The following is a 57,671-nucleotide window of genomic DNA, read 5'->3' as shown; positions in this document are numbered from 1 at the left end:
TATCCAACATGGATTTCCGTCCTGGCGGCCAATGGCATTATTGCATGAAGTGCATGGATCAGAATCAAGGGGATTTCTATGGTATGGAATCCTGGGGCAAATCGGTCTACCAGGAAATTGACGAGCCCGAGAAAATCGTCTACATCGACTATTTCTCGGATGCGGAAGGCAATATTGCGGAGGGAATGCCCGCAACCACGGTGACGATGACGTTTGAGGAAGTGGATGGAAAGACCAAGCTGGTCAATCGAGGGGTATATGAATCCGCGGAAGCGCTCCAAGCGGTATTGGATATGGGAATGGAAGAAGGCATTACCCAAACCTGGGATCGGTTGGAGGAATACTTGGCATCGAAACAATAAGCCCATTTCAAATGCATGGTTAAAAGGTAAAATGAATGGCCGGAATCCGTATGGATCCCGGTCATTTTTGGATTCCCAATGCATCGAATCCACCGATTTCACGTTATCAGTTAACTTGTAACTTGAAAAATCCGAGCCAAAAGTTCAATATAAAGATAATTGCAAGATGATTAACGATATGGACTGCCCTAGGCGGGAAGCATCGATAACCTTTGCCTACGGTTTTGACCGCGGCAAAGCATAATAGGGAGGAAATCATAATGGAGATTGGGGTTAGCTCGTTCGTGGAGACGTGGCCGGATGTGAAGACCGGCGAAGTGATAAGCCATGCGCAGCGGCTGCGCGAGGTGGTTGAGGAAATCGTCCTGGCCGATCAGGTTGGATTGGATGTTTATGGCGTAGGGGAGCATCACCGCAAGGATTATGCAGCGTCTTCGCCTGCGGTCGTTCTTGCCGCGGCTGCGTCGCAGACGAAGTGGATTCGGCTGACCAGCGCGGTGACGGTGCTGTCTTCCGCGGATCCGGTACGGGTCTTTCAGGATTTTGCCACCTTGGACGCGATTTCGAACGGACGCGCGGAGATTATGGCCGGCAGGGGTTCGTTCATCGAATCGTTCCCGTTATTCGGCTATGATCTGAGTCATTATGACGAGTTGTTCGAGGAGAAGCTGGAGCTGCTGCTCAAAATACGCGAGTCGGAAAAAGTCACTTGGCAGGGCGAGCATCGCCCGGCGATCCATAACTTGGGCGTCTATCCGCGTCCGGTTCAGAACCCGCTGCCGGTGTGGATCGGAAGCGGAGGCAATTCGGAATCGGTCGTGCGGGCAGGTCTGCTCGGCCTCCCGCTGGTACTGGCGATTATCGGCGGCAGTCCCCTGCAGTTCGCGCCGCTGGTCAAGCTGTATAAAGAAGCGGCAGCTCATGCCGGTCATGATGTGTCAAAGCTGCCGATCGGCTCGCATTCCCACGGATTCATTGCGGAAGAAACTGAGCTGGCAGCGGACAAGTTCTTCCCTTCAACCCAAGCCAGCATGAACGTGCTGGGACGGGAGCGCGGCTGGGGGTACTATGACCGGGCAAGATTCGATGCGGCCCGAAGCTTCGAAGGTGCATTGTATGTAGGAGATCCTGAGACGGTGGCCGAGAAGATCATTCACCTGCGCAAGCATGTGGGCATTACCCGCTTTATGCTGCATGTGCCTGTGGGAACGATGCCTCACGACGAAGTCATGAGGGCCATCGAACTGCTGGGGACCGAAGTCGCCCCTTTGGTCCGCAAGGAAATCGACCGCTGGGAAGCGGCTGGTGAGCCTGCGGAGTAAGCAGAATTACTTTTTGACGATATGAAATGAAGACGCATGTAACTTTTTCCGGCACGAATTCGTCTATGACATAAACGGACAGGGCGGTGTACAACTTGCGGGTGGCCAGATATTTTGTGTTGTGGTTCGTCTTTATATTTCTGTTTACCGGTGCTGTCGTAGGCTTGGAGTATACCGAAGGATACAAGATCACGACGACGGAATATTTCGGCCTTCGTAATGCGGGTTTTGTTCTGATGATTATCCCGATTCTCATATCCTCGCTTCTATACCCGGTGATCGTGCTCCCTTTATCGTGGTTAATGGGCATTATTCGATGGGTCAGAGCTTCACTCATCCTGAATGCCCTGCTGTATGCCGTAATGTGGGCTGCGGCCGGAATCGTGCTGTTCTATGAAATCTATGATGATCGATTCATACAGGAATATGAACTTCATGTCAGCACCGCAGTCATGCTGTTTGGGGTTATCGGCTTGATCTACGGCTGGATCGAGCGGAAGGTTCTGCGTAATCATCCGGCCGACTTGGTGTAAGGTTCAAGAAAAGACCATGGGAAGCCATTAGGGCATCCGATGGTCTTTTTATTACAAATAAAATTTACTCGCCGCTCCTGAACTGCATCTCGACAGACTCGCTTGCCGGTGGCAGCTCCATGCCTTGCTCCCAGATCAGAACGCGGTCATCCGGCGTCCCCAAGTAGAGGGCCTTGATCTGAACGCCGTCGCCAAAGCTCTTCTCGTAGGCATTTCGCTCTTCAATATCGTTCGTATAGTACATATTGGACAGTCCCATATTCGCGAATTTTTTAGATTTGATGATGGGACGCTTGGGCGTCACATAGAAGTTTCCTTCCTCATCCGTATCGTAGCTGGCTTGGTTGACATTATAGCCGTCGGTCATCTTCACGTGATAAGCAATGCGCCCATCCTTCAGCTGACTGATATCGGATACCTGCATCACGCGGGTCGGCACGCTTGTAATGTTCCATTCGAACAGTCCCGCATATGCCAGGAACAAGAGGCCGACTGCTAAGCAGCTGATCAATAGACCTTTGGTAAACGAGATCCATTTGGTGCGCGACCACTGGGCCGCAACTTGCCGCAAGGCGGCTCCCTCATCCTTGTTTTGCTCCATCGTTTGGGTGGGCAGCGACATCGGGGAGCTCATATGGCTCAGCACCTCCCGGCAAGCCGGGCAATCCGCCAGATGCTCTTCTACCAAGGTTTTGGTGTCTGCGCTGCATACATCATCATGGTACAAAGGCAGCAAATCCTGAATAATCTCGCACGATATTCGGCTCACGATTGATTCCCCTCCTTGTATAGGCTTTGGATTTTTTGCTTGGCTCGAAAGAAGGTGACTCTTGCCCAGCTCTCGGTTTTTCCAAACAGCCGGCTGATTTCGCCAAAAGACAATTCCCCGAACACTCGCAGCGTAAACACCTCTTTATACGGCTCGTCCATCCGGTGCAGGATTTGATGGATGCGAAAAGCCTCAGCCCTTTCCACGGTTTTCCATGCGATATCCTGACCGCTGCCGTGGTCGATCTGCGGGGCTGGCTCATACCGCTTTTGTTTATCAAGATAGGAGAAGTATGTATGTTTAGCGATTTGGCATAGCCACACGCTCAGCTTGCACGTGCCTTGAAACGAATCGATATGCTTCAGTGCTTTGAAAAACGTCTCCTGCGTGAGTTCTTCCGCAACATGCTCGTCTCTGCTTAGCGACAGCAGAAACCGGTACACGTCTTGAAAGTGTTGATGGTAGATCTGGTGCAAATCCGTCACCTGTTCACCTCCTTGCTTATATGACCGGGTCATGGCCGATTCGTTACAAGAATCCGCGAAAAAAGTTTCGGCCGGGCGATCTACTCATAGCGGATGCCGTTCGAGGCGTGCTCCAGAGCTGGCCGGTTCAGAATGCGGATAGTCTGTCCGTTTCGTTCCAGGACCCCCTTTTGGGCGAAGGTATGCATTACCCTATTCAAATGTCGGTGCGTGGTGCCAAGCAAGCTGGCAATCTCCCCGATATGGTCGGTTCTCAGCTCCATCCCGAAGGAAGGATCCGGTCCAGGCGACATGGTGGACATCAGGTAGCTGGCAAACCGGTTCTCCACGGAAGCCAACAGATTGACGCGGGAAGCGGTCGTGCAGGTCTGGAGTTTGTAGCTCAGGTGATCCAGCAAGGCGGAGGTAAAGCGGGCGTTCGTCATTTCATGCTGCCTGATATAATCAAACGACAGCCCGATGAACAGGCATTCGTTAACGGCTTCAATCTGGGATTGGACAGGAACGTCTCGAACCAATTCAATATCCCCGATGATGGAAAAGGGATGGCCAAAACGCAGAAGCAGCGATTTGCCGGTTTCGATGCTGGAGGTCACCTTGATTTTCCCTTGCACGAGGAACAACAGGGACTGCATGGCAAAACCCTCATGCAGAATGATCTCGCCGGGCTCGTATTGTTGTAAGGTAAAGGGCGCCGGATTGCCCAAATCCAGCATGCTTCCGAAGTGAAATTGCTCCAGCTTGGCTTTCAGCAATGGTGCATCATGAAGTCGTTTCATGGGTTTCTTTTGCGCTCCCTTCTCAACTGGACAAATGTCCTTCTCATTATACGACCAACTGCTATGATAAGAGCAATGAGAAGATACAGGAGGAAATGGGCATAAAATTCGTATGGTAAATGGATTTACTTAGGGTGGGGCATTCCTCATCCTTTTTTTGCTTAGGCCAGAATTAACAAAAAATGTTTAATATTTCGCGATCGCACACAGGAAATATCATGATTCTCGTGTAATTATTTATATTAACTCGCGAGTAGGTTCGACTGATAAATTAATTATTCCATGATCGATAAGGAGGTAATTGTGTTGAAGAAAAAACGGCTGTATTTTGCGGCAGCAATGATGCTCACCTTGAGTTTAGCGATCGCACCCGTCACGCAAGCGGCAGGCATCACGATGCAAGTCAACGGGATAACCAAGTCTTTGGATGTTGCCCCGGTTATGGTTAAAGGCAAAGTGCTGGTGCCCATTAAGCATGTAACCGAAATATTGGGCCTGTCCATTCGGTGGGATGCTTCTGCCAAGATGATCACAGCCGTTCGAGGAGATCTCTCTGCCGAGCTGGTTCTGGGCAGTGATGTGGCTACGGTGAGAAAAGATACTATCGTCACAAAAGTGAAGCTGGACCAGCCGGCCAAACTGCAGGATAACAGGGTGATGGTTCCGCTTCGTTTTTTGGCAGAAGTGTTTGAGGCCAAGGTGCAGTGGAACCAACAAAAACAGCTGGTTAGCATTGCGTATGGCAGTGGCGGGGGAAATCAGGAGCAGGGGCAGCCAGGTCCGGCCGGCCCGCAGGGTCCAAAAGGCGAACCTGGCGAAAAGGGCCCGCAGGGTCCACAGGGGCCTCAGGGGCCCCAAGGTCCGCAAGGTCCGTCCGGGTCTTCAGGATCTTCGGGCTCCCAAGGTCCAACTGGACCAGCAGGGCCATCCGGGCCTAAGGGCGATCCAGGCCCCACGGGATCCCCGGGTCCGAAAGGCGATAAAGGAGATCAAGGCCCGGCAGGTCCGCAGGGTGAAAAGGGGGATCAAGGGGATCCTGGACCTCAGGGAATCCAGGGCGATAAGGGCGACCTCGGCCCGGTAGGGCCACAAGGTCCGCAAGGGATACAAGGAGCTCAGGGACCCCAAGGCCCCGCAGGTCCAGCGGGGCCTGTTGGACCTGCAGGAGGGAGCTCCACAGGAACTTATGCATACGCAGGGAATACGTCGGGAGGCGTTATTCCAGTACTGCTCGGCGGGACCCCGGTTCCGCTGCCGGACAATCCGAAAGTAGCAGGAATCATGGCAGATGGAAGTTCAACATTGTTTACGGTTCATGAAACAGGGATTTACTATATTTCTTATACGATTAATTTAACGTCAGATTTGCTTATGGGCTCAAGGATTACTCGAAACGGTATCTCAATCATGCAGAGTGACGAAGCACCAATTAAATCGAAGTCGCATTTTCACGCCCAGTTTATAGAACAATTGAATGCAGGCGATATGCTTAATCTTCAATTGTATGGCGTATTAGGTGCTGCAACCCTTGCACAAGGCAACGGCGCTTCCCTAACCATCATCAAATTAGCCGATTAGGATTCGGGTCCAGCCAACCAAAGGCTGGGCTCTTTTTATTTGTACGGATAGTGGTGTGCGGAAGGATAATCCGTTACCTTCGAGAATATCATGTGGCATAGGCGTGAGGGAAACGGGAAGGTGTTGATGTAGGGGTGTCGACATACGAGTATTATAAAGAGATTTTCGCGCAGGTTCCGAGGCCGTTCGCCTTGGTGGATCTGGACATGCTGGACGACAATGCCGAAGCGATTGCACAGGCGGCGAGGGGTAAGAAGGTTCGGCTGGCCAGCAAGTCCATCCGCTCCGTGGACGTGCTGAACCGTCTCCTTCGTTCGAACCCGATCTTTCAGGGAATCATGTGTTATACGGCAGCGGAGGCCGTATTTCTGGCGGAACAGGGCTTTGACGATCTGCTGCTGGGATATCCGCAGTGGCAGCCGGAAGCCATTCGCTCCATCGTGAATTTGGTCGGCGAAGGCCGCAGCATTACCTTAATGGTGGACAGCGTGGAGCATGTCGAGCACATCGAACAGTTCGCCAAACAACAGCGGATCGTGATTCCGCTCTGCATTGATATGGATATGTCGGTCCAATATCCGGGTCTGCACTTCGGCGTATGGCGATCGCCCGTCCGTTCATGGGAGGGCATGTATCCTGTCGTAGAACGGATTATCCGCTCCCCGTGGCTTCGCCTGGACGGTATCATGGGGTACGAGGCGCAGGTAGCAGGCGTTGGGGATAACGCAGCCAAGAAGCGTATGAAGAACACCATGGTCCGGTGGCTGAAAAACCGCTCCATCGTTGAAGCGGCCAAGCGGAGGAAAGAAGCCGTGGAGCGGCTTGCCGCCATGGATCTTCGGCTCCGCTTCGTGAATGCAGGGGGAACCGGAAGTTTGGACAGCTCCCGGGAGGAAGCTTGGGTAACCGAAATTACGGCCGGATCAGGCTTCTATGCGCCGGGTCTGTTCGATCATTACGCCTCATTCCGTTATAAGCCGGCAGCGGCTTATGCGGTAGAGGTGGTTCGCATCCCGAAGGCAGGGATCGTGACCTGCATGGGAGGCGGCTACACGGCATCGGGTACGGCGGATAAGGATAAGCTGGCGATGCCTTACTTGCCTTCAGGATTGAAGCTGTTCTCGCTCGAAGGAGCCGGGGAAGTGCAGACGCCGCTGCGTTTGCCAACCCATGTGGAGCTTGGCCTGGGAGACCCGGTGTTCTTTCGCCATGCGAAGGCCGGCGAGCTGTGCGAGCGGTTCAAGGTGCTGTATGCGGTATCGCAAGGCCGCATCGTAGGCGAATATGCAACCTATCGCGGAATGGGGGAGTGTTTTCTATGAAGCAGATCCAGTGGTCGAATTGGTCGGGATCAGTACGAGCCTATCCAAGAACGGTGTTGTATCCTGCCTCTATTACGGAAGTCGAAAAAGTGGTCCGGATGTGCCGGCAGGAGGGCCGGCGGCTGCGAGTGGTTGGGTCAGGGCATTCGTTTACCCCCATTGCCGCATCCGAGGACTGCCTGATCTCCTTGGACAAGATGCAGGGCCTGGTCCATGTCGATGCCGAAGCCCGAACCGCCACCGTGTGGGCAGGGACGAAGCTGAAGCTGCTGGGCGAGCTGTTGTTTCAGCAGGGGCTGGCACAGGAGAACCTGGGGGATATTGATGTACAGTCCATTGCCGGCGTCATTAGTACAGGGACGCATGGTACGGGCCGGGCTTTCGGGAATATATCCACGCAGGTTGTCGGAATGACGGTGGTCACCGGTACAGGCGAGGTGCTGGAGTGCAGCGGAGAGTCGCACCCCGATTGGTTCAAGGCGCTGCAGGTATCCTTAGGTACGCTCGGCATTATCGTGCAAGTGACATTGAGGCTTGAGCCGGCTTACAAAATCGAATATGAAAGCCGGAGAATACCGCTGGGCGAATGCTTGAAGCAGCAGGCGCAATTGGCGGAGGAGAATCGCCACTTCGAGTTTTATTGGTTCCCTTACGCAGAGCCGTGCCAGATCAAGCTGATGAACAAGACGGACCAAGAGGTGAAGGAGCATCGGATCAAGGATTATATCAGCGACGTGTTGGTGGAGAACACCCTCTTCGGGCTGATCTCGGAGCTGTGCCGCAAGCTGCCCAAAGCAAGCCCGTATGTCAGCCGCCTCTCGGCGTCGCAGGTTCCGCTGGGTCGCAAAGTGAATTACAGCCACCGGTTATTCGCGACCCGGCGGCTCGTTCGTTTCAACGAAATGGAGTACAACATTCCCGCAGAGTCGATGAATGCGGTCATTGAAGAAATGCGTGAGGAAATGTCGCGAAGCAAGTACCATGTGCATTTCCCCGTAGAATGCCGTTATGCCAAGGGCGATGATATTTGGTTAAGCCCCGCCTACGGCCGGGACTCCGCCTATATTGCGATCCATATGTACAAAGGCATGCCGCATGAAGATTACTTCAGTACGATGGAGGGCATCTTCCTGCGGTACGGCGGCAGGCCGCATTGGGGGAAAATGCATCATCTTGAGGCTGCTCAATTGAAGGAGCTGTATCCCATGTGGGAAGCATTCCACGCAGTTCGGCAAGAGCTGGACCCGGACGGTATCCTGCTGAGCGATTATATGGGCAGGCTGCTTGATGTATCCGGGCCCGTCCCAGATTCGTTCAGTGATATTGGATAGAAATCACAACAGATTTGATCCCCAATTGAAATAGCCGCAGATCGCTTATCTGCTTGAATCGTCCTTAAGATGGCAGGTACCACTTACCATCGTCCAAGGGGCGATTTTTTTTGTCTACCGCTATTTGTAATAAGCGGCAGAAACGTGAATAGAGCCATTCCTAAACAGGGAGAATAAGCGTCGGCATGCCGTCCGCATGAGTCTGATCTAGGATTTGGAAGGCCGTTCCGGATGGACAAGCAGAAGGATCCTCTTTATAATCAATAAGTAGTTACCCAAGGTAACTATTTTGAACGGAGGTCTCGAATGGACGCCCACAGACACTTTTTTCATAAATACTTTACGCTGTATCGCCCTTTCGTCAATGAGCTTAATCGTAAGCTCGAAGATTACAACCTGTATTATGCCCAGTGGTCCATCATGTACTATCTGGATCTTTATCAGTCGATGACTTTGGTGGAGCTGTCCAGAATGCTGTACGTGGAGAAGCCCACCGTCACCCGAACCGTGAACGCGCTGATCAAGCTGGAATATGTGGAGCAAATCCCGGTGCGCGATAAACGGGAGAAGCGCATTCAGCTATCCAAGGCCGGAGCCGACGTCTTCCTGCAAATTCGCAAGATATTTGACCAATATGAACAGGAGGTTATGGAAGGCGTTTCTGAAGAGGATCAAAATGCGGTCATCCGCGTGATGGAGACGGTCAGGGACAACATTATTAGAAAAGGTGATTAACTTGGAGCAAGCAGACTCGCGAGAACGATTGTGGAGCAAGGACTTTTTGATTGTGTTCGGCGTCAATTTCCTGCTATTTTTATGTTTTTATTTATTAGTGGTGATCATGTCCTCATATGCAAAGAATGAGTTTCACGCATCGACGGGAATGGCTGGCCTGGCTTCCAGCATTTTTGTCGTCGGCGCATTGATTGGACGGTTGGTCGGAGGCAGCATCATCGAGCGGGTCGGCCGCAAAAAACTGCTGTTTACCGGTCTGATCGCCTTCAGCGTTCTCATCGGTTTGTACTTCGTCGTAAACAGCTTGAGCGTGCTGCTCGTTGTTCGTTTCTTGCACGGTATCGCCTTCGCCCTTGCCTCAACGGCAACAGGCACGATTGCGGCCAGCCTGATTCCGAATTCGAGAAGAGGCGAAGGTACAGGTTACTATGGCGTAAGCATTATAATCGCTTCGGCAATTGGCCCTTTTATCGGTTTGATGATTAACGAGCATGCTTCGATGATGGCTAACTTTACGCTGTGCGGGGCGCTAGGGGTGCTTTCGCTGCTGTCGGCTTTCTTTATGAACATACCGAAACTGAAACTGACAGCGGAGCAGAAGAAGGATCTGCAAGGGTTGAAGCTATCCAACTTTATTGAGCCGAAGGCGGTGCCGATTTCGCTGGTCAGCTTTGTCATGGGGTTCGGGTATTCCAGCATTTTGACGTACCTGATGATTTTTGCCGGGCAGATCAGTCTGGCCCAAGTGGCGAGTTATTTCTTTATTGTCTATGCTATTGTGGTCATTCTGTCGAGACCGTTCACGGGTCGCTGGTTTGACCAGAGAGGGGCCAATGTGGTGATGTACCCGGCCATTCTATCGTTTGCGATCGGGATGGTTCTGCTCAGCCAAGCCCATCACGGCCTGACCTTGCTGCTCTCGGCCGTATTCGTCGGTCTGGGCTACGGCACGACGCAGTCCAGCGCTCAGGCCCTGGCTATTAAGCGTTCGCCGGCGCACCGGATCGGGCTTGCAACATCGACCTTTTATATTTTCGTGGACGTGGGCATCGGGTTCGGCCCCTTGATACTTGGCTTCCTGACGCCGCTTGTCGGCTTCCGAGGCATGTACGTCGCGATGGCGGTCCTGCTAGCTGCGGGAATTGCCCTCTATCATATACTGGTCGGGAAAAAAGAAAACGACGGGAACGACGGCCATGCGATCGTGCATTCATCAACGATTTAAACCAGTGAAAGACTGCCTTGTAGGGCAGTCTTTTTTTGTATAGGGGGGACGAAGCTGCAAGTCGGACTAAATAGGATCGAAAAGGAGACTCTATATAGAAAAAACGAAAAGGTGAACGCGTATGAACCAACGATTCTTCATCTGCCTGCTGCTCTCAGGCGGACTCCTTCTATTAAGCTCGGGAAGCAGCACAGCTTATGCAGGGCCGCAAGACAAGTCTAGAGAGCAGCAGCTTGAGAAGGCCATGCTGCAGCAGCTATACCCGGTAATCCGATCGTCCCTTCAGGACATATACAAGGAGTCGTATCCTGCCTTTGGCTGCGAACGGATTCTATCGATTAACGAGCGGACCACGATGAAAGAGGATAACCAACAGGCCAGTCCGGTTGATGCGGTGCACGGGGCAAGCTATTTTGAGATTACGGTGGGCCTATGCAAGGGAAGCGGGGAGAAGATCGAGCTGCGTTTCAAGAACGATACGCCAACGGCGCAGTATTATTTGGATTTGTTCCGTGTGAGGTAGAAGTTATTCAAGACGTGGCGAGCCGAGAAAGAATGATTTTAATCATTTTTTGCGAATCACAAGGCTTCATCCTATAGTAAAATTAGTCATGATTTGTGATGCTGCTCATTACCGGGCGCATGAAGGAGTGAATGACCCATGGCGCATGCAAATGATGTTCTAATGAATCAGCTGTTAGCGAACGCGAACGATCCCAGCTGGCACGTCCCGTTCCAGCAATCCGTGGAGCAACTGACGGAGGACGAAGCGTTCTGGACGCCGGCCAATGGCAGCCACAGCATTGCGGAGATCATACAGCATCTGCTGTATTGGAACGAAACGTGGCAGACGCGGTACCGCGAATCGCAGGTAGATGCCGTTCCTTCTATTGGAGACAACCATAATAGCTTCATGATTCCGGATAACGCGACTTTTGCCGAGTTAAGGGATCGGCTGCTTGAGGTTTTGCTGCAATGGCAGGAGCTGTTGTCGGCGGCCAAGCTTGAGCAGGAAGTGAACGGATTCCCAGTGCCGGCCAAGTGGTGGGAATTGGTGAGTAATGCGGCCACGCACAATGCTTATCATATCGGTCAAATCGTGTATATCCGGAAGCTGCAGAAGAGCTGCAGCCCGTTGGAATGGTAATCCGCGTTTTTTTCACGCCTGCGCACGAAAAAATGCATGGATGGTACCCGAATCATCCCTGGGCCCAACCATGCACCTCGTTTACAACGCTTCTTTAATTACCCGTTTATAGAACATGACCGACAACAAACCGAATATGGAGTACAGCGCCGTATACAGGAGCATTACCATAACCATCGGCAGCCACAGCTCGGTTCCGAAGAAGAACCAGCCGGATTTAACGGCAAAGTAACTGTGGGACAAGCCGACGACCAGCGGTATGCCGAAGTTGAACAGCTGCTTGATCTGAATCCCCGTCAGCAGGTTCCCTTGAGTGAATCCCAGTTTTCGAAGGATCGTGTAATTCGGCTTCTCCTCTTCGCCTTCGTCCATTTGCTTGAAGTACAGGATGCATCCTGAAGTAATCAGGAAGGTGAGCCCCAGGAATCCCACGATGAACATCATCAAGCCCATATTGCTCTTCTGGTTGAAAGCCATTTCCGTCTGAGAGAGGTTCCCTGTTCCCTCGCTAAGGCCGAGGCTCTTAAAGATCTTATTGGCCTGATCCACAGCGTTTGGATCCACAATATCGATGCCGTGGTAAACATTCGTCTTCTTCTGGATCTTCGGATCCAGATCCTGAACCAGCTGATCAAATACGGTCTGGTCCACAATCGCTGTCGGCAGCCCGCCGCTTGCATAATAATAGGATACGTAGGCTTCCTTGTCCAAGCCGATCAGCTTCTGCTTAAAGCTTTGTTTAGGGCTTATGAGTTCAATTTCCCCTGTGGTCTGAATCGCCATGAATTGCTGGATCGCGTCACTGTACCCCGTGAACAGCGTCTCACCGGGGGAAACATCCTTACCCTTCACGCTGGCATCACTGATTACCGGGATGATCATGGAGCTGGAATCCACTTGCCCAGATACCTCCAGGCTGGCCCCGATAATATCGGATAGGTCCGCATTCACCTGGATTACGTCCCGTTCGGTCTTCTTAAATTCGATATCTTCATCTGTAAGTGCCTGGATAAATGCGGACAAATCCTTCTGATCCGCTACCGCAAAATGGTTAGGCACGCTTTGCTCGGCCGATTTCTCGGCGGAATAGTACGAAATATAACTAAGAGACAGCAGTCCGATCGCGAGTGCGGACACGGTCGTGATGATCGTTAACAGCAGTGCGTTCGATTTCATGCGGAACATGATGGAGGACAGGGACAGCACATTATTCAGGGACAAGTAACCGCCCTTGCTCTTCCGGATCGCGTTGAATATAAAGCTGACCGACCCTTTATAGAACAGATAAGTCCCGATGATCACCGCCCCAAGGATCAGGATCATGGCCATGAACAGCTCGTTCATGGTGGTGAAATCTCCGCTGAACAGCTTGGTCGACACATAGTAGCCAAGAAGTATGAGTCCGATGCCGAGCAGGCCGAACAGCATTTCGGCGAAGGACATTTTCTTAATTTGGTTCTCGGTCGTCGATACCGCGCGGAAGAGGGAGAGAATGCTCTGCCTTTTGATGAACGTATAATTCATGATCATGATCAGCACATAGATGACGGCAAACACAATCACGGTCTGGATGAGCGCTTCGGTCGAGAAGGAGAGGGCTGCTTCGGTGTCGACGCCGGTCACCTTGAACAGGATCATCAGGATTAAGCGCGAAGCCGCGAAGCCGGCAAAGATGCCGATGACCATGGAGCCGAAGTACAGAATCAGGTTCTCCGCACTGAGGATCCGGAAGATCTTGCCCTTGGTCAGTCCGATGAGCTGAAACAGTCCGATCTCCTTGCTGCGCCTTTTGATGAAAATCGTGTTGGCATACAGCAGGAAGATCGCCACGATGGCCACGAGCAGCACGGAGGCGGCTCCAAGCGCAGCCGCTCCCTTAAGGGAGCCTTTCGCTTCATCCATCGCCGGATCATACTGCAGCGTGACAAACGCGAAGTACAGACCCACGCTGAAGATCAGCGCAAATACATACAGATAATAGTTCTTGATATTCTTCTTCAAATTCCGGTAGATCAGATAATTAATGTTCATTCTGAACACCGCCTAGCACGCCTTGAGTCTTGATGATGTCGTTGAAGAAGGCCTGCCGGGATTGCTCACCCTTGTTCAGCTGGGTGTAGATCTGTCCGTCCTTAATGAAGACCACCCGGGTGCAGTAGCTGGCCGCCACGGGATCATGGGTAACCATGATGATCGTGGAGTCGATCTTCTGATTTAATTCGCTCAGCTTGTTCAACAGATCGGATGCGGACTTCGAGTCCAGCGCTCCTGTCGGCTCATCCGCAAAAATAATGCTCGGATCGTGGATGAACGCGCGGGCCGCGGAGGTCCGCTGCTTCTGTCCCCCGGAGATTTGGTTCGGATATTTATCCTTGAGCTCATAGATGCCAAGCTCGGTCGCGATTCTTTGGAATTTTTGATCGGCTTCTTTTTTGGATACCTTCTTAATGGAGAGCGGCAGCAGGACGTTTTCTTTGACGGTCAGCGTATCCAGCAGGTTATACTCCTGGAAAATAAACCCGAGATGATGCTTCCGGAACTCGGCCAGCTCCTTCTCCTTGAGGCCCGTAAACTCTTTGCCCTCGATTTTGATGCTGCCGAGGCTCACTTTGTCGATCGAGGAGAGCACGTTCAGCAGGGTGGTTTTCCCTGAGCCCGAAGCGCCCATGATGCTGACGAATTCGCCTTTGTCCACGCGGATGTCGATGCCTTTCAGCACTTCCTGTTTATTGAATTTGTTGCCGTAGCTTTTATGAATTTGGTTTGCTTCAAGAATTGCCAATTTCACTCACTCCTTTGTTATCTGTTCTTATCATAAAGGAGTCGAGAGCCCTTTTCCTTCGATTCGCCGAACAAAGCGCAAAAGCATGTGACATTGTTGTCACATGCCGGTAATGCTTACGAATTCATTCCGTTTCGGAAAGATCAAGGTAAAGGTTGTGCCGATGCCCGGCTTTGATTCCACCTGGATCCGGATCATCAAGGCCTCGGCTACTTTTTTCGTCAGATAGAGCCCCATGCCGGTTGCAGCACTATCCTGATGCGAGGTGGTGGACGTGAAGCCTTTATCGAAAATCCGGGGCATGTCCTTTGGATCAATGCCGCGTCCGGCATCCCGAATGATGAGTCTGACATGGTCGTCCACGAGATCGCTCCCGATGTGAATGTCCGAAGCGGAGCTGTATTTGACCGCATTGGTCAACAGCTGGCGGATGATAAAGCCCAGCCATTTAGCGTCGCTCAGCACTTCCGTTACCTCAAGAGAAACGTCAAACCCAATGCCTTTCTGCATGCACCAGGACTTGAGCGCACGTATTTCCTGAAAGATGATCGGTTCAAGTGCGGATAGCTCGATCAGCAGATCGTTCTGAATAAAGGGGATGCGCTTCTGGTGCAGCTGCTGGTCAAGCAGCAGGTGAATGCGGAGCCATTCATACTGGAGCTGCGCTTTCAACGTTTCGTCTTCCATGCGGTCGATCATCAATTGCATCGTGGTGAGCGGCGTTTTCACTTCATGAATCCAGGATAACAGCTCGTCCTTCTCCCCTTGCATCTCCATCAGGCGAATGGAGGATTCCTTCTTGAAACGCTCGGTCTGCAGGGAGAGCATGTCCATGGCAATCGCCTCAAAAGGGTGCTCCGGCTCGCTGATGGCGGCTAAGTCATAGGTGTCGTCCCATGCCTGGAGACTTTTGTAGAACTTGGTTTCCCGGTTGTATCTGACGAACAGAAACACCAGGAAGAACAGCGTCGACAGAAACACGATATAGAGGATGGGCAGGAACGGGATTTGGGCGTCCACCGCGGCTATAAACAGAAGCATCAGCTGCAAGAACACGAATAACAGAATCCAGCTTAGCCGTTCCCGGATGTAGGCCATGATCATGCATGGACCTCTTCCGTTGCGATATAACCTTGTCCCACCTTGGTTTCGATGTAAGGGTCAAGTCCCAAGGGCTCCAGCTTCTTGCGCAGACGATTGACGTTGACCGTTAACGTATTATCGCTGACAAAATGCTCGTTGTCCCATAAGCTCTTGATCAGATCCTCCCGGCTGACGATCTGGTTCTTGCGCTCCATGAGGATCTTCAGAATGAACATTTCATTCTTTGTCAGTTCAGCCGTGCCCTGAGGACTGCTTATCGTATTTTTGCCGAATTCGACGGTGGCTCCCCGCCATGTTCTCAGCTCGGTCCGCTCGGTGTTGTAATTGTATACCCGGCGCAGGGTGGCCTGGATTTTGGCAATCAGGACATCGAAGTGAAACGGCTTCTGAATGAAATCATCCGCCCCCAGCTGCATGGACATCACCATATCGGTGGGATGATCCCGGGAAGACAGGAATATAATCGGGACGTTGGAGTGGGAACGAATCATTCGGCACCAATGGAACCCGTCAAACTTCGGCAGCTGGATGTCGATAATGACCAGGTCGGGCTGAATCGCTGTGAATTCCTGGAGTACGGCACTGAAATCGCGGACGCCATAAACGTCATATGACCATTGCGAGAGACGCTCCTGCACTTCATGGAACAGGGTCACGTCGTCTTCGATCAGCATAATTTTAAACAAGAGATTCACCACGCTTTAATAGGTTGTTCAAACCGCACTTCATGAATGTGCGCTGTTCCGTCATGATTTTCATTCCCCAGTGTATAGCAAAAAGTCGATATATGCTATCTTGAGGCGTCTTCCCATGTGCATACATGACGAGGCTAAAATACCTATTTACAAACATTTCCTCCCTTCCCATAATAGAAATGAGCCTATGACCTGGGAGGGGACGAATATCAAAATGTATAAGAAGTTCAAATGGTTGACCGTACTCATTGCAGCCGTGTTGGTCGTTATGACAGGATGTCAGGCCGTCGGGGGACTGGATATCAACAAGGCGATGCTGACCAGTCTTGACGTGAAATCCAGCGAATCCAGCGCAAGTATTCGATTCGAGGTGGTGCCTGCGGACAAGGCCCTATCGTCTGAAGATAAAGAAGCGATTGATCTTATTAATTCGTTATCCTTGAATATTGACCATGCCATCGTGGAGGATAGCAATACGGTGTCCATGCAAGGCAGCGTTCATTATTCGGACAAGAAGATTCCGCTTCATCTGTCCATGGATGCCAAGGGAATGGCGATTCAATTGGACGGGGCGAAGCAGCCGTTCTATCTATCGATGGATACAACCGTTCCGGGAATGCCTGACACCAGCCAGTATGAGCAGGCGATTCAAGATGTCGTGAAGAAGGCGGCAGGACTCGTCCTGAAGCATTTCCCGAACCCGTCCAAAGTTTCGGTGAAGCCGGTCCAGGAGAAGGTGAACGGAGAGAGCTTGAACCTAACGCATCTTCAGATGGAGCTTACGGGCGAAGAGATTTTGAACATGATTAAGCCTTTCGCCGAAAGTCTGCTTAAAGACGAAGCCGGCTTGAAGCAGGTGATCGGCGATGCTTATGACGCCATTTATCCGATGATAACCAGCATCGGCGAGGCATACGGCGAAGACGTTGAACTCCTGCCGCAGGAATCCAAGGAAGAGGTCGTCGCGTCGCTCTACGAGATCGTGCATGGCGCGCTGACCGAATTCACGGAGAACTATGATGAACAGAAGGAGCAGTTATTGGAGGAGCTTCCGGGATCCGAAACCGTCTTCGGCAAGGATACGGTCCTCAAACTGGACTATTACTTCGACGAGAAGCTGAATACGCGCAAGAATGCGCTGGAGCTGACCGTCGCGCTTCCGGCATCCGAGGACCTGCCATTGAAGGCCTTCAAGGTGTATTCCAAAGGTGAGGTCTGGAATATCGGCGGCGCAGTGAAAGCCAATAAGGTCGACACGTCCAAAGGCGTGCTGGACGTCCTGAATGAATCCGTGACGCCGGGTCAAGTGCTGCGGAACTTCGAGAAGGATTCCCTTATTTATAACGTGTTGAAGGATGATCTGAAGATTACGCAAAAGTCGATGTTCCTCAGTCCCGCTAGCGATGATTATGGATATGGTGTAATCAAGAAGAACAATCAAAGCTTCGTTCCGCTTCGTTACCTGGCAGATCAGCTGGATGCCGAAGTGAAGTGGAGCAAAGGCTCGAAGAGAATTATAGTTATCAATGATTTGACGGGAGAAGAAATCGTGGTGACCGTAGGCTCCAAAAAAGCCAGCGTCGGCGGTAAAAACGTCACGCTGGCGGAATCCCCATTCGTTCATAGCAACGGATCTACCTACGTTCCGCTCCGGTTTATGGCCGAAGCGCTTGGCGCAACGCTTCATCTCGAGGGTGACGGCTGGATTTCGGTCGAACGCGACTAACGGTTTTTTTATCGATAACGGGTCGGCAATGCCGATGCCTGTTATGAGAGAATGCAAGTTGAAGTATAACGGGGCTGTTTTCTGTCATCCTGGGATGACGGAAAACAGCCTTATTGTTGTTACCTCCTTCATCGCGCTAACTGTACCGGTACAGTTAGCGTTATTTCAAATCGTAATGATGTTCTTCCTGCATTAAGATAAATAGCAACTGCACCAACCTCTCGGTTAGGAAGCAAAAGAGAAGATGAAGGAGAACACATATCATGAATATACCGCATACAAGCCGTGCCTATGCCGCCGCTTTGGGATATACGTCCATCATTGGTTTTTCGTTTATGTTCGTAAAGCTGGCGCTGATCCATGCTAACCCGCTGGATACGCTGGCGCACCGGTTTACCATTTCGTTCTTAGCCGCATCGCTGGGCCTCCTCATTGCCCGCAGAAAGGTCCCGATGGATCTGAAACGGCTGCTGACCATCGTGCCGCTGGCCATATTCTATCCGTTCCTGTTCTTTACGCTGCAAACCTTCGGGTTAGTTTATACCAGTTCGGCCGAGGCGGGAATTATCCACGCTACCGTACCGATCTTTACGCTGCTCTTGGCGTCGCTGTTCTTGAAGGAGCGCTCCAGCTGGGCACAAAAGCTGTTTACCGTGTTGTCGGTGACAGGGATCATCTCCATCTTTGTGTTAAAAGGCGTGTCCTTCGAGCAATCGAGCACGCTCGGAATTGTGCTGATTTTGCTCTCTGCGCTATCCAATGCCATTTACAGCGTGATGGCCCGCAGGATGACGCAGAAGCAGTCGGTACTGGATATCACCTTCATCATGTCGATGATCGGATTCGTGCTGTTTAACCTGATGTCGGTTGCTCAGCATGCAGCGCTAGGGACGCTCGTCCATTATTTTGACCCGTTTATGCACTCATCCTTCGTCTGGGCGGTTCTTTATCTCGGCGTCTTGTCCTCCCTGGGAACATCGCTCCTGTCCAACTATGCCTTGTCCCAGATCGAGGCTTCCCGGATGGGTATCTTTAACAATCTGGCTACCGTTGTCACGATTTTTGGAGGCGTCGCCTTCTTGAATGAAAAGCTGGCTTACTATCATGTCATCGGAGCAGCGCTCGTCATTGTCGGCGTGATCGGGACCAGCCTTGCAGGCAGAGCCAGGAACGCTAAGAAACGGCTGTCCCGGAACGAATCCAAGCCTGCATAAAATATCTCTTCCGATTAAGTGTCAGCGAAGGGTCATCAGGACCTCTATAGCACCACTTTTGTCAGACCCCAAAGAAATGGGCTTGAGATATTAGGCAATACCTAATAAAATTAGGTGTAAGCTAATATTTTGATGAACGGGAGGGTGACCCTTTGCTCGAATGGATGTTACGTAACGTGATGGCAGAGAGAGGGATATGGTCGGGAGCGGCTTTGGCGCGGCTGATGAAAGAGAAGGCGGATTACAGCCTGTCGGCTGCTTCCATTAGCGCATTGCTGACGAACCAGCCCAAGCAGATGAAGGCAGAGACGTTAGATGCCCTTTGCACAACCTTAGAGTGTACTCCAAGTGACTTATGGGTGCATACACCTCCTTCCAAAACTAAGGGGGCTTAAGAGAATGACGGTGAAACCTATTGTGCCATTCGGCGATCCCATCCTGCGCAAAATTGCCCGGCCGGTCGATTCCGTGAATGCCAGAGTATTAAAGATACTGGATGATATGGTCGAGACGCTGTACGACAGCGATGGGCGCGCCGGCCTTGCCGCACCGCAAATCGGCATTTTGCGAAGGCTTATTGTCATGGACTGCGGAGAAGGGCTGATCGAACTGATTAATCCTGAAATCGTGGAGATGGACGGGGAACAAATGGGCCCTGAAGCGTGCCTCTCTTATCCGGGCTACTACGGATACGTGAAGAGAGCCGACAAAGTGACGGTGAAGACATTGAACCGGCAAGGCGAGACGGTAATCCTGAAGGGCGAGGATTATCTGGCCAGATGCATGCAGCATGAGATTGATCACCTGAACGGCATTTTGTTTGTGGATCACGTTCGGGATGGATGGTTGTATCATGAGGAGACGCATCGACGCATCGAGCTGTTACCCGTCATTGGATTATCCAATACAGGCTCATAGCGTCCATGTAGAGATCAAGGCGAAATGAATAGAACGGCCGGATCTGATGTCCGGCTGTTTTTTTATTGGTTATGGCTGCGAATGTTGATGCTTGACGGAAGAGGAAAGCCGTGATATTATTATCTTAAATTAAAGATGTTTTAAATCGAAATAATAAATGAAACAGATTCGACACACACTTTACGATATAAGAGACGGAGGCGTTTAACTATGAACGGATTAAAAGGAATTCACCACGTAACAGCCATTACGAGCAGTGCCGAGAAGAACTACGAGTTCTTCACCTATGTGCTGGGCATGCGGCTCGTTAAGAAGACGGTTAACCAGGACGATATTCAGACCTACCACCTGTTCTTTGCGGATGACAAGGGCAGTGCAGGCACGGATATGACCTTCTTCGACTTCCCGGGTATTCCGAAGGGCAGACACGGTACGGACGAGATCTACAAAACCTCGTTCCGTGTTCCTAACGATGCAGCGCTGGACTATTGGGTCAAGCGATTTGATCGGATGAACGTGAAACATCAAGGCATTCAAGAGTTATTCGGCAAAAAGACACTCGCTTTTGTTGATTTCGACGATCAGCAATATCAACTCATCTCCGACGAGAACAATGAAGGCGTGGCTTCGGGAACGCCTTGGCAGAAGGGGCCGATTCCCTTGGAGCATGCGATTACAGGACTTGGCCCGGTCTTTGTGCGGGTGTCCAATTTCGATCATTTCAAAGAAGTGATGGAGAAAGTGCTTCAGTTTAAGGAAATCGGCAAGGAAGGCTCGCTTCATCTGTTTGAGGTAGGTGAGGGCGGCAATGGCGCGCAGGTCGTTGTCGAGTACAACGCCGTGCTCCCGCGGGCCCAGCAGGGCTTCGGTACCGTTCACCACGCGGCCTTCCGGGTAGAGGACCGTTCGGTGCTGGAGCACTGGATCAAGCGTCTGGACGACTTCCAATTCCATACGTCGGGCTTTGTCGACCGCTATTTCTTCCAGTCCCTGTACGCACGCGTCGCGCCGCAGATTCTGTTCGAGTTTGCCACCGACGGTCCGGGCTTCATGGGGGATGAGCCGTATGAAACGCTGGGCGAAAAATTGTCCCTGCCTCCATTCCTGGAGCCGAAGCGCGAGCAGATCGAGAGCATGGTTCGCCCGATTGATACGGTGCGCAGCACGAAGGAATTCGTCAAGGAATGATGCAATGAATCTCAAGAAGCAATCCGCTTGTTCATGACAAGGGCGGATTGCTTTTTTTTGTACCACCGATATAACGAATCTTACGGTCATCCCCATGTATCCGAACCGAAAGGATGGTCCACGATGTACAGCCAGCTTCCATCGGGCTGTTGTCTCACGATCTCGGAGGTATGTCCTTGCAGCACCAGCGGTTGGCCATCCGGATCGGTCGTTTGCAGGGTGAACCGAGCACGCAGCATAGCGATATTTTCAAACGGGATACAGTATACATTGGTGGAGACCATGGTACCTTTGAGCCGCAGTAGTTCCTCCAACGTATGGCGGAAGGAATGGATTCCGATTTCCAGGCTTCCGTTTCGGTGGACATGAACGCTGTTCGGTTCATACAGTGCCAGCAGCTGATCGATATCCTCACTATTATACGCGTCTGCAAAGGCTGCATTCATATCTTCCGGCTTCCATACGGGTTTTGAAGGATTTGATGGTTTCATTGTATCTCCTCTTTCTGTAAGATGATAATCAATAGCCTATCTGAAAAAGAAAGCCAGGGTAAGTACGCAGAATAATGTGACCTAGTCATCAATTCATGACCAAGGGAGTTGAGGAATAGCAAAATGCCCTATCAGGATGAGAGTTTCGGGTGTCCGGCTGAAGTCGGCCTGCACATGATTAGCGGAAAGTGGAAGCCTCGAATTCTATATGAGCTGTTTCAGGAAACCCGCCGTTTCGGTGAGCTTCACCGGAAAATTCCTGAAGTATCGCGGCACGTGCTGACCTTGCAATTACGGGAGTTGGAGGAGGACGGCATTGTGAAGCGGACCGTGTTTCATGAGATGCCTCCCAAGGTGGAATATTCGATCACGGAGTTTGGCCGACAGTTTGAAGCGGTACTGGAGCAAATGGTCACTTTGGGCCAGCAGTATATCGGATCTCAACAAGATTCTAAGGGGAAATAACGAACTCTTTGATCGGATAAGTACCCGATGCAGCACACATTCAGCGATTAAGTACATCAATTCTGGTTTAAATACAAATACTGTATGGGACTACGATGACTTATCTGCTGAGGTGGAGCTTGTGAAAGGAAGTTTACTGAAGAATATCGTGTTTTCGGTATCAGCTGTCATTATTGCCGTGCTGGCTATACTGGGAGCCGTTAAACCCGGCGCTTTTGGTGAAGTGGCAGGGTATCTGTACAGATTTACGACGAATACGTTCGGCTGGTTCTATTTGCTCTCGATCTTTGCGATTATCATATTTCTGATCTGGGTTGCGGCCAGCAAATACGGCACGATTCGCCTTGGCGGAGATAAGGAGAAGCCCGAGTATCCGTTCTTCACCTGGATCGGCATGCTGTTCTCCGCAGGATTTGGCGTGGGGCTGGTGTTTTGGGGCGTGGCTGAACCCATGAGTCACTTTTTTAAGACGCCCTTCGGAGGCGTCGAAGCACAAGGCGTAGACGCGGCACGCCTGGCTATGGGCTATTCCTTTTTTCACTGGGGGATCAGTCAATGGTCCGTGTTTGCCTTAGTCGGGCTTGTGATTGCGTTTCTACAGTTCCGCAAGCAGAAGGATGGGCTGGTGTCTACCGCGCTTGAGCCTGTTACCGGTTCAAAGCGCAGCGTGAAGAATATGATTGATATCCTGGCGGTCATTGCAACGGTCATGGGTATCGCTACTTCGATCGGACTCGGCGTTCTGCAAATGAGCGGCGGGTTGAATACCATTATGGGAATTAATAATGGCGTTGGATTGCAGTTATTGATGCTGGGGATTATTTTTGTCGCTTACATGATCTCGTCGACAACGGGACTGGACAAGGGGATTAAATACTTAAGCAACCTCAACCTTGCGATGGCGCTAGCCTTTTTATTGTTTGTGTTTATTTGCGGACCCTCCGTATTCATCTTGGAGACATTCACATTAGCGCTTGGCGACTACATTACGAATTTTGTCTCGTACAGTTTAAGGCTCCAACCCTATGCGGAAGGCACATGGGTACGGGAGTGGACGATATTTTACTGGGCGTGGGCGATTGCTTGGTCGCCGTATGTGGGAGCTTTCGTGGCAAGGGTATCCAAGGGAAGGACGGTTCGCGAATTCATTGTGGGCGTGATGGTTGTCCCCCCGGTCATTGCCTGTCTCTGGATCGCCGTGTTCGGCGGGACGGCCATCTGGTTTGACCTGCACGAGAACACCGGGATAGCCGCAGCTGTTAACGCGGATGTCACGTCGGCACTGTTCCAATTGTTCAACCAATTGCCATTCGCTTCCGTCATGAACGTGCTGGCGATTATCCTTATTCTGACGTTCCTGGTAACGTCCGCGGATTCAGCAACGTATATATTAGCCAGCATGACCACTTATGGCAGCTTGAACCCTCCCCAAACGGCAAAAATCGTGTGGGGCACGCTGATGGCAGCCATTGCCGGCGTCCTGCTGTATGCAGGTGGCCTTGAAGCCTTACAGACAGCTTCGCTGATTGCGGCATTGCCGTTCACCGTACTGCTGCTTCTGATGATCGTTGCGGTAGTGAAGCTGCTGAGCCGGGAGCCGATTCCGATTCGCAAGTCGGATTTGAAACGGTTTCGCCGTCTCGAAGAGGCTGCAAACCGTGGGAAGAAGTGAAGGCAAGCGCGAGGTACAGCAAAGTTCAGAAGAATTGGATTCAAGAGGGCACTCATGTGGTGTCCTCTTTATTTTTACAAAATAACTCAGAATTGAAGAAGCCCCCATCACACCCGCGGGCGTGCAATGAGAGCTTTGGTAATCCAGCAGAATAGTATCCGCTGTTCATGTTGACGCCGAGTACAAGCAGGGCGCCCACGAAGGCGGATAACACAATCACGCGCTGCGAAATTGGCAGGCACTTAAGCGGGTCCGTTCTCGGACTCATATGTAATGGTTCCGGGATTGCCGCAGGCCCTAAGAATGAACAGCAGTGCGATAAACGGGAGGGGCAGCTTCTTCGTAGTTGTCGTTATGCTCCGCCGTTTTGAGTATGTCCTCTTTTTCCCCTTTTAATAGATTATAAGTGATGCAGATCGGCTTCGCCGTGCGCGGATCGCGGCCGATCTCTGCGTCGATATGGAATACTTTCTTTAATACCTCGTGCGAAATGACGGCTTCCGGATCGCCGGCCTGAATGATATCTCCATCCTTCATCGCGATAATGTAATCCGCGAATCGGGCGGCTTGGTTCAAATCGTGCAGAACCATGACGATGGTCCGCTCTTGTTCGATATTGAGCCTCTCGAGCAGTTCCAGAATCTCCAGTTGATGCGCCATGTCCAGATACGTGGTCGGCTCGTCGAGGAAGATCATTTCGGTCTCCTGCGCGAGTGCCATCGCAATCCATACCCGCTGGCGCTGTCCGCCGGACAGGGCATCTACCGAACGGTATTTATAATCCTGGGTTCCGGTAACTTCGAGCGCCCAGTCGATGACGTCCATATCCTGTTTGGTCAAGCGGCCAAAACCGCGCTGATGGGGATAGCGCCCGTAGGACACGAGTTCGCCCACCGTCAATCCGCCCGGTCCTTCCGGAGTCTGGGGCAGAATGGCCAGCTTCTTCGCCAGCAGCTTGGTGTTCATCTTGGCGATTTCTTCCCCGTCCAGAATGGCAGCCCCGGATTGATAAGGAATGATGCGGGTAACAGCCTTCAAAAGAGTGGATTTGCCGCAGCCGTTAGGCCCAATGATGGTCGTGATTCTTTTATCGGGAATATCTACGTTAAGACGATTCAATATCAGATTCTCGCCATAACCGACGCTTATTCGATCTGTACTTAGGCGAATCATCATTTCACCTCCAGAGTAGTTAGCTATCAAACGATAATGATTCTCAATTTCATCCATAAATATAATGTGAGGCTGCGCCGTTGTCAATAAATATCTTAATGGAAATTTCAAATAATATTCATGTTTCAGCCGAAAAATACCCATATATAGTTCAGTGGAATATTACAGGCCTATATCTAGGCGAAATTGTGACAAAATGAATTTTTTCTAAATGTTTGATTGTAAAAAGGGCAAAGGCAACGTATACTAATTGATAATGATAATCATTTACGTTACAAGGTGATCACAAACAGCCTTTTAATTTATAGACCGGGAGTGAAACGCATGAGTGGGAATGAGATATTTGATGTAACGGTTATTGGCGGAGGACCAGCGGGATTGTATTCCGCTTTTTATAGTGGACTGCGTGGCATGAAGACCAAGATAATAGAATATCAGCCCATGCTTGGCGGAAAGGTTCACGTATATCCGGAGAAAATGATATGGGACGTCGGCGGATTGACGCCGATTCCAGGCGCGAAGCTGATCGAGCAAATGGTTCAGCAAGGCCTGACGTTCAATCCCGAAGTGCTGTTAAACGAGAAGGTTGAATCGATCGCCCGCAATGAGGAAGGACTGTTCGAATTACATACGGCGAATTCCGGCGTGCATCTGTCCAAAACGGTCATCGTGGCGGTCGGCGGAGGCATCTTGAATCCGCAGAAGCTGGAGATTGAAGGAGCCGAGCGGTTCGAAGTGTCGAACCTGAACTACGTGAAGTCCCTGCAGCATTTCAAGGGCAAAACCGTCATTGTGTCCGGCGGAGGGAATTCAGCCGTAGATTGGGCGAACGAGCTGGAGCCTGTGGCGAAGAAGGTCTACCTGGCCTATCGCAAGGACGAATTGTCAGGCCATGAAGCCCAGGTCGAGCAGCTGATGAACAGTAAGGCGACCTGCCATCTTAATACATCGATCACGAAGCTCATTGCTTCGGATAATCATGAGGTGATTGAGCGCGTAGAATTGACCAATAATGCGACAGGGGAAGTTTCCTATTTAGCCGTAGACGAGGTCATCATTAACCATGGCTATGAACGGGATATGTCGCTGCTGGAGAACAGCAACCTTGATATTCACCGGGTGGATGACTACTATATCGCGGGCAACGCAAGCTGTAATTCTTCCATACCGGGACTGTATGCTGCCGGCGACATCCTGCATTTTGACGGGAAGCTGCACCTGATTGCAGGCGCCTTCCAGGATGCCGCGAACGCGGTGAACAGCGCGAAGCAGTTCATTGAGCCTGATGCCAGGAAGTACGCGATGGTCTCTTCGCATAACGAGGTATTCAAGGAGCGCAATCGCGAATTAGTGAAGCAATTGATCAATTAGAACACGGGCATGCGTATACATGCATGTAACGATAGAAGAGAAGCGAGGGAACCTCCGCTTCTCTTTCTTTGCGTTCCCTATGGTTTTTGAACAATCCCTGAAGTGATCAACGGGCCGTAGTTGATCAACTGCGTCATCATGATGCCCATCTCTCTTGCGGACTTGTTCATCCCGGACTCGATCCAGTGTATGACCAAGCCGATATTGGCGGAGATCATATAAGCGATCAGGTAATCGCTCGGAATGATCTGATTCCCGCCTGTGGGCATTCTGAACGCATGCTTGGCAAACATATGCTCCTTCATGAACTCCCTGAATTGCCGAACGAAGGAAATGTCCCCATTCGGGCCGACAATAGCCTTGAAGAAGTCGGCGTGCCGGACGAGCTCTTCGAATATTTGTTCTGACGCCGGATAAGGCTCTCCCTTTTCCGCATAGTCCCTGGAATCCCTGGGATCGATATGGACCACGATCTTCTCAATCTTCTGAAGCACCTCTTCCTTGATCTTATCCAGCATATCCGGCACATCCCGATAATGCAGATAGAAGGTACCGCGGTTGATATTGGCGCGATTGGCGATATCGGTGACGGTAATTGCGCTGATGTTTTTTTCGCCCATAAGCTCGAACAAGGTTTGCCGCAGCAGCTGATTGGTCCGGACTTGCCTACGATCCGCCTTTTTAGTCAAGGAATTCCCCTCCAAGTACAATGTGAAGACTTAATCAACAGAGGGCTCGTACACTGATTAGTAATGAACACTCCGCTGAAAGCTGATGATTGAACAAATCTCTCTCTTCATTATAATTAACGCTGTGATTATTAATCAACAGTCTGTTCATTAATAACGAGGAGTGATTGATATGGGGTTTTTAAGACAAAAAATGCTGTGGATCGGCGCATTGGTTGTCCTTCTGGTGCTGGCAGTCTTCGGCGTAGCCATGATGGGTTCGATCGTGGGAGCGAAGCCGAAGTCCCTTCCGGTTGCACTGGTGGTCTTGGATCAGTCGGCGGAGTTACCGAACGGCGAACCCCTTGCTGTTGGCGGCATGATAAAGGGGATGCTGCAGGGAAACTCGCAGATGCCCATTCAGTGGGAGATCGTGATTTCGGAAGCGGAGGCAAGGGAAGGGCTCGACAGCCAGAAGTATTACGGTGCCCTCGTGCTGCCTGAGAACTTAAGCGCGGGTATCTTGTCGCTGCAGTCGCCTGCTCCGAAGCCCGCTGTGGTGCAGGTGCTGGTGAACGAGGGGATGAGCACGCAGGCATCCGCCGCGGTGAAGCAGATGCTCGGGCAAGCGATGAAGATGGCGGGAGCGGAGCTATCCAAGCAGGCATTGACCATGATCGGCACGCAGACGGATATGCTGCCGGTCACAACCGCACAGGCCCTGCTGACCCCGTTCGAGGTCCATGAGGAAGTCGTTCATCCTGTGGGTGCTAACCACGCAAGCGGCAATGCGTCGGGGATGCTGATACAGATTCTATGGATCGGCTGCCTGATCCTTAGCGTATTCCTGTTCCAGGCGCTGCAGAAAGCAGTGGCTGAAGGCAGCGGCCGGGGAATCGCGATACTGCTGCAAGGTGCTGCCGGTTTGCTCCTGGCGGGTCTGACCTCCGGTTTTCTGGTATGGATGGCTTCCTCGTGGTATGGCATGGAGCTTGCGAACGGGGGCAGCGTATGGCTGATGCTGTGGCTGGCCGGTTCCGCTTTTTTCCTTCTACAGTCGACCTTGTTGAACTGGATCGGGCTACCGGCCATGGGCATCTTGGTGCTCCTGATGTTCTTCTCGATGCCGCTTCTCAATATGGCGCCGGAGTTTTTGCCCCAGGCAACGCAGGACTGGCTGTATTCCTGGACGCCGCTGCGCTTTGCCGCTTCCGCTCTCCGGGATGTGATGTATTTTGACGGATATGCTCCATCTTCTTCGCATTCCGCGGTAATGTGGTTTATAGCCGGAGGTTTTCTTGTTCTGCTGCTGGCCTCGACATTCAAGAAAGGGAGACGTTCAGACAAGAGAAAATCAATTGCCGCTTCTTAATAGAATAGGTTGGCACCTAAGCAGTGCGGGGTTCATCCCTGCACTGCTTTCTATAGTTTGCTCAAGCCGACCGGTTCATGTGGACGGGATCATGCCAAAGTCGCAGCATCGGGACGTTGCTCCCTTTATTATAGTGAATAAAATACTATCGTTCTTCAGGATGGCAGGCTGTATAATCCTGAATAAGGGAGCGTGAGCGTAAATTGAAGATCAAAGTGATCATTGCGGACGATAACTCATTTATCAGGGAAGGCATGAAGATCATTCTGGCGACGTTTGATGAGTTCGACGTGGTGGCGACCGTCGAAGACGGACAAGAAGCGGTCGCCTTTTGCGAAGCGCACGAAGTGGATGTGGCTCTGATGGATGTCCGGATGCCGAACCTGAATGGCGTTGAGGCCACGAAACAGCTCACGGAGCGTACGAAGACCAAGACGCTGATCTTAACGACCTTCGACGACGATGAACACATTACCGATGCGATCCTGAATGGCGCCAAGGGTTATCTGCTAAAGAATAACGACCCGGAACGGATTCGCGATGCGATCAAAACCGTGTACCACGGCCATCATGTGCTCCAGGACGTCGTACTGGATAAAATCAAATCCGGGCTGTCCCCCGGAAAGCCTGATAAGACAGACAAGGAAGACAAGGCAAACAAGTTCGACCGAAGCCTATTCACCGAAAGGGAACTGGATATTATGGCGCTCATCGCCAAAGGGCTGGCCAACAAGGAAATCTCGAAGAAGCTGTTTATTTCCGAAGGCACGATTGCCAATCACATCACTTCGGTTCTCAGCAAGACAGGTTTGGAGCATCGAACCCAGATTGCGATTTTTTATCTGACGGGAGAAGTGAATAAGTGAGCGAACGCCGAAACTATGCCGAACTGTGGGTCATCGGGTTCAAAAGCATGCTGTTCCTGTATGTGATCAGCCAGTCGTATGCCTCTGATCTTGCGATGACGCCATGGTATATCCTTGTCGTTCTTCTCTACCTGTCCGTGAATGTATCCGTCTATATTTTCAAGAGCCGAAGCATACAGCCGTACCTCATGCTGCTTGCGATTCTTGTTGCCATGGCTTCCTCATTCTACATCCATCCGCTGCTCCTCATACTGCTTCCCGTGAATCTGTACGAGCTGTTGTCGCTTTACATTCGCAGAAGCTGGATGATCCTGATCCCCCTGCTGGTTCCAGCGCTTATCATGCCTCAGGGGTTTGTTATGACCTATGTTTCTACATCCGTTCTATCCTATATTTATCTTACGATGCTCAGAACCTTTGTTAACCGAGCCGCATCCTACCAGGAGCAGAACGAGCAGATGCATCGTGAACTCGATCGGTTGACCCAGCGGCTGAGCGAAAATAATGAGTACATCCGGCAGTTTGAATATATGTTTAAGCTGGAAGAGCGAAACCGGCTGTCCCAGGAGATTCATGACAAGATCGGGCATTCCATGACGGGAGCTTTGATTCAGATGGAAGCGGCCAAGCGCTTGATGACATCGAATCCGGACAAGTCCGCCGAGCTGCTGCAAAATGCCATATCCATCTCTAAAGAAGGCATTGAGAGCATCAGGCTGGTTCTGAAGAACGTGAAGCCCCCAACGGAGCAGCTCGGCATCAACCGAATGCGTTTATTTCTGGAGGAGTTCTCCGCTCAGCACCCGATCAAGACCGTATTAACGCATGAGGGCAATATGGATGTGATTACGCCGCTTCAGTGGAAAATCATTCAGGATAATACCCAGGAAGCGTTAACCAATACGATGAAGTATGCGAATGCAACGGCAGTCTCGTTACATATCGAAGTTCTGGGCACCATGATCAAGGCCAAGGTCAGCGACAACGGCAAGGGCATGCAGAAGGTAATCAAGGGTCTTGGGATTATAGGCATGGAGGAACGGGCCGCGGTCGTGAATGGAACCGTGATCGTGGATGGCTCGAGCGGCTTCTCGGTGACCACTCTAATTCCTTATAGCTAAAGCTGGTAAGCGCATTTGGCGGGTTAGGGATATCGTCAAACAAGACATTTCCCCACAAGGGTGAAGATTTGGATCGTCAATAACATGAATATTCTCATGGGTAAGGATGAACTTGTGCACTATCGCAAGGGCATCCTTTTTTCGTACGATACATACAGATCAAGTCCACCGGTTGATGCGTGGATGGAATATGGAGGCGAAAAACGTATGAACGTGCTGGAGATCAAAGGGCTCACGAAAAAGTTTGGGGATTTCATAGCGGTAGACCAGCTGTCGCTGAACATACGGGAAGGCGAGATTTTCGGCTTCCTGGGCGCGAACGGAGCAGGCAAGAGCACAACCATCAATATCATATCGTCGCTCATGCCCATGACCAAGGGAGAGGTTCATGTCCTGGGCAAGAATCTGACGAAGCATCGAAGGTTCGCGAAGCAGCAGATCGGCATGGTTCCGCAAGAGGTCGCGATTTACGAGGATCTGACCGCATATGAGAATGTTCATTTTTTTGCCGGATTATATGGATTGAGAGGGTCGGAGCTTAGGAGCAGGGCCGAAGAGGCGCTTGCCTTCGTCGGACTTAGCGACAAACATAAGATGTACCCGAAGAGCTTCTCCGGAGGCATGAAGAGACGACTGAATATCGCTTGCGCGATTGCCCACAGACCGAAGCTGATCATCATGGATGAGCCGACCGTCGGCATCGACCCCCAATCGAGGAACTATATCCTGAACTCGGTCAGGAAGCTGAACGAGATGGGCAGCACGATCCTGTACACGAGCCATTATATGGAGGAAGTGGAGGAGCTCTGCACTCGGATTGCCATTATCGACCACGGCAAGATCATAGCGGAGGGCACGAAGGCACAGCTGAAGGCCATTATTACGGACCAGAAGGATATCGGGATCGAAGTGCAAACGGCCGCCCATCTTGAAGCGAACAAGTTGAAGGAGATTGCAGGCGTCAAATCGGTTGAAGTGAAGGAGAATATCGTGCACATCAGCTCCGACGCAGGAGTCAATAACCTGAATAAAATCATTCAGCAATTCATGGCGCAAGGCATTGAGATTCGTTCCGTTCAAGCGTCCGAGCCGAATTTGGAAAGTGTGTTCCTAACGCTGACCGGCAGGAGCCTTCGGGATTAGCAGACTTAGGAAGAGGGAGGTGGAAGTACATGAACGTACTGAGAATCGCGCTGAAGGAGATGAAGATCGTCCGGGAGCCACAGATGCTGGTATTCATGCTGGCAACCCCGGTGCTGCTCATTCTGATCCTGGGGACGGCGCTTTCGAATGCTTTTAACGGGAGTACCACGATTGGAGACATTCGGGTGTTATACCATAACAACGGAGCAGAACCCGCGCTTACGGAGCAATGGCAGGCATTCATGCAGGAGGCGGAGCGCTCATCGGGCATCGTCTTTGATCAAGTCGGGGAAGGCATGGACGGAGGACAGGAAGTGAGAAACAACCGGTACACCGGTTACGTGGAGATGGACGGCCAAGGCATCCGTTATGAGGGAAACAGCCGCAGCAGCCTGGAGAACGGGATTGTGCAAGGGATGCTGTCCGCATTTACCGACCGGTACCGGCTGTCAGCCGAAGCCGCGAAGATCGATCCGGCATATGAGAGCAAGCCGCTTGTTGATGATGGAGGGAGCTATGTGCTGGAGTCTTCCATACAGGGAGCGAGGCAGCCGGGTTCGCTTGATTATTTTTCGATTGCGGTCACCACAATGATCATCCTGTACAGCGCCTTGACGGCAGGCGGACTCATCGATAGTGAGCGAAAGCGAAATACCGCACAGCGCCTACTGGCCTCACCAGTGACGAAAGCCGAGATTTTTGCCGGAAAAATAATAGGCACGCTCGCAATCAATGCCGTATTTGTCATCATCGTTGTGCTGATCAGCAAATATATGTTCAATGCCTATTGGGGAGAGCACCCCATCATGGTATTCCTGGTGTTGTTCACCGAGATCCTGTTTGCGCTCAGCCTCGGGCTCGGCATCAGTTATGTGCTGAAGGGAAATGCAGCCGGAGCTGTCATCATGGTCATTATTCAACTGGCTGCCTTCTTTGGCGGAGGGTATACGCCGGTTTCTAGCACAACGGGATTCATGAGGGAGGCTGCAACGTATTCTCCCTTGCATTGGTCCAATGAAGCGCTGCTGCAGCTCATTTATTCAGGCAGTGGATCGGCGGCCATGCAGGCGATGATGCTGAATATCGGTTTTTCCATCCTGCTGCTGGCCATAGCCATGATTTCGATGCGAAGAAGGGAGGGACTGTAATGCTGAAGGATATGCTTTGGCTCATTCGAAAGACGATATTGACCTCGTTGAAGGATTATAAAAATCTGCTGCTCGTTATTGCGCTTCCCATTGTCGGCATTCTGCTATCCACCTTAATCTACAAGGGCTCCGGAGATGCTTCCGTTACCCTCGGCATCGTGAATCACGATATCGAACAGAAGGTCACGCAAGATACGATCGATTTTGTTGCTCAATTGGAGCATACCGAGGCATCGGTCATTAGGGAATCGGAAGCGGATGACTTGGTTGTGTCGGGTGAGCTGGATGCGGTGCTGATCTTCCCCGAGGGGTTTGCGAAAGGCGTAATTCAGGGGACACCCGAGCCGGTCCGGATCGAATCGATTAAGGGCGCTCAGGTTACGGGGTATGTCAAATCGTATCTGAACGCGTACGTCCAGAATATTTCATCCATGGGGGTTATAGCGGGTGGCGACGCCGCCGCGTTTAACGAATTATACAGCGGTTATCGCGGTTCTACGTTTCAATTGTCCACGACTACCGTTGCGGATCAATCGGCCAATCATGATATGACCAACCGGACGATCGGTTACTTGGTTGTGTTCATGTTATTCTCCGCCGTGAATCTATCGGCATTGACGATCCGGGATCGCGAGAACCGTACGTACTATAGACTCTTATCGTCGCCTATTACGGCCCGCAGTTACGTCTTCTCGAATGCCATCGTGAACATCGTTCTGATGATGATCCAGATTGCGGCCACCTTGTTCGTCATGACCCGGTTCTTTCATATCGAGCCAGGCATTCCATTATGGCAGATGTTTCTGATTCTGTCGCTGTTCGCTCTGGTCGCGGTTAGTTTATCGCAGGTCATCGTCGCGTTCTCGGACAGCACCATGATGGCTAACGGAATTCAGACGATGGTGATCATGCCGACATCGCTGCTGGCGGGGTGTGTATTCCCGCTCTCCGTGATGCCCGAAGCGATTCAGCGAATCGCCGATTTCCTGCCGCAGTATTGGCTGCTCGATACGTTCGGCAAGCTTCAGCAAGGAAGCGGCCTGAACGACGTGATTCTGAACGTGGCGATTCTGCTGGCTTTTGCCTTGGCCTTATCGCTGATTGCAACCTACAAGTTCGCAAGAAATAGAGATACGCAGAGCTATATTTAAATTTAATGGCGGGGTCTCCTTGTACTTCACATCGGATGACCGACTATAAGCGATCAGGAGCTTGCTTGAACAACACAGCTCCTTTTTTCATTAGTCTTAAACCGAAGTATTAAATAAAGCAAGGCCATCCCAATCGGGATGGCCTGCGTATCGCTCTAAATGGTATGAATGGTTCGGGCTATTTAAGGTCTGTACTTGCCCTTTATGAACTTGTACATGTCATCATAGGTGGCGCGAACTGCCGGTTCATCAGATCGTGCCGCTTGGAGCAATGTGTCATTCCCTTGATAGTAGGCTCTAAAAGTATCCTTTGCATAATCGAATTGGATAGCACCGTTAAGATAGTCATAATATTTCTGCCTGAAGTTGGCATCTGTCAGGATACGCTCATCGAACTCCATCTCCATCCCCATCCCGAGTGATTTAGCCCAATCAGCCGCATCCCGTATACGATCCAGCGGACTATCCGCTTGGAAGAAATAGTTTGGCTGATAGGCCACAGCATCAAAACCTAATTCCTTCCATGTGAAGAATTGATAGCCACGCAGATGTGGAATCCAGTAGAATAACAAGTCGTTGTCATGAACGATGTTAGACGCGTGTTTTATCAACTGTGCATCATTCGTACCGTCCGGCGCTACTTCTTCGTTTAGCCAATATAATCCGGCAAGATTAAGATTATCGTAACCCTTCGCGTCCCAGCGCTGGATCAACTGATCGATATACCAGTCGACCGCTTTCTTCTTGCTTGCGAGCGAAGCATCGGCACCGACTTGAGAGGCGTTGAAGTTCTCCGTAATACCGTCGCCATCTACGTCTCCGAAATTAGTCTGCGGTTCAGCCGGGTAGGGAACCATAAGAACCACCGGGTATTTTTCAGTGGATTTACCACCCGGCTTGCCGAGCTCCTTCATTACTTCTCCCACTGCAACGTTCAAGGCATCCAGATCTCCGTCGGTGGCGAATGTCTTATCCAAATACCATTTCCAATCGTCCCAATTGGACCCGTTAAAGGACATGGCGAATGAACGGCCAGCAGGCGAACTGAGACCCAGATAGAGAATGCCATCGAATAACCAATCAGTCGGCGTTCCGTTCTGATCTACATGCGCGAGATAAGGAATCAGTTTCTCCGTTGTCCAGTCCCCTAATCCCTTATTGTAATGTCCATTATACAAAAGAGCCAAATTGGAGATACCGCCGGTCTGGGCGCCAGGCTGCAGATATTGTTCCTTCTCATGGGGAACCGTTGCACCTTTGATATGTCCGTCCTGGCCTATGACCTGAATTTCGTCCAGAAGCACCCATTCCTTGGTCGTAAACCGGACTTTAACATAACGGGAGAAGGCCGCCGAAGACTTATCTCCTCCCCCCGGAACGCCGTCTTTCACAGCGTCCCATTCGAAGGTGTATCGGGGAGGGTTAACACCGATCCAGAACGCCACAGGTGGCCCTGCATGCTTCAGCGCCGTCCAGTCTTTCCCGTTTTTCGAGGTATAGATCGACACCGCGTTCGGATATTGAATCTTTGCGGATGGGATCTGCAAGAAGTTAGCGCGAATGGACGAGACCGATTGATCGCTGCCAAGGTCAATCGTGATGACTCGGCTGGAACCTTTGTAGAATCCGGTCCATGCCTCGTCGGCAGGGTCGTCGCTTGCCAGTACGCCGTCGGTCAATTCGCCGCCCGTATCGGGGTACGGATCATTCGCCGGCTCCGAGACAGTATAAGGCTTGCCTAGCGCTACATTCATTTCGTTCCCTCCATTATTGCCGTTCGATGCTAACTGCGGTTGCGATGAATCAGCTTGCGCAACGGGCTGCAGAATGCCCGTCAACAGCAATGCAGATAGAAGATAGCTTCCGATTCGCCTAAATTTCATTATGATTCCTCCTTAGATTGGATATGATCACATCGCCGAATCCATGTATTCATCCGGCTTGATGCCTTCATAACGGGCAAATGCGCGTTTGAAGGAATATACATTTTCATAGCCTACACGGCGGGCGATGTCATTGATGCCGCATTTTCTTTCTCTCAACAACTCCTTAGCCATTTCCATACGAAGCCGGCATAAATAATCATAAAAATTGATTCCGGAAACTTCTTTGAAGATTTTGGATGCCTTGGAAACCGACATTTGGAATATTTCGGCGAGCTGCTTTAACGAAATGTCGGCGCTGGTGTAATTTTCGTTGACATACTGCAGCAATTGGCTGCCTGCTTCAATTGTCAATGATGTGTTGGAATACCGGTTCCGCTCGCAAATCAAGGTTCCCAATTCATATACATAGCTCCACATCTCCCCGATATCTTCTCCTTTAACTCGATTAGCAAACTGTTTGGAGTAGATGCCTATATCAAGGTTAAGCTCATATAATACTCTCAACATCGTTTCCATTAACAATGAAACCAGATTGTTCATACTAGCTTTGGACAAATTGCGTTTTCCGTTTTCGGTACTGATTTCGTGCAGAATTTGCATCGATGTATCCAGGTTCCCGATCTTCAGATTATTAATTAGCTGCACCTCCCAATCTGTCGGATAATAATAGTCGACAATGGATTGGACAGCTTCCTCCTGTGATATGGGAAGACGGTCTCGCGAAAACAAAATATACTGCAGATTTTCATTGGCCGCATAATACGATTTACTGATACCGACAAGCCCTTCCTCAACGGTTCCTGACAATACATAAGGATGAAATCCGCAGGTCTGCTCGAGCTCCGCCGTAATGCTGACGGCCACTTGCTCCATTATGCCTTCCTGTCCGAAGATGCTCTCGGAGGATAAAATCAGCGCTTTATCCGCATTGGTCACTTCAAATAGTTCATAATCAAACCCGTACCGGCTCATAACTTTCTCGACAATCACAATCGTCATCATTTCGATTTTGCGTAAGCTATCGTAATTAGAGATATCGCGAATGGCGTGGAAGCTGATCAGCAATGTGCAATAATACATTTCATCGTTATAACCGATGCCGAATTTTTCTAATCCATTGATCTGCTGATCATCTGTAAAATAACCCTTGAGCAGGCGCTGGAACAAGTTGGATTTAGCGGCCTTTTCGTAATCCTGCATCGATCGCTGAAGCTTTTCATTTTCATGGATCAGCCGGTCAAACGACTTTTCGATGTAATTGTATTCGGAATCGAAGGTCGTGCTGTCTTTGACGTCATCATAACGGATCGATGCAGACAGCTTACTCAACAAAGCTCCCAGCGGACGATAACTGATTTTGGCCAACAAAAAGGCCATTAAGGTACCAATAGCGACAGAAATTAAAATGGCCAGCAGCGAGCTGAAGAGATTATTAATACCGATCACACTAGTATTAATATAGGATATTTTATATTCCAGATCGCTTTCTTTCGAAGGCACTACAAACTCATAGCTTTGACGGTCCTCACCTCCCTCCACGGCTACACCCCGGGTCTGTCTGTAGATCGGTTCTCCATGGGTTGTAATTAGAATTTCCTTGGATTCGATCCCTCCGAAACGGTGCATATAATCCGTAAAGTAAGCGCTATCAATAAATAATACAAGCACTCCCCGCGGATGATTTACAACCTCCAGGCTTTGAAAGATCGGGATCACGCGTTTGTTGTTTCCCCACAACTTCACGGTTACCGGCGGCATAATCTTGAAATACTGCTGTTCAAGAGTCGTATTTTGGATCATTTGCCGAATGTCGTTATCAAATACGGCGATGCCAGAGAAAAAATCATCTTCCGCAAAGGCCCCCCATGAAGAAAAAGTCTGCTTTTTCTCCGGAAACATAATCATCCCGAAAGACAGAATATTCAAAGAGCTGACTGAATTTTCGAAATTCTTGCGGATTTCTAGCATTCTTATCAAATCAAACTCATTATCATACACATTCGTATTTTGCATCATCTTCTTAACCCATGATTCACTGCTCAACAGATTGCCCATATTTTTAAGCTCGTTTACTTTGTTATCGACGACTGCTGCAATCCGGTTGGCATCCGAGGTGTGCTTGTCATGCAACTGCTGCCGTTCCTCCTGGATGTTTCGCTGTACATTCAAGGTGCTGAACACGATGATTGGAATCAGCAAGATTGCGGTGTAAGACAAAAAGGTCTTTCTAAACGTGCCACTTCCAAAGTTTCCATGTCTCAAAGGCACCCCTCCTCAGGTTGAATTCCACTCCATTATGAAGCAGAAGGGGAAAATAGCGAACTCCCCTTGCGGCCAGAGAGAACGTCCATTTTCCCAAATGCATGCGTTACTGGATGCTGTTATATCTGTCAAGCAGTTGCTGATCAATTGCAATTAAATCATCAAGTCCTAACTTTTTCATTTCGGAGATATATTCATCCCAATTGTCGAGCGATTTTTGACCTAGAATAAGCTTGGTCGCAAGCTCTTCCGAATAAGTCCTGAGGTTCGTTAAAATTTTTGTTTTCGTTTCAAGCTGCTTTTCATCCGGAATTGCCAGATAGTTACCGTTCATATTAACGAAGTATGGTTTGTATTTGAGTATATTCAGCTCATGATCGGCTTTTTCTTTGGATACACCGGACAATTCGAATTCCAGGTTAGCAAATTGAACGCGAGGGAACACCGTATCCCCGAATATCTTAATCCCTGGAGTTTGACCTGTTTTGGCTCTTTCTTCGTCCGATATATTCTCGATAAACACTTTCGCCCCGTTGCTATCTTTTTTATAAGTTTGTCCTTCGATTCCCCAATAAAGAAGATCAGCATATTTGTCCGAATAAATCATATCGAAAAATCGGATGGCTGCTTCCACGTCTTTGCAGTCTTTGGTAATTGCATATTTCTGCCATACGAGGAACGGCGGTTCGACCTGTACGGCTGGAGTAATATTGTCAACTGCACTGAGTGGCATCAATGGGAGAAACTCTCCTCCGCCATTGATGGTCGGCTCTAAAAAGGTTTCCAAATTGTAGTCGGTTACAGAACCAACTTTGTTTTCCGTCATTTTCTGTTGTCTTTGCTCGATGGTCGCACCAACCAGGCTCGTATCGAGAATCCCCTCTTTTACGAGCTGCTGCATATATTGAAAGTAATCCTTGATCCCTTCCTGGTACCATGGGGAAACGACTTTTTTATTTTCTACATCAACCGCTGTAATGTCTGTGCCAAGTCCGAACCATTGAGCAATAGCGTCCTCAAATTTACCTGTATCGTAAACCAGAACTTCGTCTTTATTACCGTTGCCGTTGGCATCCTGATCTCTGAACGCTTTTAACGTTTCTAAGTATTCCTGAGCATTTGTTGGTACCGGAAGACTCAGCTTATCAAGCCAATCTTTGCGGATCAACACGGTTCGAGCTACCGGAGCCGGATCTTTGTCCTGATATGTTTTTTTATGCAGATTGCTGAACCAATACATCTTACCGTCAGGGGAGGTTGTCGTTTTTTTAGCATAAGGGAATTCTTCATCATACATTTTTTTAATGTTGCCGTTGCTATACTTCTCAATCAGTGGCTTCAGGTCAAGCAGAACACCCTGCTTTGCCAAATTCAGCACGGTCGTGTTATCCAAAGCCGAAATGTTGACTATGCCAGGTAGAGATGAACCTGACGCCATTCTCGTCTGAATGACTACATTGTATTGCTCATTTGGAACCAGTTCATATTCCAGATCCAAATTGGCATCCTGGATCATCTTCTCTATTTCCTTCCATACAGGGTATTTATCTCTGTCTTCAAATTTGATGTATTTGTTGCTACCGGTTGGCCCCAGCAATTTAAGCTTGCTTGCTGTTGTGCCGGAACCAGAGCCACCAGCTTCCTCCTTATTACCGTTTCCATTACTGGAGCCTGAGCTTCCGCATGCAGTGAAGGTCCCGATGACAAGAACTGCCACCATGATGGACATCAATGATCTTTTCCAACGTTTCATATTCTAAGCTTCCCCCTTAAAATGTAATAACGCTATCAGATACTTTTGATACAGTTTCCTTCGTTAGACAAGTGCGTGTTCGAAAAGGCTGGTTTGCAGCACTTTTTTGAACAACCTCCCGAAGTAATCGCTTTCACTAAGATGTAAGTTAACTTATCCGTAGATCTATTCCTTCAAAGAACCAAGAAGCGCTCCTTTGATGAAATACTTTTGGAAGAATGGATACGTAAAAATGACCGGTAACGTTGTAAAGACGATGATTGTATATTTTAGTTGAATGTTGGACAGCATGTTCGCTACCGCATTTTTGGTATCCTCCATCGAGAGCATCTTCAGATCCACGGACTGCTGCACGATGACTCGGTATAAATACATTTGCAGCGGATGAAGCTTCTCATTCGGCAAATATACGAGCGCATCGAACCAGCTGTTCCAAATGCCGACAATCGAATAAATAGCGATAACCGCAAGAATAGGTTTGGAAATCGGTATGATGATCTTAAACAGCAGCTGCAGATGGGAAGCGCCATCGATAAAAGCAGATTCCTTTAGTCCATCGGGAATTGTGGTGAAAAACGTTCTTACTAAAATGATATTCCATATACTGACCATCCCAGGTATAATGATCGCCAACATCGTATTGTACAACCCTAGTTTATTCACCAGCAGGAAGGAAGGAATCAAGCCACCCCCGAAATACATAGGGATCAGCAGATACGCGACCACCCATTTTCTCCCCTTTAGATTTCGTACGGTTAACGGGTAAGCCCCCAACACAGCCATCAAGCAGTTCAATATGGTACCGACTCCAACGTAAATCAACGTATTGGAATATGCCCACCACATTTTCAGATCTTTTACAATCACTTCATAAGAGCTGAGGTTGAAGCCTTTAGGAAACCAAAAGACATTCATTGCCGCTACTTCTGAAGGCGAACTGATAGACATGATAATGACAAAATAAAAAGGATATAGTGTGATTATACAGAGAATTAACGCAATCACTAGAAGGATGATGTCGACCACGACAGAGCCTTCCTTGATCTTGTTCGGTTTTCTACGTACCAAGGCCATGATACTCCCCCTTACCACAAGCCGAAATCTGCAAATTTTCGACTTAGCGAGTTTGCGAAATACAGCAGCGTGAAGTTAAGAATCGATATAAATAGTCCGACTGCTGTCCCCATGCTGAAATTACCGCCAAGCAGGCCATCGCGGTACAAATAGGTGCCAATAACATCCGCTGTTTCATACACTATTGGATTGTATATCAACAGAATAAACTCGGTATTGGCCGAAAACAGACCGCCGACTGCGAAAATAAGCAAAATAAAGATGGTTGGACGAATGGATGGCAGCGAAATATGCAGCATTTGTTTAAAGCGGTTGGCCCCGTCCATTTTGGCTGCTTCATATAAATGAGGATCAACGGAAGACATGGCTGCCAGATACAAAATACTGCTCCAGCCGAATGACTTCCATATGCTAGCGATGGTATATATGGCCGGGAAATAAGCCGGCTCCGTGTTTAACGCAATTGCTGTGCCTCCAAACATTTTGATAATAACGTTTATGATGCCATCAACATTGATAAAGGACAACACCATACCCGCTACAACGACGTTCGAAATAAAATGAGGTAAGTAACTAGCTGTTTGCACAAACTTCTTAAAGAAGCCATGTCGCAGTTCGTTTACCAATAATGAGAATAAAATAGGCACCCAAAAGCCAAACACCAGAATAAAGAAACTAAGCAAAAACGTGTTCCGCATCAGCCTTCCAAAATAAGGCCCATTGAAAAAATTGATGAAATGCTTAAATCCAACCCAGTTCGTTTCCGTCAATGAGAAGAACGGTTTTCCTGGGAAATAATCCTGAAACGCAATGACAAGTCCATACATGGGTATATAGCTGAAAATAAAAATTTGAAGCAGAACGGGAAGCATTATCAGGTAAGGCTGAACATTATCACGGATGTGAAATGATCGGCGTTTTCTGGGTGGATCGATTGTTTTCATGATCTTCCCCTTCCATTTGGCGATTTCGGTTAATTCGGGCCCGCTTCCGCATTTCCATCATAGTCGCGCCCCGATTTGGATAGCAAGGAACATAATTTTCTCGGGTTCGCAATATTTTCGCAGGCCCCAAGTCTCCCTATTTAAGTGAACTTCACAAGCCTCTGGCAATCCAAGTAGACCAGAAATATGACACAATAAAATCCGCTCTTCCGGGAAAAAAACGATTAGAAAAAAAGAACAAAGCTATTTCATCTGGAGTTACTCCATGGTTTACAATGAGTCCAAGATACATGAGCTGGTTGAAACGTTGAACGATCGGGGGATGGTAAATGTTAGGTAAAGCGCGAAGTGCCTTGCGGCAAGCCTTTCGCTTCACTGCTACCGGACTGACTCTAGGGGAGAAATGGCGCCTGGCTCTTCCTGGTCCGATCCTGTCAGTCGGGGGAGTGCTCATCCACAATGTGTTCTTGAAGTATTACACGGATATCATCGGTCTCAGTCCGAAGTATGTCGCTTGGGTGTATATTATCTATAACATCTGGAACGCGATCAACGACCCGGTGCTTGGCGTATGGATCGATCGAATGAGGCATCGCGCACAGCGTGGGAAATACGTCTATATCATGAGAGTGACGGTGCCGTTCATGATCGTTGCCTCCTTCCTCATGATGCTGTCTAATCCGGCATGGGATCAGTGGTTGATCTTTCTGCTGTATACCGGGCTGCTATTTATTTACGACACGGCTGCAACCGCTTACAGTATAGCCTATCAATCGTTTATGCTGATCGCGGCTCCAACCAAGGAGGAACGCATCGATGTTGGTGTGATCCAGAACTATTTATCCCAGGCGATGTCATTTCTGATCACCTTGATTCCGACGCTGCTGCTCGTTGGGGACGGAAAGCAGGAGGTTATCATCCCGATCTTCTCTGCCGTAATCGTGGCAGAAGCGATATTCTTCACCTGGGCCCTGAGGGGACTGAGAGAAGATGCGCAAATGTACGAATCGCTGGATAAGCAGCATATCGATACAAAAGAGGTTTACAAAGAAGCCGGGCAGATCATCAAATCCAGGCCTTTCCTCACCTTTATTATATTTACCATCGTCACCGGCCCCGTGTTTTTCTACTTTACGCCGTTTCTCTACTACATGGATAGCGTAGTGCAATCAACGGGTATCGAAGCTACCGTCATCGATGTGAGTACGCATGTGATCGCGCTCCTGTTCTTGCCGGTCATGGGATCTATCGTCAAAAAAAATGGAACGAAGAAGAGTGTATACCTGGGGACCATCTTCGTGGTGCTCGGATACGGCGGGATTTTTCTTGCTGACGGCATATGGACCGCGGCGGCATCCTACGTTCTGATCGTTTTTGCTGTGAACTATCTTCGAACGGCAATATCTCCTGCCCCGGCGCTGCTCATCGACGAGAATGAACGCACGACCGGCGTGCGGAAAACCGGGCTGTTCAACGGATTGTTCTCGTTATTCACGGTCGCCTTCTCCAGCCTGCAAACGGTTATCTTCATTAATGTGATCGGGGCATACGGATATGACGGTCTTGCGGCGGAACAGTCCGAGTCCGCCATGCTCGGCATTCGGGTAGCAACCGGCTTGATTCCGCTGGCTGCTTTTCTCCTCGGATTAATTCCGATGGCGTTGTACCCTTTTGATAAGAAAAAAGAGGATGACATCTCCGCGTTCAGCAATAATGCCAGAAGAGGGGGGGTGAAGATGTGAAGGAATCGGCGTTAAATTTGAATTTTACGATTGGCGAAGTGTCCAAAATTCTGGATATCCCGATCGATACCTTGCGTTATTACGATAAGATCGGACTCCTTCATTCCCGCAATCGGGACGCGAACAAGTACCGCTATTATGATCTTGAGCAGTTCGATTCACTTATCACGATTCGAATGCTGCGGGCCATGGATGTGTCGATCGAGCGAATCCAAGCGCTGCTTCGGGACAACAGCCTAAACGCTATGCGCAGGCTGCTCTCCGACAAGCGGCAAGACATCGATCGCCAGCGGACTTATTTGAAACATTTGTCTCACAAGCTGGAAGTGTTGGATGTTCAGCTGCAACGGTTCGATAACACGGAGGTCATTGAGCTTGTACTAAGCCACCCGTGCTGGGTGCTTCTTACCGATTCTATCATGGAGAGCGCCGATCAAGGACTCGGGGGTAAAGTACAGGAACAGGTTCGCAGAATCAATGCCAAGGAATGGCTTGCATTCTGCCATACCATATCGATCGTGTCCCAAGATAACCTTAACGCAGGCCGTTATCACAATTACCTGTACAATGGCATTCTGTCCACCTTCCCGATGGAGGATGACTCTTCCGTCTTTCAGAGACTAGAGCCTCGCTACTGTGCCAGAAAATGCGTGATTATCGGCAGGGACGACTATGCCAAGATGGATGATCACTATGATCAGATGAAAGCTTTCATTCGCAATCGCGGACTACAGATCGCAGGCCATTCTCTTGAAGTCAATCTTTATAACCAGTACGACAATCATTACATTGAAATTTACATTCCGGTAGAAGAACGGTAGGGGGAAGCAGACATGAAAAAATTAGTGGTCGACGGACAACGATTCTTAAATGAAGACGGCGCTCAGGTGATCCTGAACGGCATCAATCTTGTATGCAAGGAGAAGGCAAAAGGATATGTAGAGCCCTGTGATGCAGCTCTGTTCGCCTGGTTCCGCGAACAAGGCTTTAACGTTATCCGTCTAGGTTTAATATGGGATGGAGTCGAGCCTGAGCCTGGCGTCTATGACGATGCGTATCTGAGCAGAATCAAGCAGCAGGTTGTATGGGCCGAGCAGAATGATCTCTATGTTTTTCTGGATATGCATCAGGATTTATACAGCGTGCACTATGGCGACGGGGCTCCCGCATGGGCCACTCTCTCCGATGACCTTCCCCATGTTACCGGACATATTTGGAGTGACGCTTACCTGGAAAGTCCGGCTGTGAACCGTGCTCTGGATCACTTCTGGCGGAATACATCCGCTTCCGACGGGATCGGACTGCAGGATCACTATGCAGCGATGTGGAAGCATGCGGCACAGTTCATGGCTGATTGTCCGAATATTATCGGTTATGACATGATGAACGAGCCGTACCCCGGAACAAGCGGACAGGAGGTGCTCGGCACCATCATTGCCGCATATGCGGGGCATGTGATGGGAATAGCCGACCCGAATATGGATCAGATAGCCGGACTGTGGTTTGACGAGGAAAAGAGGCTGGAGGTTCTTGCCGGGATGGCGGAGATGGATACGTACCGCATACTCGTTGACAGCGCCAGAGAAGTATCGCAAATCTTCGAACGGGAGGTTCTCGCGCCCTTTTTCAACAAGACGGCGGCAGCCATTCGCGTCGTGTCCCCGGATGGATTCTTGATGCTGGAAACGAGCTATTTCTCGAACATGGGGATCGAGTCCGGCTTGCAGCTTGTGCAGGATCCAGCCGGTCAAACCTTACACCAACAGGTGTTCGCACCGCACGGCTATGATCTGGTGGTCGATACGGAGCATTATGACATTTACAATCAGGATCGCGTCCAGCTGATTTTTGATACCCATCGCAAGGTGCAGGAACGATTGAACGTGCCGGTCCTGGTTGGGGAATGGGGAGCCTTCTCCCACCATCCGGCAACCTTTCAGCTTTCCAGGCAGATCATTGCGATATTCGAGCGGTATCTTTGGAGCAATACATACTGGTGCTGGTGTGACGGCTTCAAGGAAGCCCCATATGCCAAGGCGTTGAATCGCGCGTATCCGCAAGCGACAGCCGGCGTGCTCTCAGCATACCGTTATGATCATGATACCGGCAGTTTAAGTATAGATTTCGTTTCATCCGTTGGAGAGACTTTGATTTACCATCCCCATCTGGAGTCGATATCCAGGAGCGACGTGGCGGTTGCCGGTACGGACGCCTATCAAATCGAGCTGCGTGCTTTTCCGGATTCGAAGAGCGGCATCTTGGCGATCACCGTTCCTGATCAAGGGAATAAGATTACGGTTACGATAGGGAGATGATGTCAAGGGGGCGACAGCGACATGGCAGGCATCTCAATAAACAAGTCGGGATTCAAAAGAACCATGGGGTACAGCGAGGCAGGACAGACTAAAGCGGTGTAGACGCTTGTGTGCAACATAACAAGGCCAGCCGACAAAAATAAGCAGGGCGTCCCTTGTTCTGATTCCCGATAAGGAACAGTAATCAAGGGAACGCCCTCTCGGTTCTTTCAGAACATGACCAATCCCATCGCTTTCTTGGCGGCAAGCAGTGTCGGGACTGCGGTATCGGAAGCCCGCTTCGCTCCGTCCATCAAAATGCGATCAAGCTCGGAGGAATTCACGATTTGATGGAACCTCTCCTGGATCGGTTGAAGTTTCTCGATGACCACTTCGGCTAATTCCTTCTTGAACGTACCGTATCCTTGGCCTTCATACCGTTTCTCGATGACGGAGATGGCTTCCTCGGAGAATACGGAATAAATCTCGATCAGATTGCTGACCGCCGGCTTATGCTCCCAGTCATGCCGGACCTGGCCATCGGAGTCGGTAACGGCTCTGGAGAACTTCTTGCGGATATCCTCCGGCGTATCCATCATGTGGACGCAGCTGTTCTTATTCGGGTTGCTTTTGCTCATCTTCTTGGACGGATCGTCAAGCCCCATGACGCGGGAGCCAATATCCTGGATGATCGGCTCAGGCACCGTAAACGTGCGGCCATACCGGTTGTTGAAGCGCTCGGCCACATCGCGGGTCAGTTCCAGATGCTGCTTCTGGTCGTCGCCGACAGGCACGTGCGTTGCCTGGTAGAGCAGCACATCGGCAGCCATCAGGACCGGATACGTAAACAACGCGGAGCTCACGGTATCCTTTCCGTCCGATTTCTCCTTGAATTGGGTCATGCGCTTTAATTCACCAAAATGGGCCTGCGTCTCCAGCAACCATCCGAGCTCTACATGCGCGGGGACCTGGGATTGCAGAAAGATCGTCGCTTTATCGGGGTCAATGCCCGACGCAATGTACAGCGCGGCAATGTCCCGCGTGCGCTGGTGCAGCTCCACAGGGTCCTGATAGACCGTGATCGCATGCAGATCGGGCACGAAGAAATAGGACTCATACTCATGCTGCAGCTTCACATATTGACGGAGGGCACCTCCATATCCGCCGATATTCAAATCTCCGCTCGGCTTGATGCCTGACAATAATCGTTGCATAATAACCACCTCCTGATTGTTTGCGAACAACACAAAAACACCTCATCCCTCTATGGGACGAAGTGTAACTTCGCGGTACCACCCAAATTCGACCGTCCGGTCGCTCTTTAGCATGACGTGGAAACGGTGAAATGCACCATGATTCCTGCCATATCTCCCAAAGTAACGGTGGAGGGCCGTCAAGGCCTACTGCTCCGGCACAGCTCGGAGGTTCGGGTTGAAGCGAGAAGATCCATTCACTTATTCCGGAGTACCGGGCCTCGCACCATTCGCCGGTTCGCTTGGACTCAAGAGATAAGCTACTATTTCTTCTCATAGCCGTGTGGTATGTTGTTCTTAATTTCATCTGTGCAGCTCTGTTCGAATGTGAAGAGAGAACAAGATGATTTGATGAGTATCATCACACAGGTGTTAGGTGAATGTCAAGAGGAATCGGGGGGTCAGGATGAGCGATAAGGACAGAGCGATTCTTGGGGACGGATTATCCATACTGTCGCAGTGCAGAATGCTAACAGGGGATATTTGGCAGGCCCATTACGGAGCGGCCGCGATCGCGGGTTATTTTTTTGTCAAGGCAAACCATTTGCCCGGGAAGGTCGAGAAGGCCGTCGAGGCGGAGAACCAGAGGATGATCGCCAAGTATTTGCAGACGGGAACGGTGACAGGGGAAAGCGTGAGTGTGGAAAGTGCCGAATCAAGGATTCTTGCGGCCCTTGACGATACGATTGATGGGCTGCACTGGGTCGGGCACAATGTGATCTATGCTGCAATAAGCCTGGCTGCACTCCACGAGCTTGGAGGCGGTCTACGGCATGAAGCAGCCGATATCGCGGAATTAATTAGCTCTTTCGCGAAGACGATTCCGGGAAGGTCCTGGATCGGATATTCTGCAGCCGAGGTCAAACGGTTGACCCTGGATGAACTTGACGGAATATATGAAATAAAGGACGGCAATCAGCTGTCGGCCTTAATTTTAAACGAGCTGGCCTCTTATTCGGTGATCTACCGCGCAGAAGCCCATCATGACTTGATGGGGCATATGCTGACGTACTCGCATGCCTTAAACATCTTGTACGATCTTGGCCATCCTGATTATTTCCACAGAGGCTTGCCGGGTCTGCTCAAAATCGTGAAGGTGCTCCGTACCAGCAGCCGGCTGGATCCAGCAGAGCCGATCCGAATCGTGTCTCCGGTGGATCGGCTGCCACTCGTGGAGGCTCCAAGATCGGCGTGGCTGCCGCATCAGCCGGAGTACTGGGCGGGTATAGACGGGGATGTAATCGACTGGGACTTCGGCCATCTGTTTAAATTCCCGTTCAGTTTCTACCATCATTGGAACCGTGTTTCGGAGGCCCCGGCGAGGGCCATGGAGAATTTTCGATATATTATCCATCCGGTGCAGACGATCATTTCCTGAAGATAGGTAACCTTTTTCATATGGATCGGCACTTAAGGGATAGAGACACCGAGAGGGAGGTGAAGTGAGCGTGATCCAGTGGATTGAGGAAGCCCGGAAGGGTAGTGCCGAGGCTCAGGAAAGCTTGGTCCGGCATTTTACCGGCATGGCGCTGGCCGTGGCCTACGATAAGCTGCGGGACTCCCATTTGGCGGAGGACGCCGTGCAGGAGGCCTTTACGGAGGCCTTTGCGAATCTGCATAAGCTGCAGGATTCCCGGCGTTTTCCCGGATGGTTCAAAGTGATCGTGGAGCGGCAGTGTTACAGAGACTTGCGCCGCAAGCAATTGCAGACGTTACCGCTGCATGAGGTTGAACTGCCGGCTGGAGAACAGCGTAGCTTGGAGGCGGTTGTGGAAAAGAGAGAGATGGTACGCCAGCTGCATGCCACGGTCGCCGACCTGCCACCCGGCATGCGGATAGCCGTGCAGCTTTATTATTTTCAAGGCTACAGCCTTCGGGAGATCTCGCAATATTTGGACGTTTCCTTGCCGGCTTTGAAGAAGCGACTCTTTGATGCCCGGCGGAAGCTGAAGAACGCGCTTCACGTAGCCGACTTTGTATCGGTGTTCACCGATCTGTATGAGGGAGGAAAACGCATGCTGCATATCGTTAACGGGGATTCGGTAGGGGATAAGCTGAAGCAAGGAAACATTCAAGGAGATATTCTGGTGTGGAGGGAGCTTTATTCGTTTGGTCCGGTCTATACGAAGATGGACGAGCCGGATCATCGGAGAACAAGAGCTCAGTATTTGGAGCAAACGCTGGGGATTCCGCAGAAGGAATATATCGGGACCTGCGAGTCGCAGGAGAGGAAGCTCCAGGATTTTCGAATATATGACGAAGTTGTGCTCTGGTTTGAGCATGATCTGTTTGACCAGACCATGCTCGCCTATTTGCTGCATTGGTTTAAGGAACAGTCACTGGGAAATACGAGGCTGAGTCTGCTGTGCATTGGCGCATACCCGGGCATCGAGCTTTTTCGCGGGCTGGGGCAGCTTAGCACGGAGCAGCTCGAGACTTTGTCGGGCACATGGCACGCGATTGGAGAAGAAGAGCTTATGCTGGGCAGCATGCTGTGGGAAGCCTATACCTCGGATCGGCCGGAGAAGCATCAGCGCATGCTGGAGTTGGATTCCTCGGCACTGCCTTTTGCGAGGGATGCGTTCGAGGCCCATCTGGCACGGCTGCCCTCTGTGAGCCATGGACTCGGGAATATCGAGCAGACGACGTTAGAAGCTGTAGCTGGCGGAATTCATACGCCTTATGAGTTATTTCGCACGGTAGGTGACCGGCTTCATACACTCGGAATGGGAGATCTGGAATTCTGGCACTATTTAAAGAAGATGACGGAGGGGCCGGATTCCTTGCTGGTTGTCGATGGTACAGCGTCGTTTCCGGACTTCAAACTGGCTGTACCCCATTTTCAAGAGCGGGTGCTGCAAGTGACGAGTTTGGGGCATGAGGTGCTAGCGGGTAAGACCGACTATGCCTGCACCGGAACGATCGATAAATGGGTAGGAGGCTTGCAGGTAAGGGGGAAGGATCCGTTATGGCGCTGGAACCCGGAGGGGAAGACGGTTGTGCGGATAGCTGAAGCCGATTAACCGAAGACATAGGAAAAGAGCGATATTGAGCAGAGTGATGAATCCGATTAACAGTAGAATATACAGCAAAAGAGCTATTCTTTCTGGCGTTAATGCCAAGCAAGGATAGCTCTTTTCATAGTTACAGATGAGAGCCGCCGGTTGCATCGACCATCTGTCCCGTGACCCAGCGCCCGTCACTTGATGACAGAAACGCTACGACGTCCGCAATATCCGACGGCTGACCGATTCGGCCAAGCGCGGACATCTCTGCGGCATGCTGCTGCCCTTCCGGAGTATGAAGCCATGCAGCATTCACGTCCGTATCCACGATGCCCGGAAGAACCGCATTCACCGTGATCCCGCGTGGACCCAGCAGCTTGGCGAGGTGCAAGGTGAACGTATTGATGGCTCCCTTGGTGATGTTGTAAGCCATAATATGCGGATAGGCGATACGCGTCACACCGGAGGAGATGTTGACGATGCGCCCGCCGTCACGCAGGAGCGGCAGAGCCTGTTGGACCAGGAAGAACGGTGCTTTTACATTAACGGCAAGCAGCTCGTCGAAGCTCTCCTCGGTCGTCTCTTCAAAGGTCTTTGAGGTTCCGATGCCTGCGTTATTCACCAGAATATCAAAATGCTGGTCCCCCGTTACACGCAGCAGCTCCTCCTTCAGCGAATGAATAAGCCCCTTGGCTCCATCTACCGATTCCAGCCCAGCACCTAAGGCGATAGCTTGCCCGCCTTGAACCTGTATGGTCTGCACAACCTCATCCGCAGCATCCCGGCGGTTTCCGTAATGAACAACGACCAGTGCCCCTTCTTCCGCCAACCGAAGCGCGATTCCTTTACCGATTCCTCGGCTTCCGCCTGTAACCAATGCAACTTTGTTTTCCAATCGTTTCATGAAACTCCACTCCTCTTGTTTGATTTAAAGCTACTGTACACTCTCCGGTTAGGGGGAGAGTCAAGAGGTTGATTTAGAATTTTTCGAGAGTTATTCATGAACAACAAAGACATGGCGATTACTGCTGCTGCAAGTACGGATGGAGGCGATGGAGGCTGGGCAGAGGCCCGCTCCGGCAGCCTATCCCGATAAGGATGGGTTACAACGCGTTACCTTGTAAGGGGATAAGCAATTCCGCGGGGCGCTTCTTGCCATAGATATCTTTATCCGAGGTGAGATAGATTTCGCGGATCGGCTCCTGGTCCGATTGAACGAGGCCTTGGGACGAAATCCATGCTTTGAGTTCGGGTGCAACAGGACAGCTATAACCGTACGGATCACAACGATGCACAAGAGATGCGGCGGATTGAAGCATCGGCAGGTAGTCCACACGAACACGGCCATTAACAGGTATGTCCCTGGTTATGGGGATTGCGACTTCGATGTCGGCGATGTCGGCATTCTCGCTGCCGTGATCATGCCAAAGGATGGTTAACTGGCTAGCTTCCTCTTCTCCATAAGAGGTCGCATATTTCGTAATCTCATCAAGCAAGAGACATAGCTGGCTGCGGGGGACTTGGTCGCGAATCGAAGCGGCGAGCTGGGAGGGGACTTCCCGGATACGGATGAAGCCTGCCGGATCACCGGCTTCCGATGGCTCCAAGCGCGACATTCTGCTGTTCACCTCATCCAGCTGCAGCTGGAGGGTCTGCATCGCATGTCGCAGCTCCGTCATTTTATCCGCAAGTTTGTTCTTTACGACATCGGTTCCTATATCCTCTGCAAAAAAAGGCTTGAGCTGTTCCAAGGTAAACCCCTGTTCCTTGTAGGCGGCAATCCGCTTGACGGTCAGAAGCTGCTCCTCGGAATAGTAACGGTATCCGCTTTGCTCATCAACATGGGCCGGCCTTAACAGGCCCAGCTCATCATAATAACGCAATGTTTTGATGGAAAGGCCGCTGACCTTGGCAAAAACGCTGATCTTCATCATACCGTTTGCTACCTCCTTTATGATTCGGTCTCTCGTGGATAACGATATCATATCCCGCTCTCCTGCCTACGTAAAGAACGCAACTCGCCGGAACTGAGGGAACAACTCGGTCCCAAGACCGAGTCTGTTTTCATCCCGGGGCGGGAATTCAGTTCGGCCGGATTATCGTACAATGTGCTTAAAGAAGATTCGTGATTCCCCCTTAATAGCAAGAAAGGAGATAAGGCTGATGAACGGAACGCACGAGGATCGCCAGGCGATCCTAAGATTATTCGATTCGCTGTCCAAGGCGTGGGGAGAAGGGAATGGCCGGGCTTATGCGGAATGCTTTACCGAAGATGCGGATTACGTGACGTTTAGCGGACAGCACCTGAAGGGCCGCCAAGAGATCGATGAGGTTCATCAGAAGCTGTGGGACGGGGTGCTCCGCGAATCCAAGCTGGTAGCGGGACCGACCCCGACGCAGCTGCGTTTCCTGACCCCGGAGCTTGCGATAGCCCAGGCTACGGGAGCGGTGCAGCTCAGATTCCATAAGAAGCCGCCCACCGGCCGCTATTCCATTAATACCAACGTGCTGGTCAAAGTGAACGGCGAATGGAAGATATCGGCGTTTCATAACTGCCGGATTCAGAAGCCAGGCTGGATTCAGCGGATGATGATGCGTTCGAATTCAAAATCCAGCTGATTAAAGATGTGGAGGAAGAGCTTTTGAAGAAGGGTGCGCTGATTGGAAAAGGCAGGAGTGCAGAGGTCTATGAATGGGGAGAATCTCAGGCACTAAAGCTGTATTATGAAGGGTATCGTCCGGAATGGGTGACGTATGAGGCGGAGATGGGCCGCATCGTTGCGGAAGCGGGGGTCCCCGCCCCTTCCGTCTTTGACATGGTGGATATTGAAGGACGTACGGGGCTGGTGTATGAGCGGATTACGGGCCCTTCGATGCTGCGTCAGGTTCAATCGGCACCGTTTCAGCTAACGAAGCGCGCCCGGGATATGGCGCAGCTCCATCATGCGACGCACACCTGCACGACCAGCCTGCTGCCGCCGCAAAAAGAAAAGCTGGAACACGCCATTCTTGATGCAAGCGGCATCCTGCAGGAAAAAGCGCAGGCCATATGCAAGGTGCTGGATTCATTTCCAGAAGGCGATTCCATCTGCCATGGCGACTTTCACCCGGACAATGTGATCGTCGCGGAGAACGGATGCCGGGCGATTGACTGGAACAACGCCCATGTAGGTAACCCGCTATGCGACGTCGCCAGGACATCGCTCATGTTCCAATCGCCGTTTAACCCGGACGATCAGCCGGGCATCCTGGTGCTTCCGCTTCGGATGGCCCGCATGCTGTGGAATAAAGTATACCTGAACGAGTACTGCCGATTATCCCGTACGAAGCTGGAGGATATCGACCGGTGGATGCTGCCCGTAGCGGCGGCCAGGCTGAGAGAGGATGTTCCCGGGGAAAGAGATTGGCTGCTCGGGTTGATTGATGACCGGCTCCGTGCTTATGCGTAATGAAATCGTGACTCCTTGCGGGGGAGAGCAGCTTCCATAATATAGGGTAAGTTCCCCGGTCGCCGCATCCGGATTCACATGCCTGTCTTCGCATGATATAGGGCGGATGAGGTTCCCGTCCGGTAATAGGGGTAGCTCATATCCGTCTGGACCCGTTCCGCCGTCGCTGCATCGGTTAGCCTTTCGAGCACATATAAGCCGAGATCAATGGACGATGACACTCCGCTGCCCGTAAAGAGACGGCCGTCCTGTACAATGCGTGCTTGAACAACTTCCTTGCAGTAGGGTGTCAACAGCTCGTAAGCCGAAGCGTTGGTGGTAGCACGCTTGCCCTCCAGCAAGCCGGCCGCGCCCAGAAGCAGCGATCCGGTGCAGACGGATACGAGATGTTTGGCTTCCCGGGCGGTCTGCAGCCAAGTCAGCACATCGGGGTCGTACCTCAGCTCCCTCGTGGTAAAGCCGCCAGGCACGAAGACCAGATCGTATTCCGAAAGATCCGGTTTGACCCGGGATACGACATACGCCAATCCGCGATCATCGGTAATTTGCGTGCTCAGCGCGCAATAATCCCAGGATATATCCGCTTCGGGACGGATGCGGGCAAGCCGGGTCATGACTTCGGTGAAGCCGATCAGGTCCAGGGCCGTCATGCCATGGAATAGAATGAAAGCCATTTTCATTAAGAACACCTGCCTATAGTGATTTTTTTAAGCTGGCGCCGCCTGGCTGAACTGGAACGGAACGCCTTCGATTCGAGGCACGATGAATCCGGTAATAGCCCATGGCCGACAGAGCGCTGAATATCAGGTTGATCACGATCAGCGCTTGGTAGCTGTTCGTAAGGTCATACAGGAATCCGCCGGAGAAGGAGCCGAGAACGGCGCCCGCCTGATGGAAAATAAGCAGCGTTCCGGCCTGCAATCCAACGGAGCGATGGCCCATGGCCTCGCCGGCTACCAGAATACCGCCCGGAATGGCTCCTAAATAGCTGGCTCCGAAGATGATCGAGAAGAGGATCGGAGAGGCGCTGAAGTGCAGATACAGCACCATAAAGGCCACGATTCGAAATACGTACAGGAAGGACAAGGCCAAACTCCTCGACATCCGGTCCAGGAGGAAGGCAAACAGCAGTCCGCCTGTCAGCTCAAGCAAACCGAGTATACTCAGTGAGGACGTGAACATTACCGGACTGATCTGATGATGGCGATGGATGGCCATCAGGTGCATTTCAACCGTTCCCATGCCGAAGCCGCATGTGAACAAAGCGAAGACCACCAGAAGTACGGTGCGGCTGGTTACCATCTGCTTGGCGATCGGGAGGATCCGTGGCCTCCCAGCCGATGGGGGCGATTCAGCAGCGGAGGGGTCGGCTTCGTGCTCTTCGCGTTTTCGTTCTTTCATGATAAGCAAGGTGAGCGGTATGGATACAAGCGTGATCCATAAGGTGAAAGTGAATGCCGTTGTCCAATCGAGCCAGTCCCGGTTGCTGACAAATAGAGGCGTCAGTATGGCCAGGCCGAGCGAGCTCGCGCTGGTCATGATCATGAGTGCCTTCGCTTTATGGCGGCTGAACCAGCTTGTGACCACGACATAACCTGTACTTGCTGCCATGCCGGAGAGGCCGGAGAGCAGCCCGAGCCCCAGGAAGAATCCCGCCGGATGACGAAACGTAAGCACAGTCAGCATGGACATCACGCCAAACAGGGCATTCAGGAGCATCATTTTTTTGGGACCGTATCGATCGGTCAACCATCCGCCGAGCGGAGAACAGATGGCGGCAACGGCAATGTTAACGGACCAGGTGAAGCTGATAAAGGTGAGGTCGACGCTTAAATCCCTTGCCATTTCGTGCTGGTAATAAGACATGACAAACCGGCTGATGGCCGCCGCAAACCCTAGCATCCATAGAAATATGAGAATGACCCATGCATAACCCCGGTCTCTTTTCATCGCAGCCCCGTCAGCCCCTCTCCCAAGTCTTTACTTCCGCTATGTCATGCAATAAGCTAATTTTAATCATGGAATCGGAAATGAACAGGACAATTTAGAGCAACTGTATCAATACAGGGGGATAAGCGGGATGGACACGAAGCACGAACAAATTGTTGCCCATATGATCCGTGAAGTGGAGAGGGGGCATATCCGATCAGGTCATAAGCTGCCATCGGTCAGAGCCTTGGCCAAAATGTTCTCCTGCAGTCCCAATACGGTCGTTCGTGCGTATCAGACCTTGGAGCGCGATGATGTCATCTACCCGGTGCCCAAGAGCGGTTACTATCTCGTGGAGGGGAAGGGCCCAGCCTCTGCGCGGACGGAAAGCGAGCCGATTGATTTCGCCTCAACGACGCCCCGGGGCGATTTTTTGCCGTTTCAGGAGATGGAGCACTGCCTGCGTAAGGCGATTTCCTTATACAAGGAGGAGCTGTTCGGTTACACCGATCCACAGGGGATCTTTTCGTTAAGGAACGAGCTGAGCAGGTATTTCCACGCGCAGCAAATGTTTGCTAAACCTGATCAAATCGCTGTGGTGACCGGGGCTCAGCAGGCCTTCTCGATCCTGACGCGCATGCCTTTCCCGGGTGAGGGACGGGTGGTCCTGGTGGAGCAGCCGACGTATTTCGGTTTCTTGGCGGCGGCGCGCGTTGCAGGCTGTCCGGTGATCGGCATCCATCGGGATGAGCATGGCATCGACCTGGAGGTGCTGGAGTCTTATTTTCGCAGCGGACAGATTAAGCTGTTCTACACGGTGCCGCGATTCCTCAACCCGTTAGGCACCTCGTATTCGCTGGAGCAGAAGAGGCGTATCGCGGATCTCGCCCGGCAGTATGATGTCTATATCGTGGAGGACGATTATCTGGCGGACCTGGAGGAGGATTCGAAGGCGGACCCGTTGTACGCACTGGCTCAGTCGCACCATGTCATCTATGTCAAAAGCTTCTCGAAGACGATCCTGCCAGGCATTCGAATGGGCGCCGTCCTTCTTCCGGATCGGCTGTTGGATCCATTTATTAGGCATAAAAACGCCGCGGACATATCGTCGCCGATCCTCTCCCAAGGCGCGCTTGAACTTTATATCATGAGCGGCATGTACAAGCGCCATGCAGCCCGCATCCGGGAGCATTACCGGGAGAAGATGCGCTATGCCATCGAGGTATGTGCCCGTGTCTTCGGCAGCGGCATTCACTATACGTGCCCCTCCTCCGGCGTGTTCATCACCATCCGGCTGCCCCAGTATGTAAAGGCATCCGCACTTCAGGATCGCTTGCTGCAGAGAGGTATCTCGGTTACGAACGTGGATCAACATCTGCTGCCTGAGAATCAGCGCAATGACCGGATTCGGTTATGTATCATCGGGGTGGAGAAACCCCGGATCGAGGCGGGTATGATTGTGATCGAGGAGGAAATACGGCGTTTAGAGCGGCGGATGAGGTAGGAGGAATGGCGGATCGAGCTGGGCAGCAGCGTGGGGAGAATACTTGGAAAACCTGCAGCACGGCGGCTTCCGAAATTAAGGATTAACATCGATTCCGACATCGGGCAAAGACAAACCAAAAAACAGGGGACCTAAAGGTCTCCTGTTTGTTTGCGAATCGGCACGAGGGTCCAATAGGTGCCGCATCGCCACAACCATTCCAAAGGGCCGTATTGGAACCAACGCATCCACAGATGGCTGGTTATAATCTGGAAGAACACAATTCCCAGGGAAACGAACGTGGACACGACATAAGTCGTCGGTGTGGTGTTCAGCATGAAGCGCTGAATGCCTACCAGAATGACGGTTTGCCCAATGTAGTTGGTAAGCGCCATGCGTCCGTATGCCTGTAACGGATGCAGCATCTTCGCACCTACGCGGGTACGCCCGAGCATTAAGAGAGAGCTTAGATAAAATACGGATACGAGAGGGCCTGTCGCCACCCCGATATGTGCCAGAGTGAAGGCGGCTTCCATGGTTGGTGACGGCGACTCGCCTGCTACCTCGAACAGAAACGATGGCATCGGCTCGGAAGGCGCTACCCGCCACATGACGCCGATGGCCAAAATCGTTCCTAACAGAGACGGTATCCAAATCATGCGCAACGAGCGTAAGCTTAATCCCTTGTTGATCGCATCTAGTAATCGATATTGGCCTGCAGCTAGACCAAACACGATCAGG

At 50.9% G+C, this 57,671-nt stretch carries 53 protein-coding genes and 1 other annotated feature (1 of these 54 running past the window's edge); of the genes, 32 read left to right on the top strand and 21 right to left on the bottom strand.

The window, feature by feature from the left end; translation table 11 throughout:
• The 3 genes from HMPREF9412_RS09210 to HMPREF9412_RS09200 all read left to right on the top strand — a co-directional run.
• Positions 1-362, top strand: the 3' portion of a protein-coding gene (locus HMPREF9412_RS09210) for an SRPBCC domain-containing protein (RefSeq protein ID WP_009591206.1). Its footprint begins 148 nt before the window's first position; the window shows 362 of its 510 coding nt (coding positions 149-510); its start codon lies off the left edge, out of view; its stop codon occupies positions 360-362.
• 260 nt (positions 363-622) lie between these two features.
• Positions 623-1,684 (top strand): LLM class flavin-dependent oxidoreductase, encoded by a 1,062-nt coding sequence (locus HMPREF9412_RS09205; RefSeq protein ID WP_009591187.1) that lies wholly within the window; start codon positions 623-625, stop codon positions 1,682-1,684.
• A 101-nt stretch (positions 1,685-1,785) separates the two neighbouring features.
• A complete protein-coding gene (locus HMPREF9412_RS09200; protein ID WP_254664022.1) occupies positions 1,786-2,217 on the top strand; it encodes a hypothetical protein in 432 nt (143 codons plus the stop codon).
• Between the two features lie 64 nt (positions 2,218-2,281).
• Here the strand turns inward: HMPREF9412_RS09200 and HMPREF9412_RS09195 are convergent, their stop codons facing one another.
• The 3 genes from HMPREF9412_RS09195 to HMPREF9412_RS09185 all read right to left on the bottom strand — a co-directional run bounded on the left by HMPREF9412_RS09195 (position 2,282) and on the right by HMPREF9412_RS09185 (position 4,250).
• Positions 2,282-2,986, bottom strand: coding sequence for a zf-HC2 domain-containing protein (locus tag HMPREF9412_RS09195; RefSeq protein ID WP_009591222.1), 705 nt, complete (start codon positions 2,984-2,986; stop codon positions 2,282-2,284).
• A complete protein-coding gene (locus HMPREF9412_RS09190) occupies positions 2,983-3,471 on the bottom strand; it encodes an RNA polymerase sigma factor (RefSeq protein WP_009591227.1) in 489 nt (162 codons plus the stop codon). Before HMPREF9412_RS09190 ends, HMPREF9412_RS09195 begins: the two co-directional genes overlap by 4 nt.
• 80 nt (positions 3,472-3,551) lie before the next feature.
• Complete coding sequence (locus tag HMPREF9412_RS09185) at positions 3,552-4,250, bottom strand: Crp/Fnr family transcriptional regulator (RefSeq protein ID WP_009591217.1); 699 nt, start codon at positions 4,248-4,250, stop codon at positions 3,552-3,554.
• 303 nt (positions 4,251-4,553) lie between these two features.
• Here HMPREF9412_RS09185 and HMPREF9412_RS09180 point away from each other — a divergent pair, with 303 nt between their 5' ends.
• From HMPREF9412_RS09180 to HMPREF9412_RS09150, 7 genes are all read left to right on the top strand, one after another.
• Positions 4,554-5,828, top strand: coding sequence for a BclA C-terminal domain-containing protein (locus HMPREF9412_RS09180; RefSeq protein WP_009591220.1), 1,275 nt, complete (start codon positions 4,554-4,556; stop codon positions 5,826-5,828).
• Positions 5,829-5,962: 134 nt separating this feature from the next.
• Complete coding sequence (locus tag HMPREF9412_RS09175; protein ID WP_009591155.1) at positions 5,963-7,150, top strand: amino acid deaminase/aldolase; 1,188 nt, start codon at positions 5,963-5,965, stop codon at positions 7,148-7,150.
• Positions 7,147-8,481 carry a D-arabinono-1,4-lactone oxidase gene (locus HMPREF9412_RS09170; protein ID WP_009591143.1) on the top strand — a complete coding sequence of 445 codons (1,335 nt, stop codon included), beginning with the start codon at positions 7,147-7,149 and terminating at the stop codon, positions 8,479-8,481. The genes HMPREF9412_RS09175 and HMPREF9412_RS09170 overlap by 4 nt, the downstream gene beginning before the upstream one ends.
• 306 nt (positions 8,482-8,787) lie before the next feature.
• Positions 8,788-9,216, top strand: coding sequence for a MarR family winged helix-turn-helix transcriptional regulator (locus HMPREF9412_RS09165; protein ID WP_009591147.1), 429 nt, complete (start codon positions 8,788-8,790; stop codon positions 9,214-9,216).
• Entirely contained in the window at positions 9,209-10,441 is a 1,233-nt protein-coding gene (locus tag HMPREF9412_RS09160; protein WP_009591208.1) for an MFS transporter, read from the top strand. Before HMPREF9412_RS09165 ends, HMPREF9412_RS09160 begins: the two co-directional genes overlap by 8 nt.
• Before the next feature lie 121 nt (positions 10,442-10,562).
• Positions 10,563-10,964: a hypothetical protein gene (locus HMPREF9412_RS09155; RefSeq protein WP_009591144.1), complete on the top strand. Its 402-nt coding sequence runs from the start codon at positions 10,563-10,565 to the stop codon at positions 10,962-10,964.
• Positions 10,965-11,102: 138 nt separating this feature from the next.
• Positions 11,103-11,588, top strand: coding sequence for a DinB family protein (locus tag HMPREF9412_RS09150; RefSeq protein ID WP_009591194.1), 486 nt, complete (start codon positions 11,103-11,105; stop codon positions 11,586-11,588).
• Positions 11,589-11,669: 81 nt separating this feature from the next.
• Here the strand turns inward: HMPREF9412_RS09150 and HMPREF9412_RS09145 are convergent, their stop codons facing one another.
• The 4 genes from HMPREF9412_RS09145 to HMPREF9412_RS09130 all read right to left on the bottom strand — a co-directional run bounded on the left by HMPREF9412_RS09145 (position 11,670) and on the right by HMPREF9412_RS09130 (position 16,160).
• Complete coding sequence (locus tag HMPREF9412_RS09145) at positions 11,670-13,619, bottom strand: FtsX-like permease family protein (RefSeq protein ID WP_009591226.1); 1,950 nt, start codon at positions 13,617-13,619, stop codon at positions 11,670-11,672.
• Positions 13,609-14,370, bottom strand: coding sequence for an ABC transporter ATP-binding protein (locus tag HMPREF9412_RS09140; RefSeq protein WP_009591195.1), 762 nt, complete (start codon positions 14,368-14,370; stop codon positions 13,609-13,611). Before HMPREF9412_RS09140 ends, HMPREF9412_RS09145 begins: the two co-directional genes overlap by 11 nt.
• 99 nt (positions 14,371-14,469) lie before the next feature.
• Positions 14,470-15,474, bottom strand: a complete 1,005-nt coding sequence (locus HMPREF9412_RS09135) for a sensor histidine kinase (protein ID WP_009591203.1) — start codon at positions 15,472-15,474, stop codon at positions 14,470-14,472.
• Positions 15,471-16,160 carry a response regulator transcription factor gene (locus tag HMPREF9412_RS09130; RefSeq protein ID WP_009591170.1) on the bottom strand — a complete coding sequence of 230 codons (690 nt, stop codon included), beginning with the start codon at positions 16,158-16,160 and terminating at the stop codon, positions 15,471-15,473. The genes HMPREF9412_RS09135 and HMPREF9412_RS09130 overlap by 4 nt, the downstream gene beginning before the upstream one ends.
• A 223-nt stretch (positions 16,161-16,383) precedes the next feature.
• Here HMPREF9412_RS09130 and HMPREF9412_RS09125 point away from each other — a divergent pair, with 223 nt between their 5' ends.
• The 5 genes from HMPREF9412_RS09125 (at position 16,384) to HMPREF9412_RS09105 (ending at position 21,215) form a co-directional block, all read left to right on the top strand.
• A complete protein-coding gene (locus tag HMPREF9412_RS09125; RefSeq protein WP_036671747.1) occupies positions 16,384-17,895 on the top strand; it encodes a copper amine oxidase N-terminal domain-containing protein in 1,512 nt (503 codons plus the stop codon).
• A gap of 263 nt (positions 17,896-18,158) precedes the next feature.
• On the top strand, positions 18,159-19,109 hold the full coding sequence (locus tag HMPREF9412_RS09120; protein ID WP_009591153.1) for a DMT family transporter: 951 nt from the start codon (positions 18,159-18,161) through the stop codon (positions 19,107-19,109).
• A gap of 152 nt (positions 19,110-19,261) precedes the next feature.
• Positions 19,262-19,504 (top strand): helix-turn-helix domain-containing protein, encoded by a 243-nt coding sequence (locus HMPREF9412_RS09115; protein WP_009591216.1) that lies wholly within the window; start codon positions 19,262-19,264, stop codon positions 19,502-19,504.
• Between the two features lie 4 nt (positions 19,505-19,508).
• Positions 19,509-20,027, top strand: coding sequence for a peptide deformylase (def, locus tag HMPREF9412_RS09110; RefSeq protein WP_009591212.1), 519 nt, complete (start codon positions 19,509-19,511; stop codon positions 20,025-20,027).
• A gap of 210 nt (positions 20,028-20,237) precedes the next feature.
• Positions 20,238-21,215 carry a ring-cleaving dioxygenase gene (locus tag HMPREF9412_RS09105; protein WP_009591161.1) on the top strand — a complete coding sequence of 326 codons (978 nt, stop codon included), beginning with the start codon at positions 20,238-20,240 and terminating at the stop codon, positions 21,213-21,215.
• Positions 21,216-21,301: 86 nt separating this feature from the next.
• On the opposite strand, the gene HMPREF9412_RS09100 is transcribed toward HMPREF9412_RS09105, so the two are convergent.
• Complete coding sequence (locus HMPREF9412_RS09100; protein WP_009591138.1) at positions 21,302-21,706, bottom strand: YybH family protein; 405 nt, start codon at positions 21,704-21,706, stop codon at positions 21,302-21,304.
• A 123-nt stretch (positions 21,707-21,829) separates the two neighbouring features.
• On the opposite strand from HMPREF9412_RS09100, the gene HMPREF9412_RS09095 reads away from it, so the two are divergent.
• Positions 21,830-22,171, top strand: a complete 342-nt coding sequence (locus HMPREF9412_RS09095; protein ID WP_009591131.1) for a winged helix-turn-helix transcriptional regulator — start codon at positions 21,830-21,832, stop codon at positions 22,169-22,171.
• A gap of 121 nt (positions 22,172-22,292) precedes the next feature.
• On the top strand, positions 22,293-23,843 hold the full coding sequence (locus tag HMPREF9412_RS09090) for a BCCT family transporter (protein ID WP_009591181.1): 1,551 nt from the start codon (positions 22,293-22,295) through the stop codon (positions 23,841-23,843).
• 297 nt (positions 23,844-24,140) lie between these two features.
• Here HMPREF9412_RS09090 and HMPREF9412_RS09085 read toward each other — a convergent pair whose 3' ends face one another.
• Positions 24,141-25,016 (bottom strand): ABC transporter ATP-binding protein, encoded by an 876-nt coding sequence (locus tag HMPREF9412_RS09085; RefSeq protein ID WP_036671745.1) that lies wholly within the window; start codon positions 25,014-25,016, stop codon positions 24,141-24,143.
• A 324-nt stretch (positions 25,017-25,340) separates the two neighbouring features.
• Between HMPREF9412_RS09085 and HMPREF9412_RS09080 the strand changes: the two genes are divergently transcribed.
• The gene (locus tag HMPREF9412_RS09080) at positions 25,341-26,387 is read left to right on the top strand and encodes an NAD(P)/FAD-dependent oxidoreductase (protein ID WP_009591190.1); all 1,047 of its coding nucleotides are present in this window, start codon (positions 25,341-25,343) and stop codon (positions 26,385-26,387) included.
• Between the two features lie 77 nt (positions 26,388-26,464).
• Here HMPREF9412_RS09080 and HMPREF9412_RS09075 read toward each other — a convergent pair whose 3' ends face one another.
• Positions 26,465-27,076 carry a TetR/AcrR family transcriptional regulator gene (locus tag HMPREF9412_RS09075; RefSeq protein ID WP_009591146.1) on the bottom strand — a complete coding sequence of 204 codons (612 nt, stop codon included), beginning with the start codon at positions 27,074-27,076 and terminating at the stop codon, positions 26,465-26,467.
• Positions 27,077-27,248: 172 nt separating this feature from the next.
• Between HMPREF9412_RS09075 and HMPREF9412_RS09070 the strand changes: the two genes are divergently transcribed.
• The 6 genes from HMPREF9412_RS09070 to HMPREF9412_RS09045 all read left to right on the top strand — a co-directional run bounded on the left by HMPREF9412_RS09070 (position 27,249) and on the right by HMPREF9412_RS09045 (position 33,856).
• Complete coding sequence (locus HMPREF9412_RS09070; protein WP_009591196.1) at positions 27,249-28,427, top strand: YhgE/Pip domain-containing protein; 1,179 nt, start codon at positions 27,249-27,251, stop codon at positions 28,425-28,427.
• 203 nt (positions 28,428-28,630) lie between these two features.
• Positions 28,631-29,293 (top strand): response regulator, encoded by a 663-nt coding sequence (locus tag HMPREF9412_RS09065; protein ID WP_009591200.1) that lies wholly within the window; start codon positions 28,631-28,633, stop codon positions 29,291-29,293.
• Between the two features lie 47 nt (positions 29,294-29,340).
• Complete coding sequence (locus HMPREF9412_RS09060; protein WP_050802805.1) at positions 29,341-30,414, top strand: sensor histidine kinase; 1,074 nt, start codon at positions 29,341-29,343, stop codon at positions 30,412-30,414.
• Between the two features lie 207 nt (positions 30,415-30,621).
• Complete coding sequence (locus tag HMPREF9412_RS09055; protein ID WP_009591165.1) at positions 30,622-31,557, top strand: ABC transporter ATP-binding protein; 936 nt, start codon at positions 30,622-30,624, stop codon at positions 31,555-31,557.
• Positions 31,558-31,586: 29 nt separating this feature from the next.
• Entirely contained in the window at positions 31,587-32,705 is a 1,119-nt protein-coding gene (locus HMPREF9412_RS09050; RefSeq protein WP_009591163.1) for an ABC transporter permease, read from the top strand.
• A complete protein-coding gene (locus HMPREF9412_RS09045; RefSeq protein WP_009591213.1) occupies positions 32,705-33,856 on the top strand; it encodes an ABC transporter permease in 1,152 nt (383 codons plus the stop codon). The genes HMPREF9412_RS09050 and HMPREF9412_RS09045 overlap by 1 nt, the downstream gene beginning before the upstream one ends.
• Positions 33,857-34,038: 182 nt before the next feature.
• On the opposite strand, the gene HMPREF9412_RS09040 is transcribed toward HMPREF9412_RS09045, so the two are convergent.
• The 5 genes from HMPREF9412_RS09040 to HMPREF9412_RS09020 all read right to left on the bottom strand — a co-directional run bounded on the left by HMPREF9412_RS09040 (position 34,039) and on the right by HMPREF9412_RS09020 (position 41,775).
• Positions 34,039-35,739, bottom strand: a complete 1,701-nt coding sequence (locus HMPREF9412_RS09040; protein ID WP_009591164.1) for a DUF4855 domain-containing protein — start codon at positions 35,737-35,739, stop codon at positions 34,039-34,041.
• A 27-nt stretch (positions 35,740-35,766) separates the two neighbouring features.
• The gene (locus tag HMPREF9412_RS09035) at positions 35,767-38,010 is read right to left on the bottom strand and encodes a helix-turn-helix transcriptional regulator (protein ID WP_441295362.1); all 2,244 of its coding nucleotides are present in this window, start codon (positions 38,008-38,010) and stop codon (positions 35,767-35,769) included.
• Positions 38,011-38,110: 100 nt separating this feature from the next.
• On the bottom strand, positions 38,111-39,757 hold the full coding sequence (locus tag HMPREF9412_RS09030; protein ID WP_009591209.1) for an extracellular solute-binding protein: 1,647 nt from the start codon (positions 39,755-39,757) through the stop codon (positions 38,111-38,113).
• A gap of 165 nt (positions 39,758-39,922) precedes the next feature.
• Positions 39,923-40,831, bottom strand: a complete 909-nt coding sequence (locus HMPREF9412_RS09025) for a carbohydrate ABC transporter permease (protein WP_009591152.1) — start codon at positions 40,829-40,831, stop codon at positions 39,923-39,925.
• Positions 40,832-40,842: 11 nt separating this feature from the next.
• Positions 40,843-41,775 carry an ABC transporter permease gene (locus HMPREF9412_RS09020; RefSeq protein WP_009591183.1) on the bottom strand — a complete coding sequence of 311 codons (933 nt, stop codon included), beginning with the start codon at positions 41,773-41,775 and terminating at the stop codon, positions 40,843-40,845.
• Between the two features lie 329 nt (positions 41,776-42,104).
• Here HMPREF9412_RS09020 and HMPREF9412_RS09015 point away from each other — a divergent pair, with 329 nt between their 5' ends.
• The 3 genes from HMPREF9412_RS09015 to HMPREF9412_RS09005 are packed head-to-tail and all read left to right on the top strand — an operon-like array spanning position 42,105 to position 45,832.
• Complete coding sequence (locus HMPREF9412_RS09015) at positions 42,105-43,517, top strand: MFS transporter (RefSeq protein ID WP_083829916.1); 1,413 nt, start codon at positions 42,105-42,107, stop codon at positions 43,515-43,517.
• Positions 43,514-44,338, top strand: coding sequence for a MerR family DNA-binding transcriptional regulator (locus HMPREF9412_RS09010; protein ID WP_009591148.1), 825 nt, complete (start codon positions 43,514-43,516; stop codon positions 44,336-44,338). Before HMPREF9412_RS09015 ends, HMPREF9412_RS09010 begins: the two co-directional genes overlap by 4 nt.
• A 12-nt stretch (positions 44,339-44,350) precedes the next feature.
• On the top strand, positions 44,351-45,832 hold the full coding sequence (locus HMPREF9412_RS09005) for a cellulase family glycosylhydrolase (RefSeq protein ID WP_009591192.1): 1,482 nt from the start codon (positions 44,351-44,353) through the stop codon (positions 45,830-45,832).
• Between the two features lie 209 nt (positions 45,833-46,041).
• On the opposite strand, the gene trpS is transcribed toward HMPREF9412_RS09005, so the two are convergent.
• Positions 46,042-47,025, bottom strand: coding sequence for a tryptophan--tRNA ligase (gene trpS, locus HMPREF9412_RS09000; RefSeq protein WP_009591156.1), 984 nt, complete (start codon positions 47,023-47,025; stop codon positions 46,042-46,044).
• A gap of 50 nt (positions 47,026-47,075) precedes the next feature.
• Positions 47,076-47,350, bottom strand: a binding site (T-box leader).
• A 120-nt stretch (positions 47,351-47,470) separates the two neighbouring features.
• On the opposite strand from trpS, the gene HMPREF9412_RS08995 reads away from it, so the two are divergent.
• Positions 47,471-48,442 (top strand): hypothetical protein, encoded by a 972-nt coding sequence (locus tag HMPREF9412_RS08995; protein WP_009591173.1) that lies wholly within the window; start codon positions 47,471-47,473, stop codon positions 48,440-48,442.
• A gap of 64 nt (positions 48,443-48,506) precedes the next feature.
• Positions 48,507-50,087 (top strand): sigma-70 family RNA polymerase sigma factor, encoded by a 1,581-nt coding sequence (locus HMPREF9412_RS08990; protein ID WP_009591207.1) that lies wholly within the window; start codon positions 48,507-48,509, stop codon positions 50,085-50,087.
• Between the two features lie 121 nt (positions 50,088-50,208).
• Here the strand turns inward: HMPREF9412_RS08990 and HMPREF9412_RS08985 are convergent, their stop codons facing one another.
• Together HMPREF9412_RS08985 and HMPREF9412_RS08980 are read right to left on the bottom strand one after the other, a co-directional pair.
• The gene (locus tag HMPREF9412_RS08985; RefSeq protein WP_009591185.1) at positions 50,209-50,973 is read right to left on the bottom strand and encodes an SDR family oxidoreductase; all 765 of its coding nucleotides are present in this window, start codon (positions 50,971-50,973) and stop codon (positions 50,209-50,211) included.
• 199 nt (positions 50,974-51,172) lie between these two features.
• Positions 51,173-52,003 carry a MerR family transcriptional regulator gene (locus tag HMPREF9412_RS08980; protein WP_254664021.1) on the bottom strand — a complete coding sequence of 277 codons (831 nt, stop codon included), beginning with the start codon at positions 52,001-52,003 and terminating at the stop codon, positions 51,173-51,175.
• A gap of 229 nt (positions 52,004-52,232) precedes the next feature.
• Between HMPREF9412_RS08980 and HMPREF9412_RS08975 the strand changes: the two genes are divergently transcribed.
• Entirely contained in the window at positions 52,233-52,688 is a 456-nt protein-coding gene (locus tag HMPREF9412_RS08975; RefSeq protein WP_009591158.1) for an SgcJ/EcaC family oxidoreductase, read from the top strand.
• A gap of 23 nt (positions 52,689-52,711) precedes the next feature.
• Entirely contained in the window at positions 52,712-53,518 is an 807-nt protein-coding gene (locus HMPREF9412_RS08970) for a phosphotransferase family protein (RefSeq protein WP_036671741.1), read from the top strand.
• 74 nt (positions 53,519-53,592) lie between these two features.
• On the opposite strand, the gene HMPREF9412_RS08965 is transcribed toward HMPREF9412_RS08970, so the two are convergent.
• Positions 53,593-54,198, bottom strand: a complete 606-nt coding sequence (locus HMPREF9412_RS08965; protein ID WP_009591140.1) for a DJ-1/PfpI family protein — start codon at positions 54,196-54,198, stop codon at positions 53,593-53,595.
• A gap of 13 nt (positions 54,199-54,211) precedes the next feature.
• Positions 54,212-55,468 (bottom strand): MFS transporter, encoded by a 1,257-nt coding sequence (locus HMPREF9412_RS08960; RefSeq protein WP_009591159.1) that lies wholly within the window; start codon positions 55,466-55,468, stop codon positions 54,212-54,214.
• Positions 55,469-55,598: 130 nt separating this feature from the next.
• On the opposite strand from HMPREF9412_RS08960, the gene HMPREF9412_RS08955 reads away from it, so the two are divergent.
• A complete protein-coding gene (locus tag HMPREF9412_RS08955; RefSeq protein WP_009591176.1) occupies positions 55,599-56,951 on the top strand; it encodes an aminotransferase-like domain-containing protein in 1,353 nt (450 codons plus the stop codon).
• 131 nt (positions 56,952-57,082) lie between these two features.
• Here the strand turns inward: HMPREF9412_RS08955 and HMPREF9412_RS08950 are convergent.
• Positions 57,083-57,671 (bottom strand): DUF418 domain-containing protein (locus HMPREF9412_RS08950; RefSeq protein ID WP_036671738.1); only part of this gene is annotated, 589 nt, incomplete at its 5' end.

It is taken from the genome of Paenibacillus sp. HGF5, from assembly GCF_000204455.1.
GTDB lineage: Bacteria > Bacillota > Bacilli > Paenibacillales > Paenibacillaceae > Paenibacillus_AQ > Paenibacillus_AQ lautus_A.
Note: the sequence above shows the minus strand (reverse complement) of the source record. Positions and strands in the feature narration are given on the sequence as shown.

Excerpts from the sequence above, each read along its gene's own strand:
- HMPREF9412_RS09100 (WP_009591138.1), bottom strand. The coding sequence starts at position 21,706 with ATGAAACCATCAAATCCTTCAAAACCCGTATGGAAGCCGGAAGATATG.
- HMPREF9412_RS09185 (WP_009591217.1), bottom strand. The coding sequence starts at position 4,250 with ATGAAACGACTTCATGATGCACCATTGCTGAAAGCCAAGCTGGAGCAA.
- HMPREF9412_RS09080 (WP_009591190.1), top strand. The coding sequence starts at position 25,341 with ATGAGTGGGAATGAGATATTTGATGTAACGGTTATTGGCGGAGGACCA.
- HMPREF9412_RS09060 (WP_050802805.1), top strand. The coding sequence starts at position 29,341 with ATGCTGTTCCTGTATGTGATCAGCCAGTCGTATGCCTCTGATCTTGCG.
- HMPREF9412_RS08955 (WP_009591176.1), top strand. The coding sequence starts at position 55,599 with ATGGACACGAAGCACGAACAAATTGTTGCCCATATGATCCGTGAAGTG.
- HMPREF9412_RS09045 (WP_009591213.1), top strand. The coding sequence starts at position 32,705 with ATGCTGAAGGATATGCTTTGGCTCATTCGAAAGACGATATTGACCTCG.
- HMPREF9412_RS08975 (WP_009591158.1), top strand. The coding sequence starts at position 52,233 with ATGAACGGAACGCACGAGGATCGCCAGGCGATCCTAAGATTATTCGAT.
- HMPREF9412_RS09070 (WP_009591196.1), top strand. The coding sequence starts at position 27,249 with ATGGGGTTTTTAAGACAAAAAATGCTGTGGATCGGCGCATTGGTTGTC.
- HMPREF9412_RS09170 (WP_009591143.1), top strand. The coding sequence starts at position 7,147 with ATGAAGCAGATCCAGTGGTCGAATTGGTCGGGATCAGTACGAGCCTAT.
- HMPREF9412_RS09095 (WP_009591131.1), top strand. The coding sequence starts at position 21,830 with ATGCCCTATCAGGATGAGAGTTTCGGGTGTCCGGCTGAAGTCGGCCTG.
- HMPREF9412_RS08980 (WP_254664021.1), bottom strand. The coding sequence starts at position 52,003 with ATGATGAAGATCAGCGTTTTTGCCAAGGTCAGCGGCCTTTCCATCAAA.
- trpS (WP_009591156.1), bottom strand. The coding sequence starts at position 47,025 with ATGCAACGATTATTGTCAGGCATCAAGCCGAGCGGAGATTTGAATATC.
- HMPREF9412_RS09015 (WP_083829916.1), top strand. The coding sequence starts at position 42,105 with ATGTTAGGTAAAGCGCGAAGTGCCTTGCGGCAAGCCTTTCGCTTCACT.
- HMPREF9412_RS09025 (WP_009591152.1), bottom strand. The coding sequence starts at position 40,831 with ATGGCCTTGGTACGTAGAAAACCGAACAAGATCAAGGAAGGCTCTGTC.
- HMPREF9412_RS09125 (WP_036671747.1), top strand. The coding sequence starts at position 16,384 with ATGTATAAGAAGTTCAAATGGTTGACCGTACTCATTGCAGCCGTGTTG.
- HMPREF9412_RS09005 (WP_009591192.1), top strand. The coding sequence starts at position 44,351 with ATGAAAAAATTAGTGGTCGACGGACAACGATTCTTAAATGAAGACGGC.
- HMPREF9412_RS09205 (WP_009591187.1), top strand. The coding sequence starts at position 623 with ATGGAGATTGGGGTTAGCTCGTTCGTGGAGACGTGGCCGGATGTGAAG.
- HMPREF9412_RS09150 (WP_009591194.1), top strand. The coding sequence starts at position 11,103 with ATGGCGCATGCAAATGATGTTCTAATGAATCAGCTGTTAGCGAACGCG.
- HMPREF9412_RS09020 (WP_009591183.1), bottom strand. The coding sequence starts at position 41,775 with ATGAAAACAATCGATCCACCCAGAAAACGCCGATCATTTCACATCCGT.
- HMPREF9412_RS08965 (WP_009591140.1), bottom strand. The coding sequence starts at position 54,198 with ATGAAAATGGCTTTCATTCTATTCCATGGCATGACGGCCCTGGACCTG.
- HMPREF9412_RS09120 (WP_009591153.1), top strand. The coding sequence starts at position 18,159 with ATGAATATACCGCATACAAGCCGTGCCTATGCCGCCGCTTTGGGATAT.
- HMPREF9412_RS09040 (WP_009591164.1), bottom strand. The coding sequence starts at position 35,739 with ATGAAATTTAGGCGAATCGGAAGCTATCTTCTATCTGCATTGCTGTTG.
- HMPREF9412_RS09155 (WP_009591144.1), top strand. The coding sequence starts at position 10,563 with ATGAACCAACGATTCTTCATCTGCCTGCTGCTCTCAGGCGGACTCCTT.
- HMPREF9412_RS09145 (WP_009591226.1), bottom strand. The coding sequence starts at position 13,619 with ATGAACATTAATTATCTGATCTACCGGAATTTGAAGAAGAATATCAAG.
- HMPREF9412_RS08960 (WP_009591159.1), bottom strand. The coding sequence starts at position 55,468 with ATGAAAAGAGACCGGGGTTATGCATGGGTCATTCTCATATTTCTATGG.
- HMPREF9412_RS09165 (WP_009591147.1), top strand. The coding sequence starts at position 8,788 with ATGGACGCCCACAGACACTTTTTTCATAAATACTTTACGCTGTATCGC.
- HMPREF9412_RS08995 (WP_009591173.1), top strand. The coding sequence starts at position 47,471 with ATGAGCGATAAGGACAGAGCGATTCTTGGGGACGGATTATCCATACTG.
- HMPREF9412_RS09030 (WP_009591209.1), bottom strand. The coding sequence starts at position 39,757 with ATGAAACGTTGGAAAAGATCATTGATGTCCATCATGGTGGCAGTTCTT.
- HMPREF9412_RS09085 (WP_036671745.1), bottom strand. The coding sequence starts at position 25,016 with ATGATTCGCCTAAGTACAGATCGAATAAGCGTCGGTTATGGCGAGAAT.
- HMPREF9412_RS09105 (WP_009591161.1), top strand. The coding sequence starts at position 20,238 with ATGAACGGATTAAAAGGAATTCACCACGTAACAGCCATTACGAGCAGT.
- HMPREF9412_RS09135 (WP_009591203.1), bottom strand. The coding sequence starts at position 15,474 with ATGATCATGGCCTACATCCGGGAACGGCTAAGCTGGATTCTGTTATTC.
- HMPREF9412_RS09055 (WP_009591165.1), top strand. The coding sequence starts at position 30,622 with ATGAACGTGCTGGAGATCAAAGGGCTCACGAAAAAGTTTGGGGATTTC.
- HMPREF9412_RS08985 (WP_009591185.1), bottom strand. The coding sequence starts at position 50,973 with ATGAAACGATTGGAAAACAAAGTTGCATTGGTTACAGGCGGAAGCCGA.
- def (WP_009591212.1), top strand. The coding sequence starts at position 19,509 with ATGACGGTGAAACCTATTGTGCCATTCGGCGATCCCATCCTGCGCAAA.
- HMPREF9412_RS09050 (WP_009591163.1), top strand. The coding sequence starts at position 31,587 with ATGAACGTACTGAGAATCGCGCTGAAGGAGATGAAGATCGTCCGGGAG.